The following is a 57671-nucleotide window of genomic DNA, read 5'->3' on the forward strand; positions in this document are numbered from 1 at the left end:
TGGTCATTGGTCATTTGTCATTGGTCATTGGTCATTTGTCATTGGTCATTGGTTATTTGTAGAGGTGATAGTTATTTTTACATTCCTGACTACAAATCACCAAATCTCTAAAAAATTTCTTGTGGGACGGGCGAGACGCCCGTCCAGTTGTAGGGTAATCAAGGATACCTACCCCAAAAAAGCTTGGCAGTCCCTTACTTGACCGATGCTCTAGACGGCAAAATTTCCAGAGTATCAAGCAGCTTCATGCCGTCATTATGTAAGCTTCCTTTAATACCCAATGAAGGATAGTCAGTGTTTCTCCAATTAACGCGATATCCTCCGTGTACTTCTAGGGTGTGAAGTTTGTGATACCAACCATAGGCTATATATTCCTCCGGATCTTCAGAGATTAGCAGAAAATTGGTACCATACATTCCAGTTTTTTCGCTTCCCTTAACGATGTATTCATCATTATCTATTGGCTTATAGGGTCCGGTAATATTATCAGAAATATACCAATATAGGGATGAAGTTGTTACTCGTTTATGCTTTACTGATTCCAGCCATTTAGGGTTGAAATACTGCTTGAAGCACGAAAAGAACAGGTTATACTTACCGTTTTTGTAAATGACTTGAGGTCGTTCTAAGTGGTAGAAAGGCCAATTGTCTACATCCACAGGCACATCCACAGCAGGGGCGAGCACTTTGTAAGGTCCAGAAATTTTGTCTGCCACTGCTAGACCAATACATCCCTGGAAATTACCCGGTGCTTGAGAACTTGCACAAATGAACATATAGTAATTGCCAGTCTGCTCATCTTTAAAAATATAAGGGTCCCGCCAGTGAAAATGTCCCGTCCAGTTACACCGTCCGTACCAAGAATCGTTATTTTCAGGTATTAACAAAGGGTGAGGAGAGTAGCGTGAAAAGTGAATACCATCAGTCGATGTTGCTAAACCAATTCCTTCATTCTTTAAGTGTGGTGGTTCTTTACCACCTGCTGAGTAAAACAGGTAGTAGATGCCATCTTCTTTATAGGCACATCCCGCACATACTCTTCCCGATTCCCAATCGTTGGCTGGTTCCGGCTCAAGAATAGTTCCTAAATCTTCCCAGTGCTCCAAATCAGTGGAAATTGCACCGCTGATTTTACTAATTGTCCACCAAGGAATTTGTCCTTCTACCCCTTCTAAGTAAAAAAGACGATACACATCGCCATCTTTTAGTATCCAAGGGTCCCAAACCATTGGTTGACCTCGACGAAGCGATCGCAAAATTCCCGTGACAGTGTCGCCTACCTTGATTTGAAAAGGTTCTATTATGCCTGTGGGAGCCAAATGCTCGTTTTTTACGGGTAGAGATTCAAGAAGACTGATAATTCTTTGTTGTAACTGATTGAGTCTCATTTGCTCTTTACGAACTTTTAGCGAATGGTGATGTGTCAACTTTGATTTGAGGTTTGCAAAATCCCCGACTTTCCTGAGAAACCGGGGATATAACCAAGGGGGACTACCAACTAGAATTGGTGCCCGTCCGATAAACTTGGCTCTCGTGCTAACCTAAGTAGAGGAATTAAAAACCAGCAGCAGGCTGTAAATAATGCACTGATAATAACAAGGGTGGAAACTGGAACTCCCCGGTCGTATAAGTAACCACCCAAGATGGGACCTGGTTGTTTAACCAAGTTATAAACGGACATCATCACTGCATAGGTCGAGCCTTCTGCACCAACAGGACAAGCTCTGGCTGCAATTTCCAATACACCCAACATCGCTATCATGGCAAAAAATCCAAAAAATAAACTAACCAAGATAGCGCTTTGCATATTCTGTATGAATATCAAACCGAGGGTAGAAACCGCAGTGAAGCCAATGGCAACATTAAGCAGCCGTCGTCGTGCAATCCTGAAGGCAAAGATTCCAAAAACAATCGCGCCGAAACCATTGGCAACAGCTTCAAATGTACCCAAAATACCTATGAATTGAGCATCAAAGTTTAAACTATCCTTTTGGTAATAGACGAGATAATTGACGAAGGATGGAATGAGAGTGAACTCCAGGCAAGCAATAAAGCCGATAACAGCTAGAAGTTGCCGCGACTTCATTGCTAACCAAAGGGATTTTAGACTACTTTTAAGTGAAACTGTTTTTTGCTGCTTTTTTTCATCTGCCAGTAATACGAAGGTTGCGACTAAACCAAACAAAGGCACAATTGCAGTTAGCAGAAAAGCGATCGATAGATTGGAATTTTGAGCAAGCCAGCCCCCAATATAATATAGAAGCGCTTTACCAAAACCCAGAGATGTCCATTGAGCTGCCTGTAAGCGAGCCGTATTATTTAAAATCCTACCTTGAACGACCATGATTTTATCTGTTAGTACGTCGCTAAAGGCTATAGCCACATTGACTAATATTACACCAGCTGCTATCAGAGAAATTATGTTGAATTGTAAGGTACTTAATCCCAGTAAGACAACAATTGCTAGCGTATAGCAAATACAAAAATAGCTTTTGAACTGGTAGCCAAAGATTGGAATGACATCCCCAATGATTCCGTAAAGTGGTCTGATTAACCAGGGAATAAAAATCAAACTGGTGAAGGTTGCCAACTGTGCTGGGGAAAGTTTAAGGCTTTCTTTGAGATAGATGGTAAGTGGAAGACCGAAAAGCCCTGGATTACATCCGTATGGCTGGATTAGGTAAAACAGCATCATTATGAAAATGACTCGCTGCATCACCGTCCGGTCTTCTTGAGTAGTGTTAGACATGAGTGGCACCATCTGTGCGTTTAATTACGATGCTAAACCAAACTCCATTGCTGAAAGGTTGGTTTCCGTGTCAACCACTTTCTCCAACTGAAATCCACACTTCTCAAACAACTCCTGAAAATGTCGCCGTGTACGCCATCCACCCCCTGGTACTGCAACATTAACTTGCACCGCAAAAACTCCGGGCATAATGCCATCAGGAGCCACTTTTGGTTCATCTAAATCAGGGACAAAAGCCTGCAAGAGAATAATTTTTCCGTGGGGTGGTAGGGCTTGCTTGCAGTTGTGCAATATTTTCATCGCATCTTCGTCGTTCCACGCCGATATGAAATACTTCATAACGATCGCATCCGCACCACCAGGCACTGATTCAAACACGTTGCCTGAGATAATTTGCACCGCATCTTTATCAACCCCTTGCTTGGACAAATAGGCGGGGGCAGTTTCGGCTACATAAGGCACTTCAAACAACATTCCCTTACAGCCAAAGCGCTTGACAATACGAGCAATGAGCCCACCCTGACCGCCGCCAACGTCCATTACGGTATCAAAGCGGCTGAAGTCATAAACATCCAACAATGCATCAACCGCATGGTCTGTCAAGAAACTCATCGCATTGATGAACGTCTCGCCACTCCATTCGTCGTCCTGGCAAAACTCGTAAACACCTTTACCGTTTGCCCTTTCAAATGGCACTTCACCCGTATGTAAAGCATCTTCAAGCACTTTCCACGCGTCCCACTGTGCGGGTTCGATAATGTGCATGGCAAAATGCCCGATTGAGGGTCCGTTGTTGGTCACGAGGAGGGATGATAATTCAGTGGGAGCAAAAACTCGCCCTGGCTTTTCCTCCAATACCTCTAAATGTGCTAGAGCTCGAAGGACGAAATAGAGCCTTTCTGCTTTTGTTGCCGTTTTTTCGGCTATCGTTTCAAGACTCTGCTCTCCCTCCTCCTCTAAGAAATTAAATATTTCCAAGCGGGTAGCAACGTAGATACACTGACTTTTTACAAAAGCCAGAATCATATCGAAAAGTTTTTTCTTAGCTTCCATTGAAGAAGCTTTTTTGGTTGGGGTGCTGGTCATGGGTTAATTAGTAAGAAACAGATAAACTTGGTGACAATTTGAACACTTATCAATTTAAGTAAACCCGCTTCAGATGGCGTTCTCGATCCTGATATTGAGTCCGCGAATGTAGCATGCGGAAATTATCCCAAATCAGTAAGGCATTCTTAGACCACTTGATAGAGATTTTTTCCTTGTCGAAGAACTGTAGAAAACGGTTAGCAATGTCGTTCAAATATGGGTCTGTATCAAGCTTAATGCTGCTGAAATTGAACCTAACTATAGGTTGTTCGCAGGACTCCACATCATGGAGTGGATGTTTTACGACCTTGTTATTGGGAGTCACAAAATCAAACTTGTTCTTTGTGATGTATTCACGTTCTTCATCCGTAAGAGAGTTGACGAAGGAGTAACCATCCGCTAATAGTGTCTGTCCTCCCCCACAACTTGGAGGGTGTACGCACCACAGACATTGATAGTGTAGTGGCATATGGTCATACTCATAGCCCTCAGTGTGCGGTTCAACATCCTTCGTAGTGAACGCAGGGTATCGCTCTCCTAAATTGGGCTCAACCTTGATAGAGAACACATATTCCCCGTTATACTTGTGTGGGATGAGAGAGCCAAACTTCTGAGTGAATTCTAGGTAGTCAAAATTATCAGGGATGTCCTCAAGATATATGTATCCCTGCTCTTTAAGCAGACGATGGTAGTTAGCAATAGCAACATCGCCTGTGATGTTGCTATTGATAGAAGCTTCAAAAGAACTCATCGGCATGAGTGAGAACTCCCTTAGTACAGTCTTATGGAAATAAGCAGCCCAACACTATCAAACTTAACAATATCAGAAAGCCGGAGGAGATTCTAGAGCAGGGGTTATACGAAGGAAGTTTGCGTAGGCAGGCTAAATTAGGCACACCCCTTTGACGTTGCATACTCCCCAAAGCAACAAATGGACGTATACTTAGCTCTTAATTGTTTATATAACGTTTTTCTCGTTACCTCTGTGTAAAGTTATTTACTATGCCATAATTAAGAGGTGAGAGTTAATTCGGTTAACAGCTTTTGTTTTTAGTATTAACAGGCTTTTTGTTTTTGGTATTGGCAAACTTTTTTCCGAAACTTAAATCTCCAGACATTTATAATTTCGGAGACAATGTATGTCAGTTTATGTAGGCAATCTTTCTTATGAAGTGACAGAAGAAAGTTTGAATGCTGTGTTTGCAGAATACGGTTCTGTCAAGCGAGTTCAGCTACCCTCAGACCGTGAAACAGGTCGTTTACGCGGCTTTGGTTTTGTAGAAATGGGTACAGATGCTGAAGAAACAGCTGCTATTGATGCGCTTAATGGTGCAGAGTGGATGGGACGTGAGTTGAAAGTGAACAAGGCTAGACCTAGAGAAGAAAGAAGCTCGTTTGGTGGTAATGCAGGAAACAAGGGGTTCCGTAACCGCTATTAAGGAAAATAAATTTAGCGGTTTAAGCTAACTCTATGGCAACACTAAATTATAAATTAACCGGGAAATATCTCCCACCACAAATAGTTATTTTGGGAATATGTTTTGTTCCTGGAGTGACTGAAATTAGTAGTGAGCAGGTAAATGAAATACGGCAATTTATTAAGACCGATCGTTTGCTTCAGCATTATTTGGAGCAAAAAATTCTGAGCATCCGAGATTGAGGATTTGACCCTTTCTTCTTAAGGGTTTGTATCAGCGTAAAAATCTTGAAGGCTACTTGTAGTGATGATACAATCAATTTTTTATGCTAACTAATTAGTCATTCTTTTGTACAAGTTTACACCGTTGTGTTTTACCAAAGTCTGACTTGATAATATGCGATGTTTTGGTGCGTGCATCAATCCAATCAATTTGTATTTTCCGCTACTTGTGCCACAGTTACAAACCCAGCCAATGTAAAAAGATACGCGATAATACTATCTGATTTTTGCAGGCTTTTATCGCTAAATTAAGGGATGTCATTTAATACTGTGTTATTAAATGACATCCATTTTTTCTTGGTGCAAGATTTGAGTATGTTGACATTGCCGATTCTGGTATGACTGTGCGTGCTAAGCTCGAAAGCGATCGCGCCTCCAACATAGCTGCCTTTTTTCTTGGTACTTGCTCAAGCAACAGATTTGTCAAAACTGCCCAAATCAGAAAGGTTAATTAATAGAAAGCCTCTATATTGTGTCGGAAAGCGATCAAGGCATGCTTACCCTGCTCCTCTTTCAGTGCCGAAAGGATAGCATCAGATACTTCTAATGAAACAATGGTCTTAATTTCAATATTAGTGTTGTAGCCGGTTGGGGAACACGTCAAATGTGTGGGACTGACCGCTATGGGTTTCCAACTCGACATCGAGAGCGCAAACAAGTTTATTTTGGCTTCAAAACTGGGGACATTGTAAAAGCCGTTGTCACTACTGGCAAGAAGGCAGGCAAGTACGTTGGTCGAGTGTTGTGTCGTAAAACGGGCAGTTTTGATATTGCTACCAAAAGCGGTCGTATTGCAGGTATTAGCTACAGATTTTGCTCACCAATTCATCAAAAGGACGGCTACTCGTATGCGTTCTAAGATATTTCAACACTGATTAAAATCGCCTTCGGGCTTCCTCCCCATGAATAAAATTCAGGGGCTTCCGCCCTTTTATTTTCGGTGAAAAATTATGCCTCTCAAACCCCTTGGGCTTAAAGACCCTTTACTTCCACCCCAAACGCTAGGACAAACATTTTCACCGCTACAAGCACTATCGCCATTAGGTCAGTCTAAAACAGCGTTAGGTCACTTGCAAGCGGCAGAATTTTTATCACCTCTGGTTCAAATGAATCTCGATTCCATCTTTGATGATGGAACAGGATCGCCATCGCCAAGCTCAAGTTTCTCTGACTTAACAAGTGCAAGTGATGTTGCTACCGTTGCAGATACAAAGATAAGAACAAAATCTGAGAAACCGATAAAACCAGAACTTAATTCTGCAAGTAGCCCAGTAGCAACTGACAATATAGTTTTTCTTAAACCCTTAGGATTTTCTAAACCTTTATCTCAAGAGTCTAACTTTCTCACGCCTAACATTTTTCCGTCAGCAACTTTATTAGAGTCGGTTCCATCTCAATCAGCACTAACCCAACCACAACTAGAATCTACAGCAGTTGAGACTGGTTGGGAAACTCAAGCAGCACAATCAGTTGTTCAACTTAGTGATGAAACTCCTTTAACTCAGAAGCAAACCACACCAGCATCTCAATCAACTCAACCACAACTAGAATCTATACCAGTTGATATTGCGTCGGAAACTCAACCAGCACAATCAATTGTTCAATCTAGTTTACAATCATCGCAGCTCTCAATATCACCAGAACAAATAGAACAGTTTTCAGAAGACAGCGAAGCAATTATACCATCCAACACAAGTCTTACTTCTGAATCTAGATTGCCAGAAATTTCACCTAGTAGTGCGTCAACTGCTATCCAATCGCGTTTAGACAATCAAATATCTATTCCCCAACCATTAGATCAATTATCGCCTTTAGCTCAAGAGTCAGACTTCCAAGTTTCCAAACAGATAGCTGAATTTTCTCCCACATCCAGCACTTCCCAGGAAACACCAATACTATCTGAGCATTCTATAGTACAGCGATCGCAACTTCCTGCGGAAAATATACTAACACCAGCAGAACCTCCCGCACCTAACAGTGAAAACATACCCAACTCATGGTCAAGTATATCCGAATTACTGAATGCAACTTCCAGTAATACAATAGAAAATCGTCCTACTCTCAACCCCTTGGGTTTCACTCAACCTCTCAATCGCGAAAACAATTTGATACAGACGAATTTAGATTTGGGGTTGCAGACAAAAGACAAGGAACCAACAGCGACTACTGACAACCAACCTTATAGCCCAACATCCCAAATTCCAAATCAACAGTTCTTGGGTGACCTCCCAAATTCTTGGTCAAGCATCTCTGAACTATTAGAAGAAAATTATACAGATATTAACAGGCTACCGGAAGATGAATTTGCGCCTTTTTCCTCTTCCGAAAGAGAAACTTCCTCTATACAACTGTATTCTCCTTTTGCAACTAGTTCTTCCATATCAGAAGAGCGCAGTACAACTTCCGAACAGATCGTAACAGAAGTTGTATCCAAAGACAAATCTGCCGATGAGGGGGAACTAGAAATTCTTGCTCAGACGGTTTACACTCTCTTAAAGCGAAGGTTAGAAATAGATGGAGAAAGATGGGGTAACAAGAGTGTAGGCTACCCTATGTGGTTAAGCAATGATATTTCACCTTATGGGACTTCTACTAAGTTAGCCTCTAATAAGGTAAGTTCCGGAATTGATGCAGGAAAAGACAATAGCGATGTTTCAATCCTCGATAATAAGCTGGAAATTTTAACTCAGGAGGTTTATATTCTTATACAACAACGCTTAGAAATAGAACAAGAAAGACAAGGACACTACCAACACGGTTTGGTTAGAGGTTGTTGGCGATAATCGAAACCTAATTGCTTTGAGAAGCCGGGTTCCTATTCCTAGTTCAAGCAAAATCTTTGTAATAAAATAACAGGAAAAACTATGACAGTAGCAAACACACTAGCAAAAGCTACGCTTATAGCACAAGATGGTGGTGGAAACATTGAGTTTATGTTTAACCCCACTCAATTAGCATTTGAAGGAGTTGTAGAAACAGCAGAAAATTCTGGGGCGCGTACTCAAGAGAAAGGTAAACCTAAAGTCAGCTTTTCCAATATAAAAGCTTATAAAATTACTATTAGCAACATTTTATTTGACACCTACGAAGAAGGTGCTGATGTTAATAAATATATCGAAAAATTTAAAAAAGCTGTTGAATTTGCACCAGGACAACAACGTCCACCCATCTACCAGTTTGTATGGGGGAAGCAAGTGTACTTGCGACGCTGTTTTGTAGAAAAACTCAACTACAAGCTAACTATGTTTCTTCCCGATGGGACGCCAGTACGTGCTGTTATCGATAGCCTAACTCTCAAAGAAGCGGATGAAGCCAAACCAAACGCACCTGTAACTCCTCAAAATCCTACTCAAAAACAACGCCAGCAACAAAGTATGTCAAATATGAAGAAAAATGCCAAAAGATAACATAATTTCTCCTTTTTTGCTCTGTTTTTTTTTGGAACTATATGGTTGATTAAATACATTTTATAACAACTTCTGCTTCAGTTATCCACAAAAATTAAATCCTATTTTCAAGTACTTATGGCTACTTACCGTTCCCTACCTCTATTAGAAATAGATGGTCAGCCAGCTCCACAAAATTTGATGGACGATATCGTCCAGATTTCTATGGAAGAAAGCTTGCATCGACCTGGAATGTTTACGCTAACAATTCAAAATGATTACTTTCCCGGACGAATCCAGGATACAACTTGGCGTTACAAAGATTTGTTACAAATAGGTAAACCCGTTAAGATTGGATTTAAATCTAGTACTACGGAATCTCAGGATTTTGATGAAGAAAACGAAAACAAAATTCTAGAAGGGGAAATTACAGCAATTGATACCCATTTTAGTGATAAATCTCAGGCTCCCGTGATAGTTCGAGGTTATGATATCTCCCATCGCTTACATCGGGGACGTTACAATCGGTCTTTTCAAAATATGACTGATAGCGATATTGTCAAGAAAATTGCTGAAGAAGTGGGAATAAAAATTGGCAAGATTGACAGCAGCGGGGCTCCACATGATTATGCTTTTCAGTCAAATCAAACTAACATGGAATTTCTGCGATCGCGCTCGGCTAAAATTGGGTTTGAACTGTTTGTTCAAAATGGCGAACTCCACTTCCGCAAACCCAAAGCTGACAACGAAGAATTAACTCTGAAATGGTTAATAGACTTGCATAGTTTTCGAGTTCGGATGACGAGTGCGGAACAGGTAAAAGAAGTGGAGGTACGAGGTTGGGATTATGGCGAAAAAAGACCAATCGTATCTAAAGTGAAAACAGCACAAATTATTACCAAAACAGAAAACGGTGTAGGAAGTGAAACTCCTGATAAGTTTAAGGGTAAGGGTAAGTTACCTACGCCTAAAATGATAGTTGTGGATCGACCAGTTTTCAGCCCTAAAGAAGCTGATGCAATGGCGCAAGCGCTGTGTGATGAACTAGGAGGACAATTTATCTTTGCTGATGCTAAAGCTGAAGGTAACACGAAGATTCGACCAGGACGAATTGTCAAACTGGAAGAGATGGGACAGCATAGCGGTCAGTACTATATTACCGATACCCGTCACACTTACTACGATCGCGTTTACGTAACAGAGTTTAGCGTGCGCGGTTCTCGGGGAGGAAACTTTTTGACGGCCCTAGTTCCTGAGTCTCAATTGCAGCCCGGACAAACATTTTTAGTAGGTATTGTCACGGATAACGAAGACCCGAAAGGCTGGGGTCGAGTTAAGGTGAAGTTTCCTACTTTAACAGAAGAACACGCCAGTCACTGGGCGAGGGTAGTTGCTCCCGGTGCAGGAAATTCGCGTGGGTTTGATTGTTTACCAGAAATTAACGATGAAGTTTTAGTCGCTTTTGAACACGGTGACATTCACCGCCCTTACATTATTGGTGGAGTCTGGAACGGCAAAGATGCACCGCCAGAAGCAGTCAATAATAGTGTTGTGGATGGCAAAGTTCGCTTGCGGACATTGAAAACTCGTACCGGTCATGAAATCCAGTTTGTGGAAGAAGATAAGGGTGGTAGCAAGGCGGGAGTTTATATTAAGACGACAGGCGGTCACAAATTAAAAATCAATGACAGTGAGAAGTTTGTTGAGATTCAAACAACCGCAGGTCAAAAAATACGATTGAATGATACGGATGGTAGTATCAGTATCAGTTGTATGGGGAACATTGACAATACTGCGATCGCTGCCATTAATTCTAGAGCTGCTTCAGTTGACACTACCGCAACCGCAAACCTCAGTATGAAATCTGGTGGTGCAACCAGTGTAAGTGCTGGTGGTGCAGTGAGTGTAACTGCTGGGGCTGCAATTAGCATAACGGCGGGCGGCGCAGTGACTATTACTGCTAGCGCTATCACCCTCAGTGCTGGTACAGTGACTATAGTTACACCAACTCAGGTCGTACCTTTTTAAGCAAAAGCGGGTAAACATACCCAAATCCTCGCACAAAATTTGGAGAGCAGTTAAAACAGTATTATCTCGACGCTTTGGTGTGCCTGTGTGGTTCATTAATGATTGGGGACTGTTGAGAGTTGATTAATCAAAGCCGATTCTGGAGTTTGGCAGCAATGAGTGAAAAAGTACAGCAAAAAAACTCATCTTGGTCATCTTTGGTCCTACAACAACAGAGGTCACAATTCTCTCGACGTCCCTTTGCGGATGAAACAACACAGGTAGATTTATCACAATTTGACCCACACCCCAAGAGTACACAAACAGATGAACAAATCTCAACTAGCCCAACTCCAGGATTAAGCTTTAACTTTGCTAATATTCCCGTGTCGCCACCAGAACGCAGTACATCAGGTATTGACTCAGGGGAAATTCAACGTCAAGAAACAGAAGAAAACAACGAACCCTCCGCAGAAAACCTGCAAATGAAGTCCGATTCCGGGGTGATTCAGCGCAACTCGGAGTCGGAGGAGAACAAGGAAGAAAACATGAGTTTGAAACCAGAAGTGTCGCCGAACACGCCCTATGCTGGTTTCAATTTTGTCAACATCCCCCTGTATGCTCCTAAAACCGCTCCTCATAACGCAATTCAACGCCAAGAAACTGAAGAAGAAAAGCAACCCGAACCAGAAACCAACCTGCAAATGACACAAGATGCAGGCAAGATTCAACGCCAAGAACAACACGTTGAAAACCAAGAACAAATCAATTTAAAATCAGTTGCACAAACCCTTGCACCCGAACCTGAACAAGAGAAAAAACCGGATGAAGACGTGCAACTTGCACCCGTTGAAGAACACAAAGAAGATTCTTTGCACTTAGTGCAAACCAAACTGAGTGTTGGCGCACCAGGGGATAAGTACGAACAACAAGCAGATAGCATCGCCAGACAAGTCATGACAATGCCAGACGCAGCAGTGCAACAATCGATACAGCGTCAAACGGAGGAGGAACAAGAAGAAGTCCAGATGAAACCTCTGGCGCAAAGCATTACCCCTTTAATACAGCGACAGACAATAGAGGGTGAGGAACAAGAAGAAGTGCAGATGCTACAGCGTAAAGCGGGTGGAAGTTTCTCTGCAAGTTCTCATGTGGAGAGTAGCCTGAATGCTTCTAAAGGTGGTGGTAGCCCATTAGCAGACAATGTCCGTGAATTCATGGAAACGCGCTTTGGAGCAGATTTTAGCTCAGTGCGGGTGCATACAGACTCGAATGCCGTGCAGATGAATAAGGAGTTGGGAGCGCAGGCATTTACGCATGGTAACGATAGAGACGTTATGCCCTCGCCCATTGCCATTTTGTCCAAATCCTGGTTTTGGCGGTTCAATCCAGTAGCGTTGTCGCTCAAACGGGTAAGTCGGCAAAGGTAAACGATGACGGCGTTCGTGGCGATAAAATCCCGACCAATCTATTTGGACACCACTCAGCCACAATCGACCTAATGTCTGCAACAATCCCGCAACATCCGATTGTTTTTCTTTCACATGGGGTAATGAACTCAGCACCACCTGTTTTGCAACCTTTTCTAGATGCTGTGCCGTTAATGTGCTTAACGTTCTTCCCGGTCCTACCTCCACAAACACCCCTTCAAACTGCTCTAACAATTGGGTTATACCATCGGAAAATTTCACAGTTTGGCGCAGGTGTTGGCTCCAGTAGTTGGGGTTTGTGGCTTCTTCATCTGTAATCCAAGTTCCCGTCACATTGGAAATAAAACAAACACGAGGTGGTCTGAGTTTGACTGTTTTCACCAACCGCACAAATGGTTCCAATATTGGTTCCATCATGGCAGAATGAAAAGCATGGGATGTATGTAGCCGTTTGCATTCAATCCCTTGGTCAGACAATTGCTCCTGGAGTGCTGCAATTACCTCATTTGTACCAGACACCACACAGCTTGATGGGCTGTTAATTGCTGCTATGTCTAAAGATTTACCATCCAAGGTTTCTGCATCCAACAGCAATTGCACATCTTTGTGTGGCAGTGCAATGGCAAGCATACTCCCTGTTGGCAATTGTTGCATGAGTTTCCCTCTGGTTGCCACAACTGCTAGGGCATCTTCTAGAGAAAAGACACCTGCAATAGTGGCTGCCACATATTCCCCAATACTGTGACCGATTGCCGCCTCTGGACGGACTCCCCATTCCATCAATAACTGAGCCAGGGCATATTCGATCGCAAACAGCGCGGGTTGGGCTATAGCAGTTTGTTGTAGCTCGAAAGCGGTAGTTTCTGTGTGTTCTGCTACGGGATAAAGTAGGGTACGGATATCAAGACCAAGGTGAGGTTGCAAAATCTCGGCGCAAGTATCTAGGTGTTTGCGGAAGGTCAGTTCCAATTCATACAGTTCCCGCCCCATATTGACATATTGCGCCCCTTGTCCTGAAAACATGAAGATGACTGGACAGTGGGTTGGCTTGCGGTGGATATTAAAAACACGTTGTGGGTCAAAGGAAGTCAATACATTCACAGCATCGTCCAGGTCTTGGCAAACAACCATGCGGCGATAGTCAAAAGCCCAACGACCCACTTGTAGGGTATGAGCGACATCAGGTAGGGGAATATCGGGATTTTGCTGGAGGTGAGCAGCTAAATTGGCTGTAGCAATTTCCAGGGCTGTACTGGTTTTAGCTGAGAGGAGTAACAATTGCCAAGGGCGGGAAGTGCTTGAAGGTTCAATAACAGGGGCTTCTTCCAGGATAACGTGAGCATTAGTCCCGCCAATCCCCAAAGAACTGACACCTGCTCTGCGAGGTGTACCGTTAGTTTTCCATTCCGATAACGTGGTATTGACATAAAAGGGACTATTGGCGAAATCTATCTGTGGATTCGGCTCTTGAAAGTGCAAACTAGGAGGTATTTGTCTGTGTTTTAATGCTTGTACACTTTTAATTAAGCCCGTTACGCCCGCTGCTGTATTCAAATGCCCAACATTAGTTTTTACAGAACCAATAGCACAAAAGCCTTTTTTATCAGTGCTAGTGCGAAAAGCTTGTGTAAGAGCCTTAATTTCAATTGGATCTCCTAATTGAGTTCCTGTACCATGTGCTTCTATATATGTAATAGTCTCAGGTTCAACTCCAGCTAAGGCAAGGGCTTCCGAAATCACCTCCCTTTGACCATCAACACTAGGAGCTGTATATCCAACCTTTAAAGAACCATCGTTATTAACAGCAGAACCCTTGATGACTGCATGAATTGAGTCACCATCAGCAATGGCATCCTCTAATCTTTTCAAAACGACTACACCTAAACCACTGCCACCAATAGTTCCTTTTGCTTGAGCGTCGAAAGCCCGACAATGACCATCAGGAGAATGAATTCCTCCTGATTGATAGTGGTAACCAGTTTTTTGCGGTACTACAATGGAAACACCCCCTGCTAAAGCAATATCACTTTCACCGCTCATTAAACTTTGGCAGGCTAGGTGGACAGCAACCAATGAAGTGGAACAGGCAGTCTGCACATTGATACTTGGTCCTCTCAAGTTTAATTTGTAAGAAATTTGTGTCGGCAAGAAATCTTTGTCGTTTCCAATCAAAATCTGATACCTGTCTACTGATTCCATCAAATCCCGATTGGAATATAAGTTTGAAAGCAGGTAGCTACTTGCGGCAACACCAGCAAAAACACCAATTTGACCGCTATAAGTTTCAGAGTTGTAACCAGCATTTTCTAGAGCTTCCCAAACACATTCCATAAACAAGCGGTGTTGTGGGTCTGTAATTTCGGCTTCTCTAGGAGAAAAGCCAAAAAATGAAGCATCCAATAAATCTATATCTTCTAATACACCACTGGCTTTGACGTAATTGGGGTCATTCAGCAATCCTGTATTTATCCCAGCAGATACTAGATCCTCATCCGTGAAAAAAGAAATAGATTCTACACCATCCCGCAAGTTTTGCCAAAAAATATCAACATTTTTTGACCCAGGAAAACGTCCTGCCATACCAATAATAGCAATTTCATCTTTATCATTTAAGCTATTCATAAAAGTATTTGCTGTATCCATAGGTCAAAACCCAATTGTCAATATTTTTTGTTTCATGCACGCGCCTTCCAAAGGGAAGGTACAAAGTCGCCAAGAAGAAGCCGAAAAGAACGGGCTTCATTCTGACTTAGCTAATTCCTCATAACCTAGAAAAGATGACATTGAAATTTCAGAAGCAATTTGAATTTGGTCATTTAAAACTGCGTCAATATCGTCTTCAGTCGTTAGCGGATTTGCAATGACGGCACGCATGGCGATCGCAGGAATTTCTTGACCAGCAATGATAGTGTTTTTTGTTGTTCGTGAGATAAAAGTACGACCAAGATTGCGCTGTGTTTTCTGTAAGCGCTCATTAAAAATGTTAATAATTTGATTGCCTATTTCTGTCAATTCTTTGTTAGCTACAAGCTCTCTCAATTGCTCTGGGATATAACGATAAATGAGGAGATTAGTATCAGGTTCTGCCAGTAATTCAAATTCAGGCATAGCCGAAATACGAGCAGCCATGTATTGGGTTTTCCGGATGCCTTCATCAATCAAGAACTCATATCCCTTAAGCCCAATCAACTTTAACCCAGCATGTAAAAATAAAGCCATGCCTGGTCGAGAACCTTCTAAAGCACGTTTGCCTAAATCAAATGAACCCTTACGCAGAGTATAGCTAGCCTGTTTTTCGATCGCTGCTGCTATATGGGGGTCGCGGAAAAAGACCATACCAATACCCATTGGTAGATATAGTTGTTTATGCCCATCAATAGTTACTGAATCAGCGCGTTCGATGCCAGCAAGCTTGTGTCGATGTTTTTTGGAAAAAATAACCGGACCACCCCAGGCGGCATCTACGTGAAAATGTATGTTATTTTCTTGGGCAATCTCCGCAATCTCTTCCAGTGGGTCAACACTACCAGAATCTGTAGTTCCAGCAATGCCAATCATGGCTATGATATGTAGTTTTTGCCTACGGCATTGGGCAACAGCTTGGCGTAATGCCTGTATGTTAACTCGATTGTTCAAGTCAACTGGAACTCTAATCAAACCTTGGGTACTAATGCCCATCAAATCCGCAACTTTATCAAAAGAGAAATGCATCAATTCAGAGCCAATCACAACGGCTCCTTTGTAGCCATAGAAATCTAGAGCTGCGGCTAAACCTTCTTTTTCTATGCCTAAAAACCCATTTTTTGGTCCTAAAGACGTATTTCTGGCACACCACATTGCTGTAATATTTGCGGTTGTACCACCAGAAACTAAAATTCCTAGTGTACTCTGATTATTTTGAATATGCTGAGTGTAGAAGTTATCGGAAAAATTATAAATTTGTCGATGCAGCATCGCTAAAGCCTCACGTTCGCAGAAGCTTAAAGCTTTAGCTGTCTCTATTTTGACAGTGTTTTGATTCATTGCTGTCATCAGTTTAGCTAGAGGGCGCACAAAGGATGGAAGCGCCGAGGTCATATGACCGATAAATCGTGGTGAAGAAGTGTGTATTGAATGAGCAACAACGTTATCACCTAAGTATTTTAAATAACTTTCAAAATCTATAGGTTGAGTAGGGATTCTACTATCACAAAAATTTTTTACTAGTAAATCTAAATCAATATCACTATTTGCATTATTTGTCATCAAAAAATCTTGAGATAGGTTTTCAAATATCTCATCGATTTGTTGTTCTAAAAATTGACCTCGTTCAGATGGAGCAAACATTTGCATCACATATTCTTCAATTTCGGAATGTAATGGCTGCTCGACTTCAGGAAAATTATTCTTTGTGAAAATTTCTTTGTTACTTAATGTCATTTTGTGTCCTTGATGAATTTTTTCTACTGAATTGCTAAGAATCGTTTCAAGTACACCTTCTGGTTAAGGTCATTATTTTTTGTTATTTATAAGAAAAAATAACTAATTAGCTATAGCAGTCCTATTTGAGTTATAAATTGCTTTATTAGAGCAAAAAACTCTTAAGAGAGAACAGGATAAAACTTTTTATTGCCTTATTGAGATGAAACGCCTTTTTCCTTCGTCGCTGCTCGATGTTCTTTTCTGGCTTCTTTTCGACGCTGAACTGAAGCTTTCCTGCTCTCAGGACGATGAGAATGTTTTATAACAGATATTTCTTCGCTTGACTCCTGGCTAAGATATCTAGCTAGGCGGCTTATAGTTGGATATTGAAACATTTCAACTAAGGGAAAATTTCGTTGAAATATTGTTTGGATATTACTATGAACCTGAACCAAAAGCAATGAATGACCCCCAAGTTCAAAGAAATTATCATGAATTCCTACGTTCTCAACCTTAAGAGCTTCTTGCCAAATATTAGCAATAGTTTTTTCTACCTCGGTTTGGGGCGGCTGATAAACTACTTCCAACTCTGGGCGTGCTGTATCAGGTACTTTTAGTGCCTTGCGGTCAACTTTACCATTAGGGGTGAGCGGTAACGCCTCTAATAGGACAAAAGCTGCTGGTACCATGTAGTTTGGCAACTTAGACTCTAAAAACTGGCGCAGTTCGGTAATTGTCAGTGTTTGCCCTTTTTGGGGAACTACATAAGCTACCAAACTTTGAGAACCTACTGCATCTTCCCTTACTGCCACTACGGTTTCTCGTACTGCTGGATGTTGGCACAGGACAGCTTCAATTTCTCCCAGTTCCATGCGGAAACCACGAATTTTGACCTGGTGGTCAATACGTCCCAAATATTCAATGTCTCCATTGGGCAGATAACGGGCTAAATCCCCAGTTTTGTACAGACGTGCGCCTGGGTTATCACTAATGGGATTGGGGATAAACTTTTCTGCTGTCAAGTCGGGACGGTGAAAATAACCCCGTGCTAATCCTGCGCCACCTATATGCAGTTCACCTAGTACACCGACAGGCACCAACTGACTGTATTGGTCTAAGATGTAAAGTTGCGTGTTTGCAATGGGTTGCCGAATTGGTACAACGTTGCTCTCAATGGCTACCTGAGATGCGGCTGACCAAATGGTGGTTTCTGTCGGACCGTACATATTCCACAACGAGTGACAGCGATACAGTAACTGACTGGCTAGGTTCCCAGGTAAGGCTTCTCCACCACATAAGATTTTTAAGCGATGATTCCCATTCCAACCTGTTGCTAAAAGCATTTGCCAAGTAGCTGGTGTGGCTTGCATGACTGTAGCTTTTGAATCCAACAGCATCGACGACAAGCGTATTCCATCTGCAGCCACTTCCCGACTGGCAATGCCTAAGCACGCACCTACTGTAATCGGGAGGAAAAGTTCCAATGCTGCAATATCAAACGAATAAGTTGTGACTGCAAGTAAGATATCTTCCTGAGTTAACCCCGGTGTTTGCCTCATAGCAAACAAAAAGTTGCTTAAAGCCTTATGGGGAATTTGCACGCCCTTGGGTTTGCCTGTGGAACCAGAGGTATAAATCGTGCTGACGTGTTGTTGGCAATTGGACCTTTGAACACCGTTAACTTTGAGAACCGCGCTCACCAAGAACAACTCAAGGGCGTTTTGGAAGTTCTAGGTGTTCGCGAACTCACCGGTCAAGATGCGGATCAAGGTATTTGGGGACGCGTTCAAGATGCTATGGCAGCATTAGGCGGCGTATTTGGTAGTGTTGCTACCCAAACCTCTGATAAGAATGATATGAATATCCAGGATGTTATCCGCCTGGATCATAATAAGGTCAATACTCTCTTCACCGAACTTCTGGCTAGCAACGATCCTCGGAAAATCCAAGAGTACTTCGGTCAAATCTACAAAGACCTTTTGGCACACTCCATCGCTGAAGAGGAAACTATATACCCCAGAGTACGTCCTTTCTACGGTGAAGACAACGTCCAGGAACTCTATGACGAGCAAGGTCAATTCCGGGTGTTGTTAGATGAAATTAAGGCTATCAATCCTTCTAACATCGATCAATTTAAGGACAGAATCAGAAACCTGATGGATGCTGTTGGCGATCACATTCGTCAAGAGGAAAGCACCATGTTCGCCGCTATCCGCAACAACCTCAGCTCTGACCAAAGCGAGCAATTGGCTACTGAATTTAAGGCAGCTAAGGTAAAAGCTCAACAACAAATGGGTGTTGTTAGCGAAGCAGGTAAGAAGTAATCAACAGGCTTTGGAGACGCAAACATTTGCGTCTCTCGTTTTGTTTGAATTTACAGCCATCAAGCTTGCTAGCTAGTGACATTAACTCCCACACTTGGTGATGGGAGTTTTTGTTTATTTGTTAAACAATTCAACTAAATTAAACATATATTTTGGTTAATTTTACATTTTTTTATATGGCAACAAGAAAGTCAGAAATGAGTTGAGCTTTGTTATTTTTCCAAGTTGAAAGGGAACTCTGTATTATAGACAGATGACTCCGGAAGGTTCCCTATAACAAATGCTAGATATAAAGCACAGCCCAACAAAGACCCCTTTATGTGAGAGTGCGGCACACTTACTACAAGCAATTGAATATTCTCCCATTGCGATAGTCATTTTCGATCGAGAAATGCGCTATCTGGCTGTGAATAGCAAATGGCTCGAAGAGTATAACCTGACCGACGATATTATCGGGCGCTCTCACTATGAGGTCTTTCCTGATATTTCACAAGAGTGGAAGCAAATTCACCAAAGGTGTTTGGTAGGAGCAATCGAACAACGAGATGAAGATCCCTATCCACGAGCCAACGGATCTCTCGAGTGGGTACGCTGGTTGCTTCGACCTTGGCATACCTTAAGTGGTGAAATCGGCGGCATCATTATGTACAGCGAAAAAACGACTCAACGCAAACAAGCTGAAGAAGCTCTGCGTGAAAGTAACACGCTGTTGCGCTCTATCTTAGAATGTATCCCAGATTTTATTGTTGTCAAAGATCTTGACGGACGCCATGTTGCTCTTAACTCCAATTTGGCAAAATTTTTTGGTAAGCCAATTGAGGACATTCTTGGCAAAGACGATACTGAACTGTTACCGCCTGATGCAGCGCGTGCGATCGTGTCAAAAGACCGCCAGATTATGAGAACTTGCCTTACCGAAAGTTACGAGGAAGATGTCTCTAATGGACAGATAAGTGGAACTTTTCTAACTACAAAGACTCCTTGGCTGGATACTCACGGCAACATTCTGGGCATTATCGCAATATCACGAAATATTACCGATCGCAAACAAGCGGAGATAGGACTTCAACACAGCGAAGCACGATATCGAAAGCTGATTGAAGCAACTGCTCAAATCATTTGGGATACCAAGGCAAACGGTGAGTTTGTTACTGAACAACCCCAGTGGAGTGTATTTACCGGACAGTCCTTTGAGGAATTGAAAGGATGGGGCTGGCTGAATGCCATTCATCCCGGCGATCGAGCCCACACTACACAAGTTTGGTTAAATTCCCTTGCTAATGGGACACTTTATAAGGTGGAATATCGCTTGCGCCGTTACAATGGTGAGTACCGCTACATGAATGTGCGAGCTGTTCCGATTTTCAGCGCAGATGGTAGCGTCTGCGAGTGGATTGGAGTGCATACCGACATTACGGAACAAAAACAAGCAGAGGAAACTCTCCGTCAAACTCTAGAAATTCTGGACTCAGCTAGTGACAGTATCATCATTCGGGACATGGAAGACCGAATTACTTACTGGAATCGTGGCGCAGAACTCCTTTACGGTTGGAAGCGCAAAGAAACCATTGGGCAGTACATTCACACCTTCCTGGACACCGTCTTCCCCAAACCGTTAGAAACCATCTTGACCGAGTTTTTAGAACAGGGACACTGGCAGGGAGAACTGCACCACAGAACTCGCGAAGGTCGGCAAATCACAGTGGCAAGTCGTTGGACGCTACAACGCGATGGCTCCGGGCAGCCATGCGCTCAACTCGAAATTAACAACGACATTAGCGCTCGCAAGCTATTTGAAATGGCACTTACCCAAGCCAAAGAAGCGGCAGAAGCAGCGAGTCACGCTAAAAGTGAATTTCTTGCCAACATGAGCCACGAACTGCGAACTCCACTCAATGGCATTCTGGGTTATGCCCAAATTCTTCAGCGTTCAAAAAGCCTTAATGAAGAAGAGCGATCGCGAATTGATGTGATTTACCAGTGCGGTTCCCATTTACTAACTTTAATCAATGACATCCTGGATTTGTCTAAAATCGAAGCCCAGAAAGTAGAACTCACGCCGATGGATTTCCATTTCCCAGCCTTCCTGCAAGGTGTGGCGGAAATGTGCCGCGTTCGCGCTGAACTCAAAGGCATTCAGTTCTATTATCAACTGGCGTCGGAACTGCCAATCGGTATCCATGCCGATGAAAAACGCTTGCGCCAAGTGCTGATCAACCTCCTGAGTAACGCCATCAAATTTACCGATACAGGCAGCGTTACCTTTACTATCAGCTATGCCTCTGAAGGGAAAATTCGCTTTGAAGTGCGCGATACAGGCATTGGCATTGCCCAAGAAAAACTCCAAGTTATTTTCTTACCATTTGAGCAGGCGGGAGACAACCGCAAACAGACAGAGGGTACTGGGCTGGGATTGGCAATCAGCCAAAAAATTGTGGAATTTATGGGCAGTACCATTCAGGTTCAAAGTGAAATGGGTGTTGGCAGTATTTTCTGGTTTGATGTCAACCTGCCCAACGCTGATGAGTGGGTCAAAACATCTCAAGCCGACGATCTCGGACAAATCATTGGTATCAAAGATCGCCGACCCAAAGTGCTTGTCATTGACGACAAATGGGAAAACCGCTCGGTCATCGCCAATTTGCTCAGCCCGATTGGCTTTGATGTGGCTGAGGCAATCGATGGACAACAGGGGTGGTACAAATTGCAAGAATTTCAGCCAGATTTGGTTATTACCGATCTGCTGATGCCAAAACTTGATGGGTTTGGTTTGATTAAGCGCATTCGCGAGTCGGAAGCATTCAAAAACACGATCGTCATTGTCTCATCAGCAAGCGTGTTTGAAAGCGATCGCCATCGCAGCTTGGAAGTAGGAGGGAATGATTTTCTTCCCAAGCCCATACAAGCAATAGATCTCCTCAAGCAATTGCGGCAACATCTTCAATTAGAGTGGCTTTATGAAGAGCAGAAAACTTTGACCCAACTAGAGCAAGGCAATGTGGAGCTAGTAATTCCACCTACAGTAGAAATAAAAATTCTGCACGAGTTAGTAATGAAAGGTAACTTTAAGGGAATTATTAAACAAGCAGCATTACTTGAACAAATGGATGAAAAATACATCCCTTTTGCAAAAAGACTGCGTCACCTGGCAAAGGAATTTCAAGACCAAGAAATCCTGACACTCATTGAATCTCATAAGTAAGCGACATGAATCTTGCTCCTGACCAAACTGCGACCGTTCTCATTGTTGATGATAATCCTGCTAATTTAGGTGTCTTATCTGACGCCCTCGACCAAGCTGGTTTAGAAGTGTGGGTAGCGAAATCTGGAAAAGTAGCCTTGGAACGGGTCAGATACGCTTTACCCAATTTAATTTTGTTGGATGTAATGATGCCAGAAATTGACGGATTTGAAACCTGCCGTCAATTAAAAGCAGCCCTTGACACAAAGGATATTCCTGTCATTTTTATGACAGCACTCTCCGACACTGCCAATAAAATAAAAGGTTTTCAAGTTGGTGCCGTGGACTATATCACCAAACCCTTTCAGCAAGAGGAAGTCCTGTCACGGGTTAAATTGCACTTAAAGCTAAACGAGCTAGCTGAAAAATTGGAGCAGAAAAATCGTCTTTTGGAGCAAAAAGTTGCAGAAGTCAGCCTTGCTTATAATGACTTACAACAAATACAAATCAAGCTGATTCAAAGCGAGAAACTGTCTAGTTTAGGACAGATTGTTGCTGGAATTGCTCATGAAATTTACAATCCCATAAATTTCATTTATGGCAACCTTATCTATGCTAACGAATACACCCATGATATCTTAAACCTCCTGCGTCTTTATCAAGACGAATACCCGCTCCTAACTCCTCGCATTCAAGCAAATATGGCAACAATTGACCTCGACTTCCTTCAAAATGATATTTTGAAGTTGTTTGACTCCATCACGTTAGGGGCACAACGCATTCAGGAAATTGTGAAATCGATGCGGGTTTTCTCGCGGATAGACGAAGCTAACATGAAAGCGGTAAACATCCATGAGGGGATTGACAGCACGCTCACTCTTTTGAATTACCGCTTAAGGGCAAAACCAGAACGTCCCAGTATTGTAGTAGTTAAAGACTACGGTCAGCTACCACTGGTTGAGTGTTGGGCAGGACAACTCAATCAAGTTTTTATGAATATTCTTACCAATGCCATTGATGCATTGGATGAGTACAATCAACAGCTTTCATTTGAAGAGATTAAGCAGCAACAAAACCGCATTGAGATTCGCACCGCAATGATTGGAGATGATAGGGTTGCTATTCATATCGCTGATAATGCTTTGGGAATCAGTGAATATGTCAAAGCTAAACTATTCGAGCCTTTTTTTACAACAAAATCTTTTGGAAGAAACGGATTGGGTTTATCTATCAGTTATCAAATTATTGTAGAAAAGCATGGTGGCAATCTCTACTGTCAATCTACCCTTGGAAAGGGTACAGAATTTATAATTGAAATTCCAATTAAACAGCCAATTAAGGGAAAAAGCGTTTAACTAAGCAACTAAATCCTGGTAACAAGGCAGAAGTTACTAAATCCTTCTCAAACAAAGTTGCTACCAACTTCAGTTGACCGTTTTCTCGGCGATAGATTTCAAGTTTGCGCGATCGCCAATCTGCTATCCAATACTCGCGCACTCCACTCGAAGAATAGAGTTTAAGTTTAGCAACTCTGTCTCTTTTCTGGTCTTGCTGGCTTTCAGATAATACCTCAACAACTAATTCTGGAGCACCTGTTAAATACCCTTGTTCGTCAATCAGTTGTATATAGGTTTCCTTTGTTACCCATACGACATCAGGGATGACATTATTGGTATCTGAAAATATAATTCCAGGACTGGGAATTGTTTCTCCTAAATTGCTTTCCTCAGACCAAGTGTTAAGTTGCTGAAAAATCCGCCCACAGGTTTGCTGATGCCTTGAATGAGGTGCCCTTGTCACACACAACTCTCCTTCAATAATTTCATAGCGCGTCCCCTCATTTTCTGGCAACAGATCTAGATCGTAAACCGTCCAGTGGATGTCCTCTGTTCTTGCCTGACTCATCGCCCGAACTCCCTATCTTGATTAAAGTAGTTTAAAACACTGAAGGCAATCAATGAATTTAGATGACCTCATTGAATAACTAATAATACTTCATAAAAATGGATTATTCCTTTCCCACTATCAGATTACTAGTTTTCTTTTCCTCCTTTGCACCCGTGTAGTTTATTCAGAGAGGTAATCTTGAAGCAGGAAAGGAGTAAGGTTAAACTTCTTGCCAATATTTATAAGCCGTGTAAGCCATAGTCACAACTCCGGTAATGATGGCAGATTCATCCACATCAAAAAGGGGATGATGCAATGGGTAATTCAAGATTCTATCTTTGAAACCCACACCTAAACGGAACATGGAACCGGGAGCGTGTTCTAAATACACGGAAAAATGAAGATAGCGTTGCAGGTAAATGCCAACAGACAACCCACCAGCTCCACCACCGACAACAATCACGTCATAAACACGATCGGCACGTTCTGAGAGATTTTGCTTTGTCAGTTTCATAGCACGCTCCAAGATGCGATTGCAAATACAAATCAATCCTGATTAGGGACAGATACGAAACAACAACAAATTCATGATTGTGTTTCAATTGACATTTTGACTGGCTATAGATGCTTACAGATACTTCAAGCATAGCGCTCTTCCATCACCCTCTCTAGAGAAAAAAGAATAATCATTGCTACACAAGAGTTTCAGGCAAAACTGATGATTGCATAGTGCTTCTTGTTTGATTGGACTTTGGATAAGGTCTGAATTGGTGTTAATTTTTGCTCAGTTTATAGTTCAGAATTTTGCTCAAATTACGATTGAACGCACACTCATAGCTACTTAACATGATTTGTCAAGTAACACTTGACAATTGGTTTTGCAAATATGTAAAGTAATACTTGACGACCAACAGACAAAGCCAATGAAAAACCGACTGAAAGAACTTCGACAACTGCATCAATGGTCACAATCTGACCTCGCCAGAGAATTAGGAGTTAGTCGTCAGGCGGTCAATGGTTTTGAATCCGGCAAGTTCGATCCCAGCCTTGAGATGGCTTTCAAAATTGCCAGCCTGTTCAATGTTGCAATCGAAGACGTTTTCATCTATGAGGCAAAGAACTCTATGCAAACACTAGTCGATCGAGTCAAAAACTTCTTTGGCTTCGAGTTTGGTTTCGAGCGGTTCACTGAAAAGGCAATCAACGCAATCAATTTCGCCCGAAATGAGGCAACGCGATCGCACAACTCACTTGTTGAGCCAGAACATCTGCTTGCTGGCTTGTTAGCAGACCCAACTACAACAAGTGCTCGTTTACTTCGAGCCAATGGTGTGACCCTGAACATCGAAACCAGTGAGGGTTCTTTTGAATCCCTTTTGAATCCAAAGTTTAGTCCACAAAGTAAGTTCGTTCTAGAGCTTGCCTTACAAATCGTTCGGCTTCAGGGTAAAAGATTAATTGGAACCGAACATCTCTTGTGGGCTTTGGTTCGACTAGCTGAGACAGACAAGACCGCTCTGAGTGACTTATTTCAACGTTACAAACTTGACAAGGAGACCCTGAACAATCAACTAGCAGAAACGGTCTAGATTCAGACCAAAAACCCACGTTTCTAGAATAGGGAATGAGCTTTCTTTCTCAACCCACTTCTAAAGGGGGCGATCTCAGTTAAAATTAAATAGTTAAGCATAAAGTCTGAATTCTTGGAAGAAACAATAACATGACTGAGACAGCGGAAAAACTCAAGCTTGAACTTTCTCAACTCTCTCTACAAGAACGTGCCGAACTTGCACACTTTTTGATACATTCCTTAGATGAAGGTGTCAATGATGATGTAGAGACTGCTTGGGATACAGAATTAACCCAACGCTTGGAAGATATTCATAGCGGAATAGCGATTGGCGAAGCATCAGATCGAGTGTTTTCTCAGTTACGCGAAAAGTATTCATGAAGTTTATTGTTATCCACACTGCAGCTCGAAAGGAGCTTGATGCTGCGATTGCTTACTATGAAGAGCAAAAAGCAGGCTTGGGACTTGATTTATTATCTGAAGTAGAGAAAGCTATTGGGAAGATTCAACAAAATCCCAATTTAGGAACGCCACACAAAATCACAGGGGTACGTCGTTACACTATTCAACATTTCCCCTATCTCATTTTTTATACAGAACTTGAAGAGATTATTTGGGTGATTGCAATTGCACACGGAAAGCGCAAACCGGATTACTGGAAAAAGCGGAAAATTGAGATGTAACGAGATGATTATCTTTATCCCGTACATAGATAAGAGGGCGGGCGAGGACGCCTACCCCACAAGATTTGGTCTAATAATCTGAGAATTGCTCAAAGACAGACTTAATATCATGTCCGGGTAAAGACTTATCATTAAGGCAGATGGGGAGATGGGGAGATGGGGAGAGGGGGAGAGGGTTTTCCGGTTTTTGCACAGATTGTTTAATAATAACTAATTAACCGGACTGAATATAAGTCAGTAAAGTCGATGAGTTCAGTCGAATGCAATCCGGAAGCAGCAGTTACGCGATCGCAGTTAAAATCAAATAGTGGAGCCTAGAGCAAAAGTTATTTGGAAGACTTAGAGAATATACAGTATGCCTTATAGCCAATTCGATTCTATAGGAAAAGTCAAATCTGCTTTTGGAATCTCCACTGTCGAGGGAGTCCGTTTTTTTCCTCAAATCTCACCATGTGAACCTTCCTCAACTTTAACTGAATTTTTAGAAGAAAGTTTACCCTTAGCTATAGCAACTGGTAGTGAAAAAGCTCGTTCAGAATTAATTGTTAGTCCCGTACTGTTGGAAGTGCGAAAACTTCTTAAACGTCAGATTAGTTTATTTTCAGGTGAAAACTTTGATGTTGATTCTTCAGTTGGTCTAAATGGTAGATGCGACTTTCTTATTAGTCGTTCACCTGAATTACTAGAGATAGAAGCCCCTGCAGTGATTATTGTTGAAGCAAAACAAGCTGATTTGAAGTTAGGTATAGGTCAGTGTGTTGCAGAAATGATAGCAGCCCAAAAGTTTAATGAGTTGAAGGGAAATCCGACAAACACAATTTACGGCAGTATTACAAGCGGTACGCAGTGGCGGTTTCTCAAATTAGAAGAGAAAACAGTCACAATCGATCTCACAGATTATCCTTTACCACCAGTAGACCAAATTCTTGGTATTTTGGTTTGGATGGTACAAAATGGGTAACCTGACATCTTGCACCTTCTCAATAAAGGGGTGGTGGGCTTTAGCCCTACCTACGTAATAATAAGCTTTTCAGCCTATTATTTTCGCTTGGGAAATGGTGGTGCAAGATATGAGTAACTTTACTTAACCTCGAAAGGAGCTTGATGCTGCGATTGCTTACTATGAGGAGTAAAAAGCAGGATTGGAACTCCACATTTTCTGGAAGTGGCTGGTGTTAATATAGCCAAGTGAGAAGAATTTTATAGATGCTGTAAGTAGTGGTTATCTTATTCTGATTAAAATCGGCTCAGCAGTTTTCCCATGACTGCTGTAAATTGTTCAGCACCTCTGGAAAGTTAAAGTCTGTTACATGGCATCAAAAAAGTCCCAGATCCACTAAAATACACTATGATGAAGAGGCATCAATGATGTAAGGCGAGATAAAACATCTCTCAAGCCAATAGTGTAGTTAGATGGTAGAATAACTTGATGAGACATTTTGAAGAAATTACTATTCAAAACTTTCGAGGAATCCAAGATCTAAAGTTGCAGGGCTTGGGACAAATCAACTTACTAGTTGGAGTGAATAATTCTGGAAAGACAAGCGTTTTAGAAGCTATCTCCGCTTATTGTTCTCCTCTTGATTTACGTGAGTTAGTAACCACGGCGAGACAAAGAGAAAGAGAAAACCTTGTTGATAGAATTCCTACACTTGATGCTCTTTTATGGATGTTCCCGCAGAGCAAAGATGTAGAGAAAGGTACTTTAGATCAAAGTGAAATTGTAATATCGAGCCTTGGTTCGTTCCCGGTAAATCAGCTACAAGTACTTTATCAAAAAATTGAGGGTGTTCGGTTTGTAACAGCATCAAGTCGAAATCGTAGGATGAGTTTGAGCAATCAAAATTTGGATGATGACGAAGACAGTTTGCAAGAGGAAATCCAGCAAGGTATAGATTTGGAATTACAAGTTCACACAAATCAGCTTACTTCAAGCGGAGAGAAAGAAGTTTTCACTAGAAGGTTGCAACTTTGGGAAAGGGATCGGTTGGTTGCAAGAACTGGTGAAGCAAGTCTCAACTTGCCAGTTTATATGATTACACAATTCTCCCATCGTACTGAACGCGTCCAAGCCAGAGCACTTACAGAAACAAGAATGTCGAACTTTACGGCTCAAGTTATTCATCTTTTACAAAAGATGGATTCTGGAATAATTGGTCTGGAAATTTTGACACCTTTAGACCGCCCTATTGTATATGTTAACCATCAGCAATTGGGACTTGCTCCGTTAAGTACATTTGGAGATGGTGTTCGGCGCTTACTTTTCATTGCAACAAAACTTGTTAAAGTAAGAGGGGGAGTTCTCTTGATTGATGAAATTGAAACCGCAATTCATACAGAAGCTCTTCACCAATCCTTCTCGTGGTTAATTTATTGGTGTCGAGAAATGGACATACAACTATTTGCAACCACTCATAGCCTGGAAGCTATTGATGTACTTTTGAATGCTACTCAAGAAGAAAATGATTTAGTGACATTTCGATTAGAGCGAGCAGAATCATCAACTAGTGCAGTTCGTTTAGATCAATATTTACTTCATACACTTCGTGAAGAGCTAGGACAGGAGGTTCGTAAGTGAGCCTCCGGTATGCTCTTATTGGTGTCGAAGGTCCACACGACCAAGCATTTGTAAACAAAATTCTTCAGCTTCTTGGATTTAGAAATTTTAACGGGAAAAGAGAAAATCTCGATCCTTTCTGGGAAGTTTTTATTCCAACATATCCACGTGGAAATGATTTATATAAGCGCCTTGATATGCCTTCGATATTGTTCACAGATACTTTATCTGTAGCTGTATACGTTGGAGAGGGCAGCAATTTAGGACTACGGCTTTCTGCAACTATTCAGGGACGTGGCAATAACTCACCAAATTACAGAACTGACATTTCTGCTTTTGGTATTGTTGCTGATTCAGATGATAACTCCCCCGACCAAATTGCAAAACGATACCACCAACATTTCGATAAATGCTTTCCGAATTTTCCAGACCAAGCGGGGATTGTAGACTTGAATTCCCCCCGAACAGGTATTTTCGTATTACCTGATAATCTCAATTCAGGTGTTTTAGATACCCTAATTTGTGAGTGTGGTGAGATTGCATATCCAACATATATGGAAAGAGCACGTTCTTACTTAAAGAACTTCTCTGCAGAGGAAAGAAAAGAGGAGCTACGCTGGAAACCTTTTGATTATGAGAAGGCTTTAATCGCAACAGTTGCTAGTGTTTTGATGCCAGGAATGACTAACACAGCAAGCATAAGCCGTAATTTGTGGGTTTGTGAACAGACACGGCTACAAGCTCCTGGTATTTCCAATTTTGTAAACTTTCTAGAGCAACTTTTAGATATAACTTAAGAAGTTAATATTTTGCCCAAAAAAATATAATCAGAGCAAAACATATCCGGAAGGCGATCGCAACTTTTTTAAGACAAAGCGCGATCGCACTATAGTTGTTGTATCGCAAGCCAACATATCCTACGCAAGAGAAATGCAACCCAATACTCTCTATGCAGGCATCAATTGCTGGATGCGCTGTGGTTCCTCTCCAAGCCAATCCGGATGCTGGGCAGTGCTATCGAAAATGGATGTGGTTTTGAAGGGCTCAAACTCTCCACGTGATGCTGCTTTTGCTGTTTTTGCCAACAAGGATTCTACAGAGAGATCGCTCATTGGTTGGAAAGTACGCACGGCTTCAAAAGCCTGTTCGAGAATTTCCATGCTGTCAATTCCCGTAATCACAACCGATGTCGGCAGATTCAGGGCATAGTGCAGACACTCAATTGCTGTTACAGTATTTGACCGTAAAAGAATACCGTTTGCCAAGCTTTTCATGCCAAGAATGCCGATGTTTTGTTTGACTAGTTCTGGCACAACCAGCTTCGCGAAACTTCGGTAATGTGCATCCATGACATTAAGTGGCATTTGAACGGCATCAAATTTAAACCCGCGATCGCCTGCAACTTCAAGCATATGCAGATGAATACAAGGGTCTTTATGCCCGGTGAAGCCGATGTATCTTAATTTACCAGCTTCCCGCGCCTCAATGAAGGCGGCATTCGCCCCTTCTTCATCAAAAACTCGGTGAGGGTCTTCGTAGCGAAGAATTTCGTGGTGCTGGACGAGATCGATGCAATCAACTTGAAGGCGTTGAAGGGATTCGTCTATCTGTCTTGCTGCTTCTTTCTTAGATCGACCGTCAATTTTTGTCATCAGGAACACTTTGTCTCGGTAGCCATCGCGGAGTGCTTTCCCCATGCGAATCTCGCTGACCCCACCGTTGTAATCCCAACTGTTATCCATAAAGGCGTCGGTTGAATTGAGTCACAAAACCCAACAAAACCCCGTGTTTAAATCATGAGAATCGTCGGTTGAATTGAGTCACGAAATCAAACAAAACCCCGTGTTTAAATCATGAGAATCGTCGGTTGAATTGAGTCACAAAACCCAACAAAACCCCGTGTTTAAATCATGAGAATCGTCGGTTGAATTGAGTCACAAAACCCAACACAACCCCGTGTTTAAATCATGAGAATCGTCGGTTGAATTGAGTCACAAAACCCAACACAGCCCCGTTTTCAAATCATGAGAATTGTCGGTTGAATTGAGTCACAAAACCCAACACAACCCCGTGTTTAAATCATGAGAATTGTTGGTTGAATTGAGTCACAAAACCCAACACAACCCCGTGTTTAAATCATGAGAATTGTTGGTTGAATTGAGTCACGAAACCCAACACAATCGTACACTTGTTAAGTAGAAGTACTAACCACTAACTCCTCACAATCTTCAACTAACCAACCCTGCTCGTAAAGCCAAAACTGCCACTTGTGTGCGATCGCTCACACAAAGCTTATTCAAAAGGTTGCGGACGTGAGTTTTGACAGTGCCTACAGTAATGTAGAGTTTCTCAGAAATGTCTGCATTACTGCATCCATCCACAATGAGCTTGAGTACCTCCAATTCTCGGGCGGTTAGGGGATAGCTTGGAATCACCTGGCTCTGCTCTGGTGATAAACCATTGATGACAACTGTTGAATTTTCAGGGCTTGAGTGAGCTGCGGCATAAGTTTTGTTGCTGTGCTGCAGAATAATACGGGCAATTGCTGGGTCAATCCAGGCGTTACCCTCGTGGGTCAAATGCACGGCATCTGACAATTTTTCAACACTGCCATCCTTCATATAGTAGGAGTCTGCCCCAGCTGCAAAGGCGGCGAGTACAGTATCCTCAGTATCTTGCATCGTCATGATCAAAATTTTGGTTTCAGGCATTTCGCCCTCTTCCTGAGAATTTTTGAAATGCTGGGTCAATTCAATTCCGCTCATATCAGGCAGACCCACATCTACAATGGCAACATCTGGTCGTGTTGATTTCAGAAGCTTTAGACCTGACCTTCCATCCCTAGCTTCACCAATGACCTCAATTCCTTGCTGTTTTTTTAAGGCAGCAGTTATACCGATACGCGTAAGGTCGTGGTCTTCAATCAAAACAACGCGAATTGCATTCATGGTAAAGCCTCAATTCTTATATATGAAGAGATGCTAAATTAACTCTTTAGTATCGCTCTGGTGCTTGTAAGAGCATTCTAAAAGGCTGGAACGATTTCAGTCTATCTCTCCTCAGAACTGTCTATAAAATCGCGTCTTATCCGTTAGAAACAGGTAGAGCGATTCGTGAGAAAGCCTTGATATGTTATCACGATTCATCCTTTCGACTGCGATCGCTATTTAATATGGATGATAGAAATATATCAAAAGGCATACTTTTTCAAGAAAAAATGAAATGCCTGCATAAATTATGATAATAAGTATATAGTACTTGCTTCATGATTTTCTATTTTTTAAATTGTCAAAGAATTAGAACCCCGGCTTGGTACTTCACGGTTTACAAGTACAGGGATAAGTTCAAGCTAAATCCGGGCAATAGGTCTTCACCCGATAATGTTAAAAAACTCATAATCTGTAGTTATTTTTGCTTAACTACCCTCTATTCTCAACGAACAATCTTTCAAAAACTCATTAGCTTAACTGCGGTATTTAGAGTTGGTCGGGATCGACTCCCATTGACCGCAACCGCTCAGCCAAACGGCTCGCTTTGGCATCAGCTTCATCGGCTCGTTGTTGCTCGTAGTCAGCCCGTTCAGCGCCAGTGGGAATCACTTGACTATCGCGGTTGCACCAGCGTAGCCACGTTCCTCGCTGTTCCTCAAACTCACCTTCCCAGACCGTTAACCCCAGCCCGACTGTTTCCAGCCACGGCAGCGTTAATTCTATATACATACTTACCTGCATTCAAGGCAAAGACGCGTAATAGCGCCCCATTCATTTGTTCTGGCTCTTGAATCTGTTCCAGGGGGTCGAACACTGCGTAGTAAGCTACCCCAATTCTTGCATAGGTGTTTTTTTTGCTATCCAGCTCATTTCCGACCTTGTTAGAAACAATTGCGATCGCCACTTCAGGTACTTTGCCAAACTCCCAGACGAAGTAACTGCGGTTTCGCTTCTGCGACCAATCAGCAGGCATTTGTACACCCAAGCTCACAAAAACATCTGGAACCACCGGGTCTTGCTTGACGGCAAAGAATACTCCCACGTTAGCAGCCGCAATAAAAGGAGCAGGCAGCACCCGCGAACTGTAAAGCGGTTCGACGAGCAGCCGTTGTTGCTTTTCCGACTGAAAGTTGTCCACGGGTGTATCATCCTCAATGACTGTGTTGCTGATGTCAGGGATGGCAATTTCTTCTGTGTCAAATAACTGCTGAGACATGGCGACATGGAGGTTACTTAAACTATCCTACTCATTTCTTGAGATTATAATTATGAACTCTTGATTTTTCAGGATAACTTATAGCTTGGAAGTCTCCAACCCAAGGTTCGTCGAATTGTTGAGTTTCGTTCCTCGACCTAACGTTTGTCGAATTGTTGAGTTTTGTTCCTCAACCCAACCCACACAATTATGTCACCACCAAAGTTGCTAACCGATCCTTTTCTACAACTACCAACTAAAAATTCAGTACGAGTAGTTTGGTTTACCGAGTTTGCTGGTTCTGAGCATATAGTTGCTTACGGTAAAAATCTTGCTAACACTGCTGTTGCTACAACCACCAAACTTAGCCGCACGCGGGAAGACCAGAATTCAAGAGTGGGAAACCAAACCTATGATGGGCAAATTTATCAACATCCTGTCTTGCGTGATATTTGGCGACATGAGGCAGAGGTGACTGGTTTAACTCCTGATACACGTGTTTCTTACCGCGTAACTAGCGTCCGGGAAGATGGCGAAAGCACGAGTAGCAATGTGTTCACTCTTGCACCCACTCCAAGCCCAGGGACAGCACTCAAAATTTTGTTGACTTCTGACCATCAAATCAAGCCAATGGTGGCAGCAAATTTGCAAAAAGTCATAGAAACAGTTGGACAAGTCGATGCAGTTTGGTTTGCTGGTGATTTAGCAAATATTCCCGATCGCGCTTCAGAATGGTTTGACGATAATCGTGGTGGAGCGTTTTTTCCTTGTTTGCAGGGTCATGCCAAGTATCAAATGGACAATAGCGGGGAGCGGGTATTTTATACTGGCGGAGAAATTATTCAACACGCCCCCATGTTTACTTGCATCGGTAACCACGAGATTATGGGGCGCTTGGGGAATGGGAGCTTAAACAGCGAATTTGATGATACCATTCCTCGTGCTGTTGCTTTGAAGTTGTACGGTAGCGAATCAATCAAAGACAATTCCTTTAATACTGATACCTACGAAGAAATTTTTACCCTACCGCAAAGTCAAGAAGGCGGAAAAACATACTACGCAGTCAGCTTCGGTGATGTCCGGTTAGTGGTGCTGTATGCAACAAATATGTGGCGGACTCATAACTGCGATGCTAATGCGAGGGGTAGATACACCGAACGAGAAAAAGATTTAAACAATCCAGAGAATTGGGGTTACGGGCAACATATTTATGAGCCAATCGCCAAAGGCACCAAGCAGTACAATTGGCTTGTGCAAGAACTAAACAGCCCTGAATTTCAGCAAGCAAAGTATAAAGTTGTGATGTTGCACCATCCCCCCCATTCCTTAGGGGATAACATAGTTCCAGCATATACCGACCCAGTACAGATTATTGAACGCGATGCTGAGGGCAACATCAAGGCAGTACGTTACGAGTACCCTAAAGATTCCGATTACATTACCCGCGATGTTATGCCTTTACTGGAGGCAGCCGGCGTACAGTTAGTATTGTACGGGCATTCCCATTTATGGAACCGCTTTGTCAGTTCTAGTGGAATGCATTTTCTAGAAACATCAAATGTTGGGAACTCTTACGGTGCAGCTTGGGGAGATAACAAGCGAAAAGTGCCTGTGGGGGATCAAGAACATTATGCCGAACTTGGAGATCCATACGGTTTAGAACCTGTGGTACCAACAATCTCCCCGTTTTTTGACAAAGATGGTCGTCCAATGCCGTATATTGCAAGCAATGACTTTACTATTTTTAGCATCTTCGATACGGGTACGGGTAAAGTCAGCAGCTACCTGTTTGATACAAGGAAGCCGGATTCGTCGGTTATTAAGTTTGATGAGTTTGAGTTAAAGAAATCCTAGGAATATAACGGTTCTCGGTTGGGTGCAATACACGTTGGAGGGCGAACAACCGTATGCCTGTCGGCAAGCTACGCTAACGCCCCTACATTTATCCTTCATACTTCTCCAGAGGAGACGCTACGCGAACAGCCCTTCTGTACTAGTTCTACTGTTTATGTTTTATTTAATACATTTAATGATTCCGTACAATCCACTTGTTTCTATTTGTATATTGTCTGAATGAAAACCTGCTGTTAATACGATATTTCGCAGTTCTTCTGGTGAAAAGAACTGAAACACGATGCTAGGATATGGTCTAAGAAAAGTCGTTGCTAACAGTTTGCCACCAGGGCGTAAGGCTTGGTAAATATTGCGAATTCCTTCACTAGGATTTGCCCAACAGTGCATTGCAGCCCCAGCATAGATAGCATCTATGGAATTTGGTGCTAGAGGTAATGCTTCTACATCTGCTCGGATGATAACAATTTCTGACGGTGATATGCCTTCCAATTGCATTTGTTGTTGCAGCTGTGTCAGCATTGTTTCTGAATAATCTACAGCTAAAATCTGTTCGCACTTTCCCCACTTTACCAAGCGACGTGCCATTATGCCCGTACCACAACTAACATCTGCTACAATTCCCGGATGTTGACCAAAAAATTCCGTACACAGTTGGAATTCAGCATCTATACCTCCAAAGTTCCGCAGCCCAGCTGCCCAAAGTGGTGGTAAAATACGCTCGTATAAAAAAGAAACAATAGGAGAGCGAAACAACTCTGTACGTAAAGGTTTTGTCTCTGTTACGGAATTTTCATTCTGCCTTTGTAAAGCTTCAGAGGTTAAATCCATAACAGAGGGTATTTTTGCGAATTCTTGTTGGAAAGAATTATGGCATCTATTACACTGTTGTGGAATTTCAGTTAAAGTTTTGCGGCATAGAGGACAAGCTATAATGTCTTGTAGTGTGGACATAAGTTTTTTCTGCTCTAGAGTTTATTTTTTACTCATTGTTATCAATGTTATCAATTCCAAGAGAACGCAGTCTTTGGGCTAATTTTTCAGCCCGTTGTCGTTCTTGTTCTAATGCTAATTGAGCTTGTAATGCGACTTCTTCAGGTGTTGGAACTAAATCGCCTTCAGCGGTAAAGTAGCGCAGTTTTTCAGACTCAATACCCAGATACAATCCTAGTTCCTCGCTCCAACGCCAGCCCCTTTCATTGGGTGCTATCTCTTGATATTGACTACCTACAAGTCGAAAGCCAACAAATTCTAGAGTTTCTGGTGAAAACCAGAAATACTCAGATGTGTGAAAACGATCTTGGTACAAGTTCTTTTTCAAAGTTGGGTCTGTGTCAGCAGTGGAGGTAGATAATAACTCGATAATCAAATTTGGGTATTTGCCATCTTCCTCCCAAACAACCCAAGCATTCCGAGGACGTTTTTCAGTTTGTTTAACTAAGAAAAAGTCGGGTCCACGAAAGTCACGATTTCGTAATTGCTGTCGGCTAAAATAAACAGTGAGGTTGGCTCCAATGAAATAATCATTTCTACCGCGCCATAACCATTCTAAACAAGTAACGAGCAGCAGAAGCTGCATATAGTGTAAAGAACTTTCCATTTCTGGCTCATCGCTTAGTAGCTGACTGGCGTCAGGCATCATTGCTTCCAGTTGCTGAGGAGTTAATACCATATAGAAAGATAACCGAAGAATCTGGCTCTTTACTAAATTAACAAATGTAAATGAGAGCCTTGTTGAGTTTTACTGACCTCAATGCGGGCTTGGAAAGCTTCTTTGAGGTGGGGCATATGAGTGACAGTTAAGATACAGGAGAAATCAGAGGCGATCGCATTAATTGCAGCAATCAGGCGATCGCATCCTTCAGCATCTTGTGTACCAAACCCTTCATGCTGTGAACCGTACCACCAAGCCCAAATAAACCGTGTCTAGTCAAGTCAATATGGACTTGGAGCAACCGAGCGGCTTCGCCGTTGATTCTTGTAAAAGCCGATATTTGACACCCTTGACTTCCTAATCGGGTAGACCGAATCATAATGGGTTTTGAAATTCCTCGTCTTTTGAAGCCGTTCACTTCCATAATTACTTCGTTGCCTGAAACTGATTGGCTGGCAATACCGAAAACTGGAACTTCAATAGTAAGCAAACCCTCTAACCGACCACTTTCGAGCTTCCAGTAAGGATACGCTGGTTTAGGAGATTTCAGAGAGCAGTCTGCATTAGTCTGCACACCATAATGCACCTGGTTACCGTTATCACTCTTGGTAATGAAGAAAATACTATTGAGCCTTGTAGCATAGGCGTGGGTGGTTAGAACAAGTAACAATGTGATGGCACCATATATGAAGGAAAGACTTGCGAGCCTCTTTGGTAGCTCAGACATAAATTTCAGCATTTGATTTCCAGTTAGTGGTTTAGCAATATTCTGTTTTTTGGCACGGTGATACTGCCATCTCTGAATTATCAAACAAGAGCAACTTGAATCTTTTACACAGTTCCTTAGATTTACAAAGAGGAAGGAAATGGCTGCCAAATTATCACAAAGCTATACTTTACTTACAGTCGTAACTATGACAGTCCCCGTAAAAAGGACTGATTGGTTCAACGCTTTGTGCAGGAGAGGGCTCAGGTTCGGGCTGATAGTTGCGATCGCTTATTTCCCGATCTCGCATTTCTTGGCTTAGGTCAGTTTGTTGTTGAGTTTCGTCATAGCAACCGACGAGTGCGATCGCAACTAAAGCGAGAGTTGATAACCGAATCATAAATTTCATAGGACTGTTCAATAGTTGATTTTTCATTTTGGTAATTTACTTTGGTGTGTATTTTCGTTTATCTAATTACGGGGTCAAATGAGCAGCAATCTTGTATCTCTCACAATCTATATACGGACTAGGCTCACCCCTTGCTGCAAAAGACTTAATTTTTTTTTGAGTTTGATGCTGTAGTAGCGATCGCACTCCTGCTTAATCTAGATACGTAGGAGAGTTACCCCGTGCTGCATAACACTCAAAAAACTTTGCTATAACCTGATACCTAACCCACTAAAATAGCGATGCAAGGTTGTTTCAGTAGCGATACTCTGTTGTCTGCTGTCCCGAACTACTTCCACCACTACCACCGATTAAAATTGAAATCTTTTGTTGCCGTCCAATCATTCTTTGTGATAATAAATCCATTTGTTTTTCAAGTTTTTTAATACTTGATAATGATGACTTGCTTTTTAGTTTTGCGTTCTTCTTCTGCGACTAATCTTATTCGTTCTTGTTCGAGCGATTCACTTTCCTGTTGTGTTTTTTTCGTTGAAACTTCAAGTTCAGACTGTTCTGAGTTTTGCAGAATTTTATCGGTACAGCCAATGAACACTACAAAGCAAACTCCAATAATAAATGCTTTTTGCAACATACTTACTTATCCCTTTTTTGGGCAGTTTCCTATTGTTTACAATATATATACGTATTAAAGTCACCTTGTACTGCAAGCGGTGAAGAAATTTCTCTTGAGGGTTACACCAGTCCAACTAAAATAGCGATCGCACCAAGCAGTGAGTGACTGATGATGATACTATGTAAATTCCGATACTTTGCATAGTGACAGCCCCAGAACAAACCAATGATAAATGTGAACAGCAGCGTGGGTACATCTTGATAGATGAGATGAACAAAACTGTAGAGTGACGTGGAAAGCAGAATCTGTAACCAAATCGCCAACTTTGCTCTAGAAAAAATACCGAATAAAAAGCCGCGATACAAAAACTCTTGTACAGGAGAAGACACACCAACAAAGAAAAGATAGAAAGTCCATTTGTATGCAGAGTTGTCGATGCGTGACCCTTGCATCATATAATAAATGAACATGAGTAAAGCAGAAGCCAGGGTCGGTAAAGCGATCGCTTTGAGAGAAAGTCCCAGGTGTTGTTTAGTAAATCCTAGTTCTAAAGTAGAGAATCGGTACAGTCGAGCGATCGCTAAAATAGCTACAGCAGCCAAGATCAGGATATAAAATCGCCAGGAGAAAGGAACTAATCCCAGATAAATCACTAAAACAGGCCAAATGTATGCCAAGCTTACAATCAGCATGACTTTCTGTTGTTCTTTGCTGACTAATTTACCTTGCATATTTACTCGTCTCCAACACCACGATCGATTAACCGTACGAACAAAAAGAAAAATAAAGCAGCAAAGAAAATGCTACTTGCAAACCAAGGAGTCAGGGGATTGGTACTATTCATTCCAAACACGCGATCGACAATAGAAACGCCAAACCAGCTACCTAGAAGCGTCAAACCAAAACTACCTAACAAGAATGACAACAAAATAGGCTGATATTTTTTGGTGGCGCTTCTGTAGATGCAGCTAACAGTTGGCGAAAATATAATGGTAATAATTGCGTAAAGAAGAATATTAATTCCGGCTAGGGTACCTTTAAATTCAGGTGAAAATAACAGGCTTTTGGTATGCTCTATGCTGTAGCTTTGAAAGGGCACCCACAACAGAATACCTAACTCACATATAATGACATATGTCAAGTATTTATTCTTGTTAAATATTGAATCTGGTTCAAGCCAAATTGTTACCACAAGTGCCAGAATTTGAACACCACAACTAATAATGGCAACAAAGCTGAGAGTGTAAAACCACCGACTAATCGAAAAAGCTTGAGTATTTTGTCGCCAAACGTCATAGGCGGTAGCAATCCGCAAAAGTCCTTGAAATCCCGCGATGTTATCGAATGTGTGAAGACGTTGTATAACTGGCTCTAACTCTGATTTTTTCAGAGTCAAATTTCCATCAACATCGAAAATCTGACGAGTATTAAAAATTTCTTGGGGAATGCTTTGAATATCTGCTGTTGAAGTTCTCCATTTGGAGTAGAGTTCGGGGAGTTGCTGTGCGTAAATTGTCGTTGTCGCATCGGATTTGAACTCCATTAACATCATGCGATCGCCAGTAATCTCAAAAAACAGCCCCCCCAATGTAAAAAACACAGTTACGAGTGTCATAATTACAAACGGGCGTGTCTTAACGCGAATCATGCAATGCGCTCTGTAAGCCGCAAACAGAGGCATCCAGAGAAACAGAGAAGGATAGACTACAAGTTGGGGGTAGAGTCCCGCGTAAAGTGTTAAGGTTTCCCAACCCTGAAACTCGCTGAATATGCCGATGGGTAGGCAAACCAGCACAGCGAGCGCAACTATGCCCAGTAGCATCTCCCATTGCCAAGATAACCTCCTCTCTGAAAACAAACGATTCCATGTCAATTCCTTAGCCAGAGGATTAGCAACAATCACAGGTAGCCAACTCTTACCAGGTTCAAATTTCTGTTGTAACTGCTGCCTTGCTGCATTCATCGATGCAAATAAAGAGCGATCTTTGACAAAAGCTGCAAGAAAATGCCTCAATAATTCTCTGGCAACAGAGGACTCAACCATTTCTCGCATGACAATACAGTAGGGCAGCGATAGCTCAGTTAACTGGTTTGCCAGTCCTAAGCCATCACAAGAATTAAAGATTGCCAGTTGCAACTTTTTGTTGATTGCACCTGCAAGTAAATCCTTCAGTTCCGTGATTTCGATAATTCCTTGTGCGCCGTCGGCTGGATTAATTTGAAAACGCCCAATCCGCCCGTCGCGATCGCTTTCACTATGTCCTGCAAAAAAGAAAATGTGCCAGCCTTGAGAGTCTTTTAACTTTTGTTCTAATTCTTTACGTGTAGGTTGTTTGAGGATATGGGGTTCTCCACCATGCTGTCTTAGACTTTTGATAAAATCTTCTTCTTTTGCAAAACCCAGCTTTTCGTCACCAAACACTACAAGTATGCGTGCAGTTGCTTTCAGTTGTGGTGTTTGCTTTTGAGTCAGCCGCTTGAAATTTGTGGCACTGATGGCAACTTCTACACCTTTGCTAGTGTACCCTGCCAAGGTATCCCATTCTTGCCAAGGAAGTCCCCGCAGTTGTCGGTCTTCCGTCTGCACAATAATCTGGACTTCATCCTTTTGTGTAATTTTCTCCCTAAATCTTTCCAAAAGCAGACTGACACGCGGATCGGGTTGTCCATTCTCATCAATCCAGCCATCCCTACCTAACCATTTGTTTAATTCGGCTTTCAAGGAATTAGCTAAGTCTGTAAGATTGACTACACCCGAAATCAGATTGTTCCGATTTTTAGTAACCCGACGATTACCTTGAAGACCAATATAATACTGCCATTGTTTGAATTTATCTTTGAGAGGTTTTGGTAGAGGAGAGAGAAATGAAACGAGTTCTTCTATTTGCCCTTCTCGATCATAGATGGTAAGGGTGACAGGCAAAACTTCAGAATTATTAAGTTGTACTCGTCCGCCAATTTTAAACGAGATTTGAAATGCCATTACAACTCCTTTTTAGGCGATGAAATATTCTCTAATCAAGGTTTCTCCTATCCGCAACTCTACCCAGAACTCCTCACCTGAAGCTAATTCCAGAGGAATAGAAATCAGGTCAGCCGCTTCATTTACTGTTTCGGTATAAATATCAGATTCGTCTGGTACACTGACCTGCATTCCTCTAGGTAAAAAAACACTTTCACTTTTGACATTAACTCTGACAAAAATTAATTCGTCATTACTTTGGGAAACAGAAAGTTGCATTTCAAATACTTGCCCTGCTAGTTGCAGCTTTTTCTTACAGGTGGCAGTTTTTAAATCCCGCATTGAGGGTTCCCAGTCTCCCTCATAAATATTATTCAACCAGTTTCTTAAGTAAGTAATTTTTTTTTCGGCAAATTCTTGGGTGAGCGTCAAGTAATCGATCAGGTCATCCATAGACTGTAAATCCGCGATCGCCACTTCTGCATCTGTAGTTTCGGAAGCAGGTATAAAACCAATCAGTGTCGCTGATTTTTCCGAACTAGCGATTTCTATAAATAAATAGCCAATGGCATCACTCAAGCTTTCATATGGTAAAATAGCGGACTGTTGTTTTGTAGTAATTACGCAACATTCCAAATTGCCCAATCCAAGCAGTTCTAGCTCGTTTGCTTCGTTCCACAAACGATGAACTGCATTCCATCTTTCTAGTTTGGCAAGATTAGTTTCGAAACCGAGCATCCGAAAATACGTATCAGCAATGAGTACAGCCAGGGTTTTAAAATAGATTCTTTGTTGGGCATCTTGAGTGAAGTACTGCGATGCGTAGGCTCTGGCTTGTCGGCGAAATGATGCAGTCACTGGAAAGGGAATTGCCAATTCTCGTAAGACATTTAGCTTATCGCTCATAGTTGTCTTCTCCAAAAAGCCGCTGATTTGTGTCTAACCACTCTCGCAAGCGGGATTCGCATTTTCTGCACCAATGGGATGTGACTGCACCACGTGATGAACCGACTTCCACAACGATTTCCTGCCATTCTTTACCGATAACGAGTCGCAAGTGGGCAAGCAATTGACAGTTAGCTTTCGGGTTATTTTCGATGTGGCAAGCTTTAAGAAGATCATCGGGATCATCTTTAATCCATTGAACAAATGATTCCCAAGTGTCGAGCAGTAAGTTAGCATCTATACCAGAAGTAACTCGATCTAAGGGATCGAGTCTGACCTCATCATTTTGATCGTTTTGCCATACAGATTGTCTGTGAGAGCGATCGCGTTGAGCAGTGCGAATTTCATCCGTGTACTGATGACGAAGACAGGTGTTAAACCAAGTCATGAATGAACCTCGACTTGGATCGTATTTATCGCAGATTTTTTTGGTTAAATTAAACATGGTTTTACATAGAGCCTCTTCATAGAGAGTTTCTTCATAAAGATCCCCTGCTGCTGGTCTCCAAATACGTCCCGATTTCTGAACGGCTCGAAGCAGACTATTCAGGGCTTTACGATGCTGTGGGCTAGCTGGTGAATGCCTGCAAGCCTCTTGAATGAGTGATTGCAGGTAGAGGTTTAGCTCGTTCATAAACTTATGACATTGTTCTAGAAGTGTCACTAAGCAGACGATAAACTCCACTACCATCTGTTACGAAGAGTAATGGGATCGTTCTGCAAAAAGATTGAGTAAATTGTAAAATTTTCCCCAAGAGTTTTCTCTTGTCAGAATTTACGTATAATTTAGTTGCAAAAGTCACTATAAAAAAGGAAAAGCTATATTGACAACGCTGTGGGATGGATACCAACAGTGGCGTCAAAATCTTTTTTAGTAGCACCCATCTTCACGGCAATTGCTACGCCTTGAATAATCTCAGCTGCACTTTCACCAACCATGTGAGCGCCCAGGACTTTGTCTGTGTGGGCATCTACCACCAGTTTCATCATTGTTCTATCTGTTCCACCTGTCAAACTGTGGTACATAGGGCGGAAGCGAGTGCGGTAGATTTTCACGCCATCCTCGCCGAGTTGTTCCTTGGCTTGAGCTTCTGTTAAACCGACGGTAGCCGCTTCCGGAGTGGTAAAGACGGCTGTTGGGACATCTTCGTGACTGAATATACGACGGTTATTACCGAATTCGCTATCAGCGAAAGCACGACCTTCGCCTATAGCGACAGGAGTTAAATTCATTCTGTCAGTTACATCACCGACAGCATAGATATTGGGTTGAGATGTTTGGCTGTATTCATTGACAGCGATCGCGCTCATAGTACTGTACCCCGGTCCTTCGATGTCGCTAGGAACTATATCCACATCGGCATTTTCTAAACCGAGTCCTTCGATGTTAGGCGCTCGACCTGTTGCTACCAGAAAAACATCAGCAACTATTGGTTCAGTATCTTCTCCGGATAGCATTAACTTTAGTCCCTCTGGGACGCGTTCAACTGCTTCTAAAACTGTGTTCTGGATGATTCGCACTCCGTGGTTTATCATGCCTTCTTGAATTCCAAGGCGGATGTCTTCATCAAACCCTTTCAAAATATGGTCTTTACGGATAATTTGCGTGACCTCACACCCCAAACCGCGCATGATACAGGCAAATTCCGTACCTATATATCCTGCTCCAATAATGGCAATATGCTTTGGTTTCTCCTTAAGATGAAACATCTCATTAGAAGTAATACTATTTTCTATCCCTGGAATATCTGGTTTAACAGGACGTCCTCCAACAGCTATCAAAATTTTATCCGCCGTCACCTTACGCGTTTCTACAGACTCACCATTGCGCGTCTCTAGCTCTACAGTATGCGGATCTACCAAGGAAGCACGGCTGCGAATTAGTTCGACTCCTGCTTTGTCTAAAAAGTGAATGTGAAGGTCGGATAGCCGCCGGACTTCTTTATCTATAGCTGTTGTGAGATGTTCCCAGTCTAATTCTGCTTCACCAACTTTCCAACCATAACCAGCTGCATCTTGAAATAAAGCGGGAAAGTGAGAACTGTAAACCATGAGTTTTTTGGGAACACAGCCACGAATCACACAGGTTCCACCAACTAAATCGTTTTCAGCAATAGCTACTTTTGCCCCATAACTTGCTGCGCGTTTGGAAGCTGCTAAACCTCCTGAACCCGCACCAATAACAAACAGGTCATAGTCATATGTCATAAGTGTATTTCCTTCAACGAATTAAAAAATTTGATACCACTTTACTAACGAAAAAAATCATTCGTAGAGTAAGGCGGTATCTTTCTAAATGCTTATACAGCAAAATTGATGAATCTATCTAGGAGAGATTCAAGAACTCCTCACCTGTAGTTGGGTGAATACCGATGGAATCATCTAAATCTTGCCTGGTAATACCTTTGCGAATGGCAACACCGAGAATTTGAATGATATCCGCAGCGTTTTCACCAACCATATGAGCGCCCATAACACGCTCTGATTCACCTTCAACCACTAACTTAATCGTAGCTTGTTCATTCGCTTTGCTGAGTTGAGAAGACAATGGTTGAAAGCGATTGCGGTAGCATTTCACCGAATCACCAAATTTTTCCCTTGCTTTTGCCTCTGTCAAACCCACGCCAGCTGCTTCAGGACGGGCAAAAACAGCAGAAGGAACCTCATGGTAATTGACTTTTTGCTTTTTTTTGCCAAAAACATTATTGGCAAAAGCATTCCCTTCTGCTTTTGCCACTGGCGTTAATTGAGGGCTACTTGTGCAATCACCTATGGCAAAAATATTTTCCCGAGTTGTACGATTGTATTCATCTACTTTGATTGTGCCTTTTTTCTCAAGTTCAACTCCAACTTTTTCCAAGCCAAGGTTTTTCGTATTTGGGGCGCGACCGGTAGCAACCAAAATCGTATCGGCTGCTATTGTTTTTCTTGAGTCGCCGACAATTAAGAGCAAACGTTCTTCCAAGTATTTAATTTCTCGAACCATGCTGTTGGTGATAAAACGAATACCTCGTTTACTTAAGCCTTGTTGAACACCGTTGCGAATATCATCATCAAACCCTGATAGGATTGTTTCATCTGTTTCTATGACGGTAACATCACATCCGAAAGCGTTCATCATACTGGAAAATTCTACGCCAATATAACCGCCACCAATAATGACTAACCGTTTGGGCAAGTAGGGTAAATGCAGCATCTCTCGGGAAGTAATAGCATATTCAACTCCTGGTATCTTTGGTTTGAGGGCATACCCACCGACAGCAATTAAAATTTTGTCAGCAGTAATGTTGCGACCGTCTATCTCTAGAGTGTGAGCATCCGCAAAACTAGCATGACCTCGAATGAGTTCAATTCCTGCTTCCTTTAACTGTTGAAGGTAGGAGTCTTGAATGCTATCGATATGCTTATCTACACACTTAATGAATTTTGTCCAGTCAAAGTAGGTTTTGCAGTCACTCCATCCGTAGCTAAGTGCTATTTCATTACCTATAGCGAAATCAGCGGCTTGGACAATGAGTTTTTTGGGAACGCAACCGCGATTTACACACGTACCACCAATAGCTTCTTTTTCAGCAATGGCGACACGCGCACCGTAGCTAGCTGCTTTTTTGGCGGCTGCTAGTCCCCCAGGACCAGCACCAATGACAAACAGGTCGTAGTCGAAGGTCATGGCTTTCGGGCAGAATGAAGAGCGAAGAGTTGATTCTTCTCTCTATCATCGCAATTCCTGGTCCAATCGACATCTATCCTGATTTCGATTTCATCAAAGAAGGAAAGTTCCCTGTTAAGCGTTAAGCGTTCCCTTCTTCCATGAGACAGACTACTACTGAAGTGGAATAGTTGTTGCAGAAGGTAACTTTTGGACAACCACTCTAGATTTGCGTACATTCTCTTGATAACCTTGTGGTTCTCCCAGTAGCACAACTGAGCATTGTATCTGCTTAACTACCTCAGTAGTGACGTCGCTGATGGCTACCTGACCTATACTTAAGCGGCGACGGCGCGATCGCAGTATAACCAGGTCGCTGGATTGACACGCCTTAACAATGGCACCAACCACATTATCTGACGGCAAAACTACGATTGTCGGACGGCTTTGTGGCAGGTTTCTGGAAACCAGTAGTTCCAACTGTGACTCCATCCAAGCAATTCGAGCGCGGGAAGTATGGCGATCGCACACGTGCAGTAGTGTGACCTCTGCCTGATTGCTATTTGCCAAAATCTTTGCAAATTCCATAATCCGCAACGTATCCTGGCTGATATTTTCAATAGGTATCAAAATGCGTCGGATGTTGCTGGGTGAATCCAAAAGGCGGGTCACAGCTACAGGGCAGTGGGATGCCCAAAGAACCCTATCGATGACATTGCCAAACAGACGAGCACGCAGCCCAGTATTTCTACCCCAACCCATGACCACTAAGTCAGCATTTTGCTCTCGGCTGGCGTGACTGATAGCCTGAGGAATACTGTAGTCAATCCGTGCTATTGGTTCCACTTCTACACCCAATTCTTGACCGAGGTTCACCGCATTAGCGAGAAGGGTTTTGCTCTGCGCTAAATTGGTTTCCAACTCCGGCGAATCCATGTGCATGTGGGCGGGTGTCACTGCCAGGGCAACAATCTTACCCATTTCGCGGCTTACCAAAAGTGCCGCCATTTCAATTAAATTTCGCTCCGTTTCGGGATTGCGAACCGGTACAACCACAGTTAGCCTGTCGGTGGGGTCATCCTTCCAGTCAAGCATTGACCCCCCATCTGTTTCATCGGAAGTCGTATCTATTGTGACCAAGCTAGGCGCACTCCGGGCAGTGATAAGCGGTCCCAATGTCGCTGTCACCATCATCAAAACAATGACACCATTCAAAATATCTTCAGATACCAACTTGGCTCGGTAAGCAACTAAGGTAGCCGCTAATGTAGCTGCTACCTGAGGGATAGACAACGACCACATGGTAATCATTTCCCGCCAGTTATAGCGGTAAACCAGCTTTGCCAAGAGTGCTGCTGCAAACTTACTGCCGATTAAACCCACTAAGATAGCTAGCGTCAGCCAGATGGAACTGATGCTTTTGATAAATCCTGGAATGTCAATCAATAAACCCAGATCGACAAAGAAAATTGGAATAAACAGAACATTACCAACAAAGACCACCTTTTCTTTGACTGGTCCGGAACCGATCACCTCATTCACCGCTAATCCGGCAAGAAATGCTCCGATAATCTTTTCAACCCCAATAACCTCTGCACCCAGTGCCGAGATAAAGACCACCAGCAGGACAAACAAAAATTGGTTTCCCTCTTCGTCGCCGGTGCGTCGAAAAAATTCCTGCCCCAACCACTTAAAGCCAAAAAGAATAATAGCCGAGTATATGACTAGCCCCAGCAGTAACTTGGTTAGACTAAAGGCGGTAAATTCTCCTTGATGGATACCGACACATACCGCCAGTACCAGCAATGAGCCGATATCTGTGAAAATAGTTGCCCCAATGGTGACAGTGACAGCTTCATTGTTAATCACTCCCAATCGACTAATGATGGGATATGCCAGCAGAGTGTGGGAGGCGAAGAGAGAACCAATTAAAACAGAGGCATTCCACCCAAACCCAAACATCCGCCCGACGATTGTTCCTGCTATCAGAGGTAAGAGGAAGGTAAAGGTACCAAAGCCAGCAGAACGATGCTTGGTTTTCTCAAACTGCGCCATATCAATTTCCAAGCCTGCTACAAACATCAGGTAAATCACCCCAATGCCAGAAAGCAGTTTGAGGGTTTCCGACTCAGTTTGGAGAAGACGCAATCCATTTGGTCCCAAGGCTACGCCAGCTGCCAGCAAACCGATTAATCCTGGCACCTTAAATCGTTCAAAGATGAGAGGGACTATTAAAATGACAGTTAATAAAATGGCGAAAGAAACAATAGGCTCCAGATGCATCGATAGCTGCTCCTTTGTTTAGCTGCGGACTGCCTAGCTAACTCCACATCATCTTCAGGGAGATTGAAATATTTATCTTCTGTCGCTAGGTGGTGTCCGCAAGTGGGATTGACACAATCGAAAAGCGTAGATGCATGATTTCTTTCGAGGTAGATGCCGACAGGGAAGTTCTTGAGGCTGGGGCTGCACGAATAAAGCCCGCCCAGGCGGGCTTAAGCGATTATCAGAATTTGACTTAACTAGGATTCCACTTTAACGCCTCTCCAAAAGGCGACATAACCCTCAATATTCTTTGCCTTTTCCTTGGCGTTGGGATAGTACCACGCAGCGTCTTTGTTAATTTGGTCATCAACTTTAATGCTGTAATAACTGGCAACCCCTTTCCAAGGACAAGTGGTATGGGTCTCGCTGTCCCTAAAATACTGCTTGTTGATTGAGTCAGGTGGGAAGTAGTGATTGCCTTCCACAACCACAGTGTTATCGCTTTCGGCTAGAACAGCACCATTCCAGATTGCTTTCGGCATAACTGACGATTGCTTAGAAACTTTACACATTACATTATCATGCATTAAGTATGCATCTTTCTTACGTATAAAAGAATAGTTTGGAACTTTTGTGACGGACTTTTTAAGATCGCGCAAGAGATCGCAACGAAAAAACGTATAAGTAGATCGGCACAAATTAAAGTTAACGAGTTAAGACCGTCCTGTGTTATTTCTCAAGCATAAGGGAAGCACAATTAATACCAGTCAACATTATCAAGTTTCCCATTTTCAATCATATCCGACAATTCCCGATCGAATTGGCATGACAATAAATCGCCCCGCTCCTCATTCTAAAAATCCTTGTAAACAGATGAACCGTAAAACCAGAAGGTAGGGTAGCCGATATATCATAGATGAACGGATAGTACAGCCACCAACCCTCACAATCCCGTTCACAATGCTTCAGTCTTCTTATTTAGAACAAGCGCTAAAATCTCACTTTGGTTATGACAACTTCCGCCCCGGACAACGGCAAATCATAGAACAAGCGCTGCAAAATCGGGATTTACTGATTATTATGCCTACCGGTGGGGGAAAATCTTTGTGCTTTCAACTTCCAGCACTCCTCAAAAAAGGTGTGGCTGTCGTCGTGTCGCCCCTGATAGCTTTGATGCAAGACGATTGCCACGGTAATGAACGCCATGACTTTGCAGGACTCGCTGGAAAGAATAGGAATACAAACGCGGGTACAAACCGCAATCTCCATGCAGGAACTAGCAGAACCTTATATTCGCCGTCGAGCCATCCGTCACCTGGAAAAGGGGCGGGTGGTTATTTTTGGGGCGGGTTCGGGGAATCCTTTCTTCACAACAGACACCACTGCTGCACTCAGAGCTGCCGAAATTGAAGCAGACGTGATTTTCAAAGCAACGAAAGTAGATGGCATTTACGATGCTGACCCCCACGTTTACCCTAACGCCAAACGGTATAATACCCTAACATACGGTTATGTTTTGGCAAAAGATTTGCGGGTAATGGACACGACTGCGATAGCCTTGTGTAAGGAGAATAATATCCCTATTCTTGTATTTGACTTAACTGTGCGGGGTAATATCCGCCGAGCAGTCATGGGAGAATCCATAGGCACGGTTGTGGGAGGTTCTTGTGAAATTAGCTGAAGCTGAGAGTACGATGCAAAAGACCGTAGAGGCAACTCAACGGGCTTTTAACACGATTCGCACTGGTCGCGCCAATGCGAGTTTATTAGATAAGGTGATGGTGGATTACTATGGTTCACCAACCGGGTTAAAATCACTGGCAAACATCAGTACGCCAGATTCAACAACAATCTTGATTCAGCCCTACGACCGCAACTCTTTAAACCTTGTAGAAAAGGCAATTTCCATGTCGGATGTGGGTTTAACCCCCAGTAATGACGGAACCGTCATTCGGCTTAACATTCCACCCTTGACCAGCGACCGCCGTAAAGAATTAGTAAAAATCGCTGCCAAGTATGCTGAAGAAGGACGCGTTGCAATTCGTAACATCCGTCGCGATGCCATAGACACAATTCGCAAAATGGAAAAAGGTGGGGAACTTTCTGAGGATGAATCACGAGATCAACAAGATCAACTCCAAAAGTTGACAAATAAGTACACTGCAAGAATTGACGAATTACTGGCAGAAAAAGAAAAAGACATCACAACTGTCTAAAAACTTATTCAGATAGGGTGCATCAAACATGGGGTTAGGAATCGGGAACCAAAGGTCAAGGACAGACAGCCTACGCTTGCTTCCTAGCCCCTAGCTCTTGACTCCTTTGGTCAAAGACCTGATGGCTGGTTGTATCCTGCTCCCCGCAACAACATAGTATCCGAAATGAAAAAATAGCTTGTTCGGATCGCACGTCAGTAAATAGGATGACACAAATAAAGTTGACTCATGAGAACCGTCCTTAATACGAGTGTCATTAATCATTAAGTAAGGATTTCGAGTAGGTTTAAATTCCGTAATACAGTTCTATGTATTGTTGTTCACTTATCTTGTTCATTAAAACTTTATAAAAAAAATCGCCAGCTTGGTAAAAAATTTGTAAACGGTAAAACTGGAAAATTGAGTAATATGTACGACTGCATTATCGTTGGCGCAGGTCCTGCAGGTGGATGTGCCGCATATCATTTAGCCAAGCGCGGACGTTCGGTATTAGTTCTAGAAAAAGAATCCCTACCAAGATACAAACCCTGTGGAGGTGGCGTTTCACCTGCTATTGCTCAATGGTTTGACTTTGACTTTACCAGCGCAATTTCTACAAAGGCAGATACAATTTGCTGCACCTGGAACATGGACGATGCAGTAGAAGCTGAATTAGAAACTCCCGAACCAGTCTGGATGGTACGGCGGGAGATTTTTGACCATTTCCTGATTCAACAAGCACAAACGCAAGGTGCCGAATTACGAGATAATACTAAAGTCATAGGTATAGAATTTAAAAGCAATTGCTGGCAAGTTAATACAGTCAACGGACCCGTGACAGGTCGTTATTTAATTGCTGCTGATGGTGCGGGTGGACCAATGGCTAAATGGCTTGGCTTTAAAGAACGCAAACGCCTTTTAGCAAGAGCCTTGGAAGCAGAAGCCAAAGCTGATGTTCACAAGAGTAACGTTGCTCACTTTGAGTTTGGGTTGGTTAAAAACGGTTACGCCTGGAACTTCCCCAAGGCAGATGGCTATTCTATTGGCGTTGGTACCTTTATTGGTAATGGTGGTAAACGCCAAGACTTTAAGAGCATTTTGACCAAGTACGCCAACGCATTTGGTGTGGATATCAAAACCTGTAGTCAGTACGGTCATGCCCTTTGTTTGTGGAATGGTAACCAAAAGCTGCACGCGGAGAATGCAGTTTTAGCCGGGGAGGCAGCTTGTGTTGTCGATCCCTTTACAGCAGAAGGCATTCGCCCCTCTATTTTTAGTGGTTTAAAGGCAGCAGAAGCAATTGATAAAGCGCTAGGTGGCGATATTAACGCCTTGGAAAACTACACTAACACTATCAATGAACAATGGGGCAATGATATGTCTTGGGCGCAGAAATTAGCTGGGCTGTTTTACCGCTTCCCCAATATTGGTTACAAAGTGGGTGTGAAACGCCCCTCATCTGTCAGAATTATGGGCAAAATCTTGTGTGGCGAACTGCATTACGGTGATGTTGCTGGTCGTGCTATCAAGCGTTTAACAGCGGGTTTTAAGGTTTAGTCCTTGGTTATTGGTCATGAGTCCTTGGTCATTGGTCATGAGTCCTTGGTCATTGGTCATGAGTCCTTGGTCATTTGCCATTAGTAAGGTGACCATTGCTCACCACAATTACAACAGTTTTCAACTCAAGAAAATACATTTCTCATGTGGGCTGTTCATCATGAAACATGGGCTATAAAGCTATAACAAATAACAAATGACAAATAACAAATGACAAACAACAAGCAACAAATAACAAATGACAAAAGTTAACGTTGTCGGCATTGGTTTAGATGGAGCTGCCGGACTGAGTGAAAAAGTTAAACAAATTATTGAACAGGCGGCGTTGCTTGTAGGTAGCGATCGCCACTTAAGTTATTTCCCCAACCATCCATCCGAACGGTTGTTACTAAAAAATTTTACAGAAGATATTAGTAAAATTCGTAACTACTTACAAAAAGGAGGCGATGGTGTTGTTGTCATTGTTTCTGGAGATCCTCTGTTCTTCGGTTTGGGACGCTTGCTTCTAGCAGAACTTCCAAAAGATTTACTGACATTTCACCCCCATCTCAGTTCGGTGCAGCTAGCCTTTAATCGCGTGAAAGCAAGTTGGCAAGATGCGCGTGTCATTAGTACACACGGGCGTTCTGTTGAGGAATTAATTCATGCCTTGCAGCAAGGGGTGGAGAAAATAGCTGTACTGACAGACGGAACCAATACCCCAAATGCGATCGCCAAACTCATACAATCTCTCAATTTACCCAGTCAATACCAATTATGGGTTTGTGAAAATTTGGGTGGAGAGGATGAGCGCGTTCAATCCTTCCCTATTGAAACGCTGTGTCTTGACGTTATATCCAACGTCTCTACATTTGCCCCACTGAACGTGGTGGTGTTGCAGCGCCAAGATAAAGAAAAACCATTGGACTTGACAGCTTTACCACAGTTCGGTGTTCCAGATGATTGCTTTCTCAGTTTTAGCGATCGTCCTGGTTTGATGACAAAGCGAGAGGTTCGCACCTTAGTTTTAGCTGAACTCTCCCTGCGTCCCGGACAAATCATTTGGGATATCGGCGCGGGGACTGGTTCAGTTTCCATTGAAATTGCCCGCTTATTCCCCACATCTAAAATTTACGCTTTTGAAAAAACTGCTGCTGGTAGTGCTTTAATTTCCCAAAATTGCCGTCGCTTTCAAGTTGAGAATGTCATTTCCATTCACGGAAGTGCGCCTTCGGTTTTACAAACCATTGAGGAGGGGCGCGATACTTCTGGTGTTGAGGAACGTGTAAATCGCGTCTTTATTGGCGGTAGTGGTGGTCACCTAACTGCTATCCTCGATACCTGTTCTACTAAACTTAGCCCTGATGGCGTTATCGTTTTGGCTTTAGCCACCTTAGAACATCTCAACACAGCTTTATCGTGGTTTCAATCTCACTCCTGGCATTATCAGTTATTGCAGGTGCAGTTATCCCGTTCCGTACCAATAGGACAGTTAACTCGCTTTGCACCGCTCAATCCTGTGACAATTGTTACAGGAACATTCTCAAAACCTTGAATGGGTTTTATGAGAGTGGAGTTGTGGATAAAGAACCCTGAAAAGGTTGCAATAAGATTGCGATAATCTTGTCTACTGCATTAATGTAGTACTCAATTAAATCTATATAGACTTTATTTTGTTGTAAAGTGAGAAACTTCCAGTTAGTCCCAGTTGTCACCACTCCGTAAATAATTTTAATATTATTTTCTGCTCTTTGATTAAAGATTTGAGCAGCAACCATTGTCGCAACACACTGACCTAGCCCTGCAATAATATTCTCATTTTTTGCTTCAATGACTGTTAAGGCTGGAGCACTAACAAAGTACTGTTCCGTTGATGCACTGAGGATAAAATCACAGTATCCTGTTAGACCTTGAGCTTGGTCAATGTTAAAATCTGTACCTGAAAACAGGCTAATTTGATAACTCAGTTTTCGTCTGACTTCAGATAAGATAGGAGCAATAAGGAATTCAGAGCGGGCTTTTTCACTATTAATAGCAGTGGCTAAGGGTAAATTTTCATCAAGCAACCCTCTGAGCAATTCCGAAGGTTGCACTCCTGCTAGATTTTGAAACAAATTGTGAGTTTCATCCAGAGTTAAGCCAAATGTGCTTTTAGCTTTTGCAAGAGTAAAATCGCTATATGCCATTAGCCTTGCTCCTTGCTGTTAGATCTGAAATAACCTGTATTCCAAGCGTATGTGCTTTCCGCCTTCTCTTATACCTTAGAAATAGCTAGACATTAGCCAGAGAATTGCCCCCGTTAGCAGTAAACAAACAACTCCCGCCACACCAGCCAAAGGCTTTTTATTCTTACCCGTCACCCACTCAGAGACTGTACCCGTGTAATCAAGGAGTTGTGCGGTATCCAAACATGCGATCGCCCAAACCCATCCCGCATGCAATCCCCAAGCCAAGCCTATACTACCCCCATCAGTAAACCGTGCTAAGACCAATACCATTCCCATGAACCACAAACCGGGTAATTGCGGAATTGTTTCTTGTTGTTCCCAAATTAGATGTAGCAAAGCAAAAATCAAGCTAGAAGTGGAAGCTGCTATCCAAACTGAATAATCCTTATCTAATTCTGTAAAGAGAAAGCCGCGAAAAATTAACTCCTCTACACCACCTACGAATAAGGCTACCAACAATATAGGTATTACAATAGGTCGCACAAGCTTAAGATTCGTTCTTTGAAAAGAACACCATCCCCACCACATTTGGCAGGAAAACACAGCCACTATGGTTAATACTCCCAATACTAACCCCAAAACTAAAGAATAAAAAATGGAAATATTTCCAGAAAACCCATAATCTGACATTGATGTTTGCCTCAACCAATTAGTACCCCAAACAATTGCGGGGGCTAGGAGGTAGAGAGGAATAAGTAGGGGTAACTTTTGTTCTGGCTGTAGAGGTTGAAAAGGTTTCCATTTAACAGCGATAGCTGACATTGCTCCAAAAGGCAACCAACAGACTGGCCAAAAAATAAAAAAAGCCACCACAACAACCACTGCCGATGCATCTTGTAATGATGGCAGCAAGAAGTTGATTGATGGCTCAATTAAGGCTGTGAAATTTGGCAAAGTAATACGGCAGACTTGTTGCATATGAATTTCTTGCTAGGCAAGACAAAAGCTTTGTTTATTTACGAACAATTTTGAACAAAAATGAAGCATGAAGGATGACGCGAAGTATAAAGTATTTCATACTTCGAGTTGGTACTTGATTTGTCGTTCATCTTTTATTTTTTGTTCGAGGTTGCTCATTGAGATAGTTTTTATCTCTTCTTAATCAAGCCTTTACCAGAATTTGTTAAGACAGCAAAAGTCGCGTATTGTCTTGCTAAAGTTTTTTAACTTCTTAACAACACTTAAAGTTTTCCAGTGGTAGGGATGGGTAATAAAGCATTTGCCTTCAATCTATCTCTACCATAAGGAAAATTTACTCCTCGTCGTCGTCCTCAAAGTCATCTTCGTCTTCTATGTCCTCTTCATCTAGTTCAGAGTCATCCATATCTGACGTTAGTATTTTTTTATCACTATCGATTTGAATTAAGTGAATATGCTTATATCCTAACTTAATTTCAAACTCATCACCTGGCTTTAAGCCCATTGCTTTGGTGTAAGTTGCACCAATAACAATTTGACCGTTTTGATGTACGCTCACTCTGTAAGTAGGTTCACGCCGGCTAAGCGTCAAGGTCTACCCCGCATTATGGGTCATAAGCGAGGAGTTGATGCTTTAAAAGATTTGCTTCGTTGCTGTAAAGATTGGGGAATTCAAGCATTAACAGCTTATGCTTTTTCAACAGAAAACTGGGGACGACCCAGCGAAGAAGTTGATTTCTTGATGACTTTATTCCAGCGAGTTTTGCGCCAAGAACTGCGGGAAATGGTAGAGGAAAATGTTCAAATTCAGTTTGTAGGGAATTTGAGTGTTCTGCCAAAGTCTCTCCAATACGAAATTGCCCGTTCTATGGAACAGACAAGGGACAATCGCAGTATCAGATTTACAGTGGCGACAAATTATGGCGGTAGGCAAGAAATTTTACAGGCATGCCGTGCAATTGCTAGCAAAGTACAGCAGGGTTTACTTCAGCCAGAAGATATTGATGAGGTCACCTTTGAACACCACCTCTATACTGCTGGCATTTGCGACCCCGATTTATTAATTCGCACCAGTGGGGAAATGCGGGTTTCAAATTTCCTCCTCTGGCAAATTGCTTACGCAGAAATTTATATCACCGAAACTCTTTGGCCCGATTTTAACCGCACGGAATTTCATCGCGCCCTCTGCGCCTACCAACAGCGAGACCGGAGGTTTGGAAAAGTTTAGCAAGGGTGGTTGGTAGATAGTAGTTAGTGGTTAGTAGTTAGTAGGAGTAAACTAACCACTAACCACTAACCATTAATAATTTATGGTCCAGAAAAAACTGCTCGCTCTACATCTTGTCGGCTGAGGGAATACTTGAACGCACGTTGGATATCTTGCCCATCGTCTCCGGCTTTTATATACCTCACGACGATCTGCTCAATATCCAAACAGAGTTCGGCTTGCCAATTCGATCGCTGCACGCGCCAGCAATGCAGTTCGTTTTCATCTTGCTCACAGCCTTGGTCTTTCAACCACTGCTCAATTTGAGGCAGAGGGTGATTGTACAGGGGAGTTTCGGGAAGAGGGAGTGACATAGGTTACGTTAAAAGTCAAAAAGGAATTTATATTTAATATTTAAGTTATAAGTAAGTGGTTACAAATCAAGTTTATTTGTCATTTGTCATTGGTCATTTGTCATTGGAGATTGGTTGAGAAATATGAGCAGCCCTTTGCTGTATGACTGGTGTGGTTGGTTGCAGGTTTGTTTGAAAAGCACCTTCGCCTCGGGTTAAGCCAATGGCAATCGCTAGCAATAGACAGCCCAACAAAGTTAAGCCAAGAATAAACAAAGCAAAAATTTCGCCCGCAGAGAGGGGGCGATCGCTAGCGTCAAGATATGCTGATTTAGACCAGTCATAGGGGTTGGAAACGGGACGATCTAGGTCTGATGGTGCTTGAATAACTCCAAAGCGGGAGTACCCAATTTTGAGATCGTAGCTAAACCTCCGTTCTGGATTGCTTAGGGTGGCGTAAGCCTCATTAAGTTGCTGGAATTTTGCGATCGCGATAGCAGTTGGCAATTTTGTCGTATCTGGATGGTAACATTTACTCAATTCCCGATAAGCGCGACGGATTTCGATCGCTGACGCCGAGGGATGCAGTCCTAGCAGGGAGTAATATGTTGGTTCGCTGCTTTGTTGGATTACCCCGTTCTGGTTCACGGCTGTTGAGTCACTTAGCGTTCATACATTTTTTTTATTTTAAACCCACAACGTTGGTTTAGAAGCGACCAATCAACAGTCAGAATTCCGAAATCGTTACCGTTGTTCCCTACTTGAGTAAATCAGCACGGGGTTTGAAAGTTTCCAGTTGACGCAACTTTTCGTAAAGTTCCCGTTCTTGCGGGGTGATATTTTTCGGAGCCACGATTTGAATTTCCACCAGTTGGTCGCCACGTTCGCCATTTTCCTTGGGATAGCCTTTGTGAGCTAGACGAAAACGCTGACCGGATCGTACTCCTGAAGGAATAGACATTTTCACTGGTCCATCTAGAGTTGGTGCTTCCACCTGTCCTCCCAAAACTGCTTCAGTAGGCGTGACTGGAACTT

47 protein-coding genes and 10 pseudogenes (1 of these 57 running past the window's edge) are annotated in these 57671 nt (G+C 42.5%); 24 read left to right on the top strand and 33 right to left on the bottom strand.

Translation table 11 applies throughout. From position 1 onward, the window contains the following. Nucleotides 1-202: pseudogene (locus ACYRY3_RS07815) on the top strand (hypothetical protein); the annotation flags it as partial. Here ACYRY3_RS07815 and ACYRY3_RS07820 read toward each other — a convergent pair. From ACYRY3_RS07820 to ACYRY3_RS07835, 4 genes are all read right to left on the bottom strand, one after another. Further along, nucleotides 195-1388, bottom strand: a complete 1194-nt coding sequence (locus ACYRY3_RS07820; protein WP_460201137.1) for a family 43 glycosylhydrolase — start codon at nt 1386-1388, stop codon at nt 195-197. The pseudogene ACYRY3_RS07815 and the gene ACYRY3_RS07820 sit on opposite strands and share 8 nt — an antisense overlap. Nucleotides 1389-1498: 110 nt before the next feature. Beyond that, entirely contained in the window at nt 1499-2749 is a 1251-nt protein-coding gene (locus ACYRY3_RS07825) for an MFS transporter (protein WP_460201138.1), read from the bottom strand. Between the two features lie 24 nt (nt 2750-2773). Continuing rightward, complete coding sequence (locus tag ACYRY3_RS07830) at nt 2774-3835, bottom strand: methyltransferase (protein WP_460201139.1); 1062 nt, start codon at nt 3833-3835, stop codon at nt 2774-2776. 49 nt (nt 3836-3884) lie between these two features. After that, on the bottom strand, nt 3885-4592 hold the full coding sequence (locus ACYRY3_RS07835; protein WP_460201140.1) for a TauD/TfdA family dioxygenase: 708 nt from the start codon (nt 4590-4592) through the stop codon (nt 3885-3887). 382 nt (nt 4593-4974) lie between these two features. Here ACYRY3_RS07835 and ACYRY3_RS07840 point away from each other — a divergent pair, with 382 nt between their 5' ends. From ACYRY3_RS07840 to ACYRY3_RS07870, 7 genes are all read left to right on the top strand, one after another. Further along, entirely contained in the window at nt 4975-5274 is a 300-nt protein-coding gene (locus ACYRY3_RS07840) for an RNA recognition motif domain-containing protein (RefSeq protein WP_460201141.1), read from the top strand. 32 nt (nt 5275-5306) lie between these two features. Then, entirely contained in the window at nt 5307-5495 is a 189-nt protein-coding gene (locus ACYRY3_RS07845; protein ID WP_460201142.1) for a hypothetical protein, read from the top strand. A 643-nt stretch (nt 5496-6138) separates the two neighbouring features. Further along, complete coding sequence (locus ACYRY3_RS07850; protein ID WP_460201143.1) at nt 6139-6393, top strand: hypothetical protein; 255 nt, start codon at nt 6139-6141, stop codon at nt 6391-6393. Between the two features lie 91 nt (nt 6394-6484). Further along, nucleotides 6485-8317, top strand: a complete 1833-nt coding sequence (locus ACYRY3_RS07855; protein ID WP_460201145.1) for a hypothetical protein — start codon at nt 6485-6487, stop codon at nt 8315-8317. A gap of 81 nt (nt 8318-8398) precedes the next feature. Next, a complete protein-coding gene (locus tag ACYRY3_RS07860) occupies nt 8399-8941 on the top strand; it encodes a CIS tube protein (protein WP_460201147.1) in 543 nt (180 codons plus the stop codon). 117 nt (nt 8942-9058) lie between these two features. Then, a complete protein-coding gene (locus ACYRY3_RS07865; RefSeq protein WP_460201148.1) occupies nt 9059-10948 on the top strand; it encodes a VgrG-related protein in 1890 nt (629 codons plus the stop codon). A 1196-nt stretch (nt 10949-12144) separates the two neighbouring features. Continuing rightward, nucleotides 12145-12357, top strand: coding sequence for an eCIS core domain-containing protein (locus ACYRY3_RS07870; protein ID WP_460201186.1), 213 nt, complete (start codon nt 12145-12147; stop codon nt 12355-12357). Here the strand turns inward: ACYRY3_RS07870 and ACYRY3_RS07875 are convergent. The 3 genes and pseudogenes from ACYRY3_RS07875 to ACYRY3_RS07885 all read right to left on the bottom strand — a co-directional run. Beyond that, nucleotides 12301-15000, bottom strand: a pseudogene (locus ACYRY3_RS07875) (type I polyketide synthase); the annotation flags it as partial. The gene ACYRY3_RS07870 and the pseudogene ACYRY3_RS07875 overlap by 57 nt on opposite strands. Before the next feature lie 96 nt (nt 15001-15096). Further along, the gene (gene panP / locus ACYRY3_RS07880) at nt 15097-16776 is read right to left on the bottom strand and encodes a pyridoxal-dependent aspartate 1-decarboxylase PanP (RefSeq protein WP_460201149.1); all 1680 of its coding nucleotides are present in this window, start codon (nt 16774-16776) and stop codon (nt 15097-15099) included. A gap of 194 nt (nt 16777-16970) precedes the next feature. Further along, nucleotides 16971-18458, bottom strand: coding sequence for a non-ribosomal peptide synthetase (locus ACYRY3_RS07885; protein WP_460201150.1), 1488 nt, complete (start codon nt 18456-18458; stop codon nt 16971-16973). Between ACYRY3_RS07885 and ACYRY3_RS07890 the strand changes: the two are divergent. From ACYRY3_RS07890 to ACYRY3_RS07900, 3 genes and pseudogenes are all read left to right on the top strand, one after another. Beyond that, nucleotides 18399-19082, top strand: a pseudogene (locus ACYRY3_RS07890) (hemerythrin domain-containing protein); the annotation flags it as partial. The gene ACYRY3_RS07885 and the pseudogene ACYRY3_RS07890 overlap by 60 nt on opposite strands. Nucleotides 19083-19362: 280 nt before the next feature. Then, on the top strand, nt 19363-22284 hold the full coding sequence (locus ACYRY3_RS07895; RefSeq protein ID WP_460201151.1) for a PAS domain-containing hybrid sensor histidine kinase/response regulator: 2922 nt from the start codon (nt 19363-19365) through the stop codon (nt 22282-22284). Between the two features lie 5 nt (nt 22285-22289). Further along, on the top strand, nt 22290-23618 hold the full coding sequence (locus ACYRY3_RS07900) for a sensor histidine kinase (RefSeq protein WP_460201152.1): 1329 nt from the start codon (nt 22290-22292) through the stop codon (nt 23616-23618). On the opposite strand, the gene ACYRY3_RS07905 is transcribed toward ACYRY3_RS07900, so the two are convergent. Next, nucleotides 23599-24168, bottom strand: a complete 570-nt coding sequence (locus tag ACYRY3_RS07905; RefSeq protein WP_460201153.1) for a Uma2 family endonuclease — start codon at nt 24166-24168, stop codon at nt 23599-23601. The two genes, ACYRY3_RS07900 and ACYRY3_RS07905, sit on opposite strands and share 20 nt — an antisense overlap. Nucleotides 24169-24370: 202 nt before the next feature. After that, a pseudogene (locus tag ACYRY3_RS07910) lies at nt 24371-24547 on the bottom strand (hydrolase); the annotation flags it as partial. Between the two features lie 526 nt (nt 24548-25073). Between ACYRY3_RS07910 and ACYRY3_RS07915 the strand changes: the two are divergent. From ACYRY3_RS07915 to ACYRY3_RS07940, 6 genes are all read left to right on the top strand, one after another. Continuing rightward, entirely contained in the window at nt 25074-25739 is a 666-nt protein-coding gene (locus ACYRY3_RS07915) for a helix-turn-helix transcriptional regulator (RefSeq protein WP_460201154.1), read from the top strand. Nucleotides 25740-25870: 131 nt separating this feature from the next. Further along, entirely contained in the window at nt 25871-26101 is a 231-nt protein-coding gene (locus tag ACYRY3_RS07920; protein WP_460201155.1) for an addiction module protein, read from the top strand. Continuing rightward, nucleotides 26098-26403, top strand: a complete 306-nt coding sequence (locus ACYRY3_RS07925; protein ID WP_460201156.1) for a type II toxin-antitoxin system RelE/ParE family toxin — start codon at nt 26098-26100, stop codon at nt 26401-26403. The genes ACYRY3_RS07920 and ACYRY3_RS07925 overlap by 4 nt, the downstream gene beginning before the upstream one ends. A 355-nt stretch (nt 26404-26758) precedes the next feature. Continuing rightward, complete coding sequence (locus tag ACYRY3_RS07930) at nt 26759-27364, top strand: hypothetical protein (RefSeq protein ID WP_460201157.1); 606 nt, start codon at nt 26759-26761, stop codon at nt 27362-27364. A 468-nt stretch (nt 27365-27832) separates the two neighbouring features. Then, on the top strand, nt 27833-28981 hold the full coding sequence (locus tag ACYRY3_RS07935) for an AAA family ATPase (RefSeq protein WP_460201187.1): 1149 nt from the start codon (nt 27833-27835) through the stop codon (nt 28979-28981). Continuing rightward, nucleotides 28978-29757 carry a DUF3226 domain-containing protein gene (locus tag ACYRY3_RS07940; protein ID WP_460201158.1) on the top strand — a complete coding sequence of 260 codons (780 nt, stop codon included), beginning with the start codon at nt 28978-28980 and terminating at the stop codon, nt 29755-29757. Before ACYRY3_RS07935 ends, ACYRY3_RS07940 begins: the two co-directional genes overlap by 4 nt. A 150-nt stretch (nt 29758-29907) precedes the next feature. On the opposite strand, the pseudogene ACYRY3_RS07945 reads toward ACYRY3_RS07940, so the two are convergent. The 4 genes and pseudogenes from ACYRY3_RS07945 to ACYRY3_RS07960 all read right to left on the bottom strand — a co-directional run. Continuing rightward, a pseudogene (locus ACYRY3_RS07945) lies at nt 29908-30705 on the bottom strand (aldo/keto reductase); the annotation flags it as partial. 483 nt (nt 30706-31188) lie between these two features. Next, entirely contained in the window at nt 31189-31908 is a 720-nt protein-coding gene (locus ACYRY3_RS07950) for a response regulator (RefSeq protein ID WP_460201159.1), read from the bottom strand. Nucleotides 31909-32436: 528 nt separating this feature from the next. After that, on the bottom strand, nt 32437-32679 hold the full coding sequence (locus ACYRY3_RS07955) for a hypothetical protein (RefSeq protein WP_460201160.1): 243 nt from the start codon (nt 32677-32679) through the stop codon (nt 32437-32439). Next, nucleotides 32612-33166, bottom strand: coding sequence for a Uma2 family endonuclease (locus ACYRY3_RS07960; protein ID WP_460201161.1), 555 nt, complete (start codon nt 33164-33166; stop codon nt 32612-32614). The genes ACYRY3_RS07955 and ACYRY3_RS07960 overlap by 68 nt, the downstream gene beginning before the upstream one ends. A gap of 189 nt (nt 33167-33355) precedes the next feature. Between ACYRY3_RS07960 and ACYRY3_RS07965 the strand changes: the two genes are divergently transcribed. Then, nucleotides 33356-34999 (top strand): purple acid phosphatase family protein, encoded by a 1644-nt coding sequence (locus tag ACYRY3_RS07965; RefSeq protein ID WP_460201162.1) that lies wholly within the window; start codon nt 33356-33358, stop codon nt 34997-34999. A gap of 159 nt (nt 35000-35158) precedes the next feature. Here ACYRY3_RS07965 and ACYRY3_RS07970 read toward each other — a convergent pair whose 3' ends face one another. From ACYRY3_RS07970 to ACYRY3_RS08035, 14 genes and pseudogenes are all read right to left on the bottom strand, one after another. After that, entirely contained in the window at nt 35159-35950 is a 792-nt protein-coding gene (locus ACYRY3_RS07970; RefSeq protein WP_460201163.1) for a class I SAM-dependent methyltransferase, read from the bottom strand. 28 nt (nt 35951-35978) lie between these two features. Then, nucleotides 35979-36668 (bottom strand): Uma2 family endonuclease, encoded by a 690-nt coding sequence (locus ACYRY3_RS07975; RefSeq protein ID WP_460201164.1) that lies wholly within the window; start codon nt 36666-36668, stop codon nt 35979-35981. 32 nt (nt 36669-36700) lie between these two features. Beyond that, nucleotides 36701-36883 (bottom strand): annotated as a pseudogene (locus tag ACYRY3_RS07980) (hypothetical protein); the annotation flags it as partial. Next, nucleotides 36841-37389, bottom strand: a complete 549-nt coding sequence (locus tag ACYRY3_RS07985; protein WP_460201165.1) for a DUF4833 domain-containing protein — start codon at nt 37387-37389, stop codon at nt 36841-36843. The pseudogene ACYRY3_RS07980 and the gene ACYRY3_RS07985, both read right to left, overlap by 43 nt. 157 nt (nt 37390-37546) lie before the next feature. Further along, nucleotides 37547-37765, bottom strand: coding sequence for a hypothetical protein (locus ACYRY3_RS07990; protein ID WP_460201166.1), 219 nt, complete (start codon nt 37763-37765; stop codon nt 37547-37549). Between the two features lie 421 nt (nt 37766-38186). Beyond that, nucleotides 38187-38396, bottom strand: a complete 210-nt coding sequence (locus ACYRY3_RS07995) for a hypothetical protein (protein ID WP_460201167.1) — start codon at nt 38394-38396, stop codon at nt 38187-38189. 101 nt (nt 38397-38497) lie between these two features. Continuing rightward, on the bottom strand, nt 38498-39109 hold the full coding sequence (locus tag ACYRY3_RS08000) for a CPBP family intramembrane glutamic endopeptidase (protein ID WP_460201168.1): 612 nt from the start codon (nt 39107-39109) through the stop codon (nt 38498-38500). Between the two features lie 2 nt (nt 39110-39111). Then, on the bottom strand, nt 39112-41361 hold the full coding sequence (locus tag ACYRY3_RS08005) for a CHAT domain-containing protein (protein ID WP_460201169.1): 2250 nt from the start codon (nt 41359-41361) through the stop codon (nt 39112-39114). 12 nt (nt 41362-41373) lie between these two features. Continuing rightward, on the bottom strand, nt 41374-42246 hold the full coding sequence (locus ACYRY3_RS08010; RefSeq protein ID WP_460201170.1) for a DUF1822 family protein: 873 nt from the start codon (nt 42244-42246) through the stop codon (nt 41374-41376). Further along, entirely contained in the window at nt 42236-42919 is a 684-nt protein-coding gene (locus tag ACYRY3_RS08015; protein WP_460201171.1) for a sigma-70 family RNA polymerase sigma factor, read from the bottom strand. Before ACYRY3_RS08015 ends, ACYRY3_RS08010 begins: the two co-directional genes overlap by 11 nt. Nucleotides 42920-43104: 185 nt before the next feature. Beyond that, nucleotides 43105-44493, bottom strand: coding sequence for a glutathione-disulfide reductase (gor, locus tag ACYRY3_RS08020; RefSeq protein WP_460201172.1), 1389 nt, complete (start codon nt 44491-44493; stop codon nt 43105-43107). 118 nt (nt 44494-44611) lie between these two features. Continuing rightward, nucleotides 44612-45955 carry a glutathione-disulfide reductase gene (gene gorA / locus ACYRY3_RS08025; RefSeq protein WP_460201173.1) on the bottom strand — a complete coding sequence of 448 codons (1344 nt, stop codon included), beginning with the start codon at nt 45953-45955 and terminating at the stop codon, nt 44612-44614. 153 nt (nt 45956-46108) lie between these two features. After that, a complete protein-coding gene (locus ACYRY3_RS08030) occupies nt 46109-48217 on the bottom strand; it encodes a cation:proton antiporter domain-containing protein (RefSeq protein ID WP_460201175.1) in 2109 nt (702 codons plus the stop codon). A 239-nt stretch (nt 48218-48456) separates the two neighbouring features. Beyond that, entirely contained in the window at nt 48457-48741 is a 285-nt protein-coding gene (locus ACYRY3_RS08035; protein WP_460201176.1) for a DUF427 domain-containing protein, read from the bottom strand. Nucleotides 48742-49159: 418 nt separating this feature from the next. Between ACYRY3_RS08035 and ACYRY3_RS08040 the strand changes: the two are divergent. The 5 genes and pseudogenes from ACYRY3_RS08040 to cbiE all read left to right on the top strand — a co-directional run. Beyond that, nucleotides 49160-49381: pseudogene (locus ACYRY3_RS08040) on the top strand (DEAD/DEAH box helicase); the annotation flags it as partial. A gap of 1 nt (nt 49382) precedes the next feature. Next, nucleotides 49383-49880, top strand: a pseudogene (locus ACYRY3_RS08045) (amino acid kinase family protein); the annotation flags it as partial. Beyond that, a complete protein-coding gene (gene frr / locus ACYRY3_RS08050; RefSeq protein WP_460201177.1) occupies nt 49867-50415 on the top strand; it encodes a ribosome recycling factor in 549 nt (182 codons plus the stop codon). The pseudogene ACYRY3_RS08045 and the gene frr, both read left to right, overlap by 14 nt. Nucleotides 50416-50823: 408 nt before the next feature. Further along, a complete protein-coding gene (locus ACYRY3_RS08055) occupies nt 50824-51951 on the top strand; it encodes a geranylgeranyl reductase family protein (protein ID WP_460201178.1) in 1128 nt (375 codons plus the stop codon). A gap of 238 nt (nt 51952-52189) precedes the next feature. Then, nucleotides 52190-53485 carry a precorrin-6y C5,15-methyltransferase (decarboxylating) subunit CbiE gene (gene cbiE, locus ACYRY3_RS08060; protein WP_460201179.1) on the top strand — a complete coding sequence of 432 codons (1296 nt, stop codon included), beginning with the start codon at nt 52190-52192 and terminating at the stop codon, nt 53483-53485. 7 nt (nt 53486-53492) lie between these two features. Here the strand turns inward: cbiE and ACYRY3_RS08065 are convergent, their stop codons facing one another. From ACYRY3_RS08065 to ACYRY3_RS08075, 3 genes and pseudogenes are all read right to left on the bottom strand, one after another. Next, nucleotides 53493-54116: a hypothetical protein gene (locus ACYRY3_RS08065; RefSeq protein ID WP_460201180.1), complete on the bottom strand. Its 624-nt coding sequence runs from the start codon at nt 54114-54116 to the stop codon at nt 53493-53495. A gap of 75 nt (nt 54117-54191) precedes the next feature. Next, on the bottom strand, nt 54192-55076 hold the full coding sequence (locus tag ACYRY3_RS08070) for a CPBP family intramembrane glutamic endopeptidase (protein ID WP_460201181.1): 885 nt from the start codon (nt 55074-55076) through the stop codon (nt 54192-54194). A gap of 334 nt (nt 55077-55410) precedes the next feature. Then, nucleotides 55411-55653 (bottom strand): annotated as a pseudogene (locus tag ACYRY3_RS08075) (AbrB family transcriptional regulator); the annotation flags it as partial. Between the two features lie 3 nt (nt 55654-55656). Between ACYRY3_RS08075 and uppS the strand changes: the two are divergent. After that, nucleotides 55657-56304: pseudogene (gene uppS, locus ACYRY3_RS08080) on the top strand (polyprenyl diphosphate synthase); the annotation flags it as partial. Between the two features lie 80 nt (nt 56305-56384). On the opposite strand, the gene ACYRY3_RS08085 reads toward uppS, so the two are convergent. From ACYRY3_RS08085 to ACYRY3_RS08095, 3 genes are all read right to left on the bottom strand, one after another. Beyond that, a complete protein-coding gene (locus ACYRY3_RS08085) occupies nt 56385-56657 on the bottom strand; it encodes a DUF3143 domain-containing protein (RefSeq protein ID WP_460201182.1) in 273 nt (90 codons plus the stop codon). 93 nt (nt 56658-56750) lie between these two features. Continuing rightward, nucleotides 56751-57266: a J domain-containing protein gene (locus tag ACYRY3_RS08090; RefSeq protein ID WP_460201188.1), complete on the bottom strand. Its 516-nt coding sequence runs from the start codon at nt 57264-57266 to the stop codon at nt 56751-56753. 127 nt (nt 57267-57393) lie between these two features. Next, nucleotides 57394-57671, bottom strand: partial view of a DnaJ C-terminal domain-containing protein gene (locus ACYRY3_RS08095; protein ID WP_460201183.1) — the 3' portion only. It continues 715 nt past the right edge of the window; 278 of the gene's 993 nt are visible here — the last part of the coding sequence; its start codon lies beyond the right edge, outside the window — the gene reads right to left on this strand; the stop codon is at nt 57394-57396.

It is taken from the genome of Scytonema sp. NUACC21 (genome assembly GCF_054684315.1).

Excerpts from the sequence above, each read along its gene's own strand:
- ACYRY3_RS07820 (WP_460201137.1), bottom strand. The coding sequence starts at position 1,388 with ATGAGACTCAATCAGTTACAACAAAGAATTATCAGTCTTCTTGAATCT.
- ACYRY3_RS07825 (WP_460201138.1), bottom strand. The coding sequence starts at position 2,749 with ATGTCTAACACTACTCAAGAAGACCGGACGGTGATGCAGCGAGTCATT.
- ACYRY3_RS07830 (WP_460201139.1), bottom strand. The coding sequence starts at position 3,835 with ATGACCAGCACCCCAACCAAAAAAGCTTCTTCAATGGAAGCTAAGAAA.
- ACYRY3_RS07835 (WP_460201140.1), bottom strand. The coding sequence starts at position 4,592 with ATGCCGATGAGTTCTTTTGAAGCTTCTATCAATAGCAACATCACAGGC.
- ACYRY3_RS07840 (WP_460201141.1), top strand. The coding sequence starts at position 4,975 with ATGTCAGTTTATGTAGGCAATCTTTCTTATGAAGTGACAGAAGAAAGT.
- ACYRY3_RS07845 (WP_460201142.1), top strand. The coding sequence starts at position 5,307 with ATGGCAACACTAAATTATAAATTAACCGGGAAATATCTCCCACCACAA.
- ACYRY3_RS07850 (WP_460201143.1), top strand. The coding sequence starts at position 6,139 with ATGTGTGGGACTGACCGCTATGGGTTTCCAACTCGACATCGAGAGCGC.
- ACYRY3_RS07855 (WP_460201145.1), top strand. The coding sequence starts at position 6,485 with ATGCCTCTCAAACCCCTTGGGCTTAAAGACCCTTTACTTCCACCCCAA.
- ACYRY3_RS07860 (WP_460201147.1), top strand. The coding sequence starts at position 8,399 with ATGACAGTAGCAAACACACTAGCAAAAGCTACGCTTATAGCACAAGAT.
- ACYRY3_RS07865 (WP_460201148.1), top strand. The coding sequence starts at position 9,059 with ATGGCTACTTACCGTTCCCTACCTCTATTAGAAATAGATGGTCAGCCA.
- ACYRY3_RS07870 (WP_460201186.1), top strand. The coding sequence starts at position 12,145 with ATGGAAACGCGCTTTGGAGCAGATTTTAGCTCAGTGCGGGTGCATACA.
- panP (WP_460201149.1), bottom strand. The coding sequence starts at position 16,776 with ATGACATTAAGTAACAAAGAAATTTTCACAAAGAATAATTTTCCTGAA.
- ACYRY3_RS07895 (WP_460201151.1), top strand. The coding sequence starts at position 19,363 with ATGCTAGATATAAAGCACAGCCCAACAAAGACCCCTTTATGTGAGAGT.
- ACYRY3_RS07900 (WP_460201152.1), top strand. The coding sequence starts at position 22,290 with ATGAATCTTGCTCCTGACCAAACTGCGACCGTTCTCATTGTTGATGAT.
- ACYRY3_RS07905 (WP_460201153.1), bottom strand. The coding sequence starts at position 24,168 with ATGAGTCAGGCAAGAACAGAGGACATCCACTGGACGGTTTACGATCTA.
- ACYRY3_RS07915 (WP_460201154.1), top strand. The coding sequence starts at position 25,074 with ATGAAAAACCGACTGAAAGAACTTCGACAACTGCATCAATGGTCACAA.
- ACYRY3_RS07920 (WP_460201155.1), top strand. The coding sequence starts at position 25,871 with ATGACTGAGACAGCGGAAAAACTCAAGCTTGAACTTTCTCAACTCTCT.
- ACYRY3_RS07925 (WP_460201156.1), top strand. The coding sequence starts at position 26,098 with ATGAAGTTTATTGTTATCCACACTGCAGCTCGAAAGGAGCTTGATGCT.
- ACYRY3_RS07930 (WP_460201157.1), top strand. The coding sequence starts at position 26,759 with ATGCCTTATAGCCAATTCGATTCTATAGGAAAAGTCAAATCTGCTTTT.
- ACYRY3_RS07935 (WP_460201187.1), top strand. The coding sequence starts at position 27,833 with ATGAGACATTTTGAAGAAATTACTATTCAAAACTTTCGAGGAATCCAA.
- ACYRY3_RS07950 (WP_460201159.1), bottom strand. The coding sequence starts at position 31,908 with ATGAATGCAATTCGCGTTGTTTTGATTGAAGACCACGACCTTACGCGT.
- ACYRY3_RS07955 (WP_460201160.1), bottom strand. The coding sequence starts at position 32,679 with ATGTATATAGAATTAACGCTGCCGTGGCTGGAAACAGTCGGGCTGGGG.
- ACYRY3_RS07960 (WP_460201161.1), bottom strand. The coding sequence starts at position 33,166 with ATGTCTCAGCAGTTATTTGACACAGAAGAAATTGCCATCCCTGACATC.
- ACYRY3_RS07965 (WP_460201162.1), top strand. The coding sequence starts at position 33,356 with ATGTCACCACCAAAGTTGCTAACCGATCCTTTTCTACAACTACCAACT.
- ACYRY3_RS07970 (WP_460201163.1), bottom strand. The coding sequence starts at position 35,950 with ATGTCCACACTACAAGACATTATAGCTTGTCCTCTATGCCGCAAAACT.
- ACYRY3_RS07975 (WP_460201164.1), bottom strand. The coding sequence starts at position 36,668 with ATGGTATTAACTCCTCAGCAACTGGAAGCAATGATGCCTGACGCCAGT.
- ACYRY3_RS07985 (WP_460201165.1), bottom strand. The coding sequence starts at position 37,389 with ATGCTGAAATTTATGTCTGAGCTACCAAAGAGGCTCGCAAGTCTTTCC.
- ACYRY3_RS07990 (WP_460201166.1), bottom strand. The coding sequence starts at position 37,765 with ATGAAATTTATGATTCGGTTATCAACTCTCGCTTTAGTTGCGATCGCA.
- ACYRY3_RS07995 (WP_460201167.1), bottom strand. The coding sequence starts at position 38,396 with ATGTTGCAAAAAGCATTTATTATTGGAGTTTGCTTTGTAGTGTTCATT.
- ACYRY3_RS08000 (WP_460201168.1), bottom strand. The coding sequence starts at position 39,109 with ATGCAAGGTAAATTAGTCAGCAAAGAACAACAGAAAGTCATGCTGATT.
- ACYRY3_RS08005 (WP_460201169.1), bottom strand. The coding sequence starts at position 41,361 with ATGGCATTTCAAATCTCGTTTAAAATTGGCGGACGAGTACAACTTAAT.
- ACYRY3_RS08010 (WP_460201170.1), bottom strand. The coding sequence starts at position 42,246 with ATGAGCGATAAGCTAAATGTCTTACGAGAATTGGCAATTCCCTTTCCA.
- ACYRY3_RS08015 (WP_460201171.1), bottom strand. The coding sequence starts at position 42,919 with ATGAACGAGCTAAACCTCTACCTGCAATCACTCATTCAAGAGGCTTGC.
- gor (WP_460201172.1), bottom strand. The coding sequence starts at position 44,493 with ATGACATATGACTATGACCTGTTTGTTATTGGTGCGGGTTCAGGAGGT.
- gorA (WP_460201173.1), bottom strand. The coding sequence starts at position 45,955 with ATGACCTTCGACTACGACCTGTTTGTCATTGGTGCTGGTCCTGGGGGA.
- ACYRY3_RS08030 (WP_460201175.1), bottom strand. The coding sequence starts at position 48,217 with ATGCATCTGGAGCCTATTGTTTCTTTCGCCATTTTATTAACTGTCATT.
- ACYRY3_RS08035 (WP_460201176.1), bottom strand. The coding sequence starts at position 48,741 with ATGCCGAAAGCAATCTGGAATGGTGCTGTTCTAGCCGAAAGCGATAAC.
- ACYRY3_RS08055 (WP_460201178.1), top strand. The coding sequence starts at position 50,824 with ATGTACGACTGCATTATCGTTGGCGCAGGTCCTGCAGGTGGATGTGCC.
- cbiE (WP_460201179.1), top strand. The coding sequence starts at position 52,190 with ATGACAAAAGTTAACGTTGTCGGCATTGGTTTAGATGGAGCTGCCGGA.
- ACYRY3_RS08065 (WP_460201180.1), bottom strand. The coding sequence starts at position 54,116 with ATGGCATATAGCGATTTTACTCTTGCAAAAGCTAAAAGCACATTTGGC.
- ACYRY3_RS08070 (WP_460201181.1), bottom strand. The coding sequence starts at position 55,076 with ATGCAACAAGTCTGCCGTATTACTTTGCCAAATTTCACAGCCTTAATT.
- ACYRY3_RS08085 (WP_460201182.1), bottom strand. The coding sequence starts at position 56,657 with ATGTCACTCCCTCTTCCCGAAACTCCCCTGTACAATCACCCTCTGCCT.